We start from the raw sequence: 56555 nt of genomic DNA, 5'->3' as shown, positions 1-56555 counted from the left end.
GACGGCTGGGGCTGGGCAGATCCTTCCCGCGAGTGGCCCAGCAGCGCCTCAGGACCACTCAGCCCAAGCATCCCTCAGGCGATAGCCCGCGAGATGCGCGAGGCTCGGGCCTGTTTCAGCGCCAAGTTGTACACCGCCACTGCCGTGATGGTGCGACGCACCCTTGAGGGCATGTGCGTCGACCAAGGCACCGGCAAGAAGCCTCTTTTCGCTGCGCTGGGCGAACTGCGTGACGCGAACAAGATCGAAGGCCGCCTCTTCGACTGGGCACAGGCGCTTCGGGTGCTGGGCAACCAGGGCGCCCATTTCAGCAAGGAAGCAGTAGGCAGGGAAGACGCTCAAGACGCTCTGGAACTTGCAGAAGCCCTACTCGACTACATCTACGTCTTCACAGCCAAGTACGAGGAGTTTCAGCAGCGTCGCACCAAAGCCTCGGAGGCTAAGCCTTCGGGCTCGGCATGAAAAGCGCGGGCCGTCTCCGGGCCGTCCGAGAGCGCTCAACTCACGAACTTCTGACTACCATTCAGCGCACGAACACGAAAACGGCGATCACCGCGATGCCGACCGCGTACATGCATCGGGTCTTCCAGTCCTGAAGCTCCTGCTCCAGCTTCTTCAGCTTCGCGGTGTACTGCCGTTTACCCTGCTCCTCCTGCCAGTGATATCTCTCCGCGAGGGCCACCACGTCCAGCTTGACGAGGGAATTCTTCGCTTCCGCGAGCCCTCGGTTCGCATCGGCGATGAGGGACAGCGTTTCCCTCTCGGCCTCCACCAACTTCTTCATGTCCTCCAGGACCCGGCCAAGGTCCGAGACCACGGGATCGCTCTCCAGGTAGTTCACGGCCCGCGAGAAGTCGTCCAGCCGCCTCGAATCCACCAGATGCGCGGTGCTGGCGAAACCTTCGAGGACATCCATGCTCAGGCCGTTGGCCGCCTGGCTGAACATCTCGGCCATCGACCAGTTCATCTTGCTCGACAGCGCGTTGGAGAAGTCCTTGAGGACCTTCGCGTCGAGGCGGTTGAGGGCTGAGGCAACCTCGGGGAACTCCTTCGCCACTTCGTTGATCACGACGTGGGTGTCCCGGCCAGAGTGGAAGGAGAGGTGCTTGTCGCCCATCAGAGATTGATGGTGCCGCTGAAGTCTCTGCCCACGTTGTAGTTCGTCTGAGCGTGCACCTCGCCGAACGTCACGGTGGAGGTCGAGTTGTCCACCGTCAGGTTGTGCTGGATGAGCCTGACCCTCCAGTAGGCCGCGATGTCCTCCAGCGGGAGAGCTTCCTCCCTGAGCAGGACCGCGTGGTCGGCGGCCTCCTCCGCGTACCGGTCCTGGACTTCCCGGGGCGCACCGGAGACGAGCGCCCTGACACGTTCGCGTACTCGGTCGAGGAGCCCTGTGGCTGCGCCTGCGGCGACAGCTTCGGTGACTGCGACGGCGGCTTCAGTGGCGTTGACCATGACAGGAAAATATCGAAGCGGGAAGTCCGTTGCACGGAAATGCGATTCTTGACAGGTATGGAACTGGAGCGGCTGCTGGACGAGCTGGAGACGCCGGCGGACCCCGGCGGCAGCAAAAACGGGAGGTCCGCCCGCGCCTTTGTGGCTGGAGTGATCAGGGATCTTGTGTCGGCGGGTGATCGGCCTGTTGCCGGTGGTCGGCTGAGGTGGTTTGGATTTTTCAGTGTCTGCGGGGGATAGGTCTGCATCGTCGTCGCGTTGGGCGGCGCGGATGCGGGGAGGACGAGGGTGCGGTTAGAGGTGCGGGTCGAGTCGGCTGGAATGGAACTGCGTTCGCTGCAGGGCTGGTTGCGTGCGGATCCTGTGGTGCGTCGGTCGACCGTGGTGGAGGTGGGGGGCAGTGTGCCGAGGCCTGGGGAGATGGGCACGGGGCTTGACGTGCTGGGGCTGGTGACGGGGAACGGGTGGAGTGCGGCATCCTTCGTTCTGGCGCTGGCGGCGTGGCGGCAGAGCCGACCGCAGCGACCGCGGGTGGAAATCCGCCGAGGGGACACGGTCATCGTCCTCACAGACTGCTCGCAGGAGGAGATAGAGCGGGCGACGCGGGCGCTTGCCGCCGCCGACGGCGATGAGGGCGGCAACCGGTGAGCGTGCTGCCCGACCCGGGGGCGACACGGGCGGTGCTCGTGGGCACGAGCCGCTACCAGCATCTTGAGCAGCTGCCTGCGGTCTCGAACAATCTGCAGGCCCTCGCCAGCCTCTTGTGCGGCCCGCTGTCGTTGCAGCTGCCGGAGCGGCATGTGAGCGTCGTGGAGAATCCGGATGCCGCGCACACCGTGGTGGGCGCCGTGAGGCAGGCGGCCGCCGAGGCCACCGACACCCTGATCGTCTACTTCGCCGGGCACGGCCTTGTCGACGCGCAAGATGAGCTCAGTCTGGCCATACCACACACCGAGTTCGGCCGCGTCGAGACCGGCCTGCCCTATGACTGGCTGCGCCAGGTCCTTCTGCTGGACTCTCGGGCCGAGCGTCATGTCGTGATTCTGGACTGCTGCTACAGCGGCCGGGCCCTGGGGAGGATGAGCGCCGAGCCCGCCCTCGCCGACCAGGCGGCCGTGGAGGGCAGCTTTCTCCTGGCGGCCGCCGCCGAGACCCGCACCGCTCTGGCGCCGGTGGGAGAGACCTACACAGCCTTCACCGGCGCGCTGCTCGACACGCTGCGCCGTGGCATACCCGGCGCTCCCGCACTGCTCGACCTGGGGGTTCTCTATCGGCACTTGCGTCTGACGCTGGAAGCGAGGGGGCATCCCGTTCCACAAGCCCGGGACCGCAACAGCGGTGCCGAGGTGGCACTCGGACGCAATCACACGGATCTCCCCACCACGTCCGCCCCTGCTACGCCCGGCGTGGACGCCGGTGAGCGTGCGTGGCCGGATCCGCATGCGGTCCGCACCGTCACGGGGTTCTTCACCGCCCTCGCGGACGTACGCGTGATCAGCGGTCTGACCCACCAGGCAGTCAGCCAGCGTTCGGCCGAACGCATATCGGCAGGCACCGTCAGCCGTCTACTCAACCGCGGCACTCTTCCTACCACCTGGGGCACAACGGCCGCCTACCTCTCGGCCTGTGGTGTCTCCGACGATCAGGTCACTCAGTGGCAGGCCGTCTGGCAGCAGCTGCGAGCGCAGGAGGCGTCAGCAGACGCGACGACCCCGGAAGTTCCCCGCAGGGCCGGCACTGAGAAGGGACAGACTTGGCAGCGGCCCTTCTCGGTCTTTCGCCGGAAACGGGATCACTGACCAGGTACGGCAGAAGCCGAGGCGCTGGGGGTCTGAGGGTGGGGCGGCTTGTCGGAGTCGTCGGCCCCGTCTGCGAACAGGGTGTTCCATCCGGCGATGGCCAGAAGTACGCCCGCCAGGACGATACCCGTGGACGGCTTCTTCCACCGGCTGGACGCCGACGACGGCTTCACATGGTGTCCTGCCCGGTAGTACCCCTTGCGGCTCTTCGCTTTTGCCACAGCTACACGTCCCCGTTCAGTGCGACTGCATTGTCGGGCAGAGTCTCGCAGCGATCGGGTCGTGCCCGTACCTGAACGGCTAAGCACGGCTGATTCTGCACTGCTGGAGGAGTGATCTGCTGGCGACGCCCCAAGAAGGCACGCTCGTGATCTCGTTACGAGTTCCAATGAAGGAGTAGAAGCCCTGGCTAGAGACCTCGTCATCCGCTGATCGGGCTCGGATCCACCCATAAAGCGGTGCTCGGCTAGCCGTGGCCTATCTGTTGACTGCTCCCCTCAGATCTGCCACGCGTAGGGCCGTGACCTGCCACGTTGCCCGGGGTCCAAGCGGCCTCCGGAGCCGTTGCAGGGTCCGGCAAATGTTGTGGCACCACCGGCCACAGGGCGAGCACCATAGGCGCATGACAGAAGAGGGCGATCTGGGCGCACTCCCGGATGACGTAGTACACATGGGGCGCTTCCTCGAAGCCTCGTCCGACTGGCCTGAGAGCGCCTGGTTCGGACGCGCCATGGCTCTTCTCCACTTCGGCACGTTCCGCGTTGATCGCTTTCCGTTCGAGGAGACTTTCGAGAATGAGCTCGCTGCCGAAGCGGCCCTGGCTCGAAGCTTCACCCAGCTGCGGGCAGCTTGGGTAGTCACATGCCACGGCTTCCTAGCTGAGACGCGCAACTTGCTACGTTCGGTGTACGAGTCTGCCGGCCTAGCCAGAGTGTTGGCCAAGGACCCCAAAATGGCCGATCAATGGCTTCGTGACGGCAAGTGGTTCCCTGACGTGCGTGTACGACAGTGGCTCAGCGACGTCCGAGGGGACTCCGCGCATGAGGTCGACAAGTACAAGAACTTCTACGCGGAGGCTTCAGCTTGGGCCCACCCGACGGCTGAGTCTTGCATGGGGCAGTTCACAGTAGAGGGAGATCATTTCTTCCTAAACTCAGCGATCACATTCGACGAAGAGGCGTGTCAGCAAGCCATCGGTCTGCTCGCATCCACAGCGCTCTTCGCGTGCTTCGCCTTCCGTAACACGGTTGTCAACGAGCGGGCCATTGACCCCGCCTGGCGAAGGGATCTGTATGACCTCGCCCGCGAGATGTCGGACGAGGCGATGCCCCACCTCGACCGGGACTGGGACGCTGAGCAGGCCCACTACGACGTTGTCATGGCGAACCTGCGTGATCGGCGCTACCTCAAGGGGCAGTTGCGCACCCACCCCAGGGCGTACGACAACCTCAAGACTCAAGAGTCAGAATAGCTAAGGGGCGTGTTCTCTCTTGGCTGACGTCCGCTGTGCAGGCACCGTGAGCAGAGGAAGCCCCTGCCAGACCCGTGCCAGATCGTACGGGGAACCACGGGGAACACCGGGGAACCGGCTGATCTCGCACCAGGCGCCCATACCGCTCAGCCGTAGGTCCGCCTCAGAGCAGGCCCCAGGTGCCCTCAGCTTCCCAAGCTGAGAGTGTGGAGCGGTCGAAACGGTCACCTCAGGACACCGAACACGGTCCACCTGCCCGGAGCGAGGTCTCAGTCAGTTCTTGCGACATCTGGCACCAGCGCCTGAGGGCAAGACCCGCCACCACGATGCTCCAGCCCGAGAGGCTGAGAGAGTGGTCTACCGCCCCGGCTTCGACTGGAGCGACTCCGCGAGGCGAGTTCCTGCGAGGGCTCTACATGAACGTCATCTCGGTAGAGACGGTCTCCCATATTGAGTTAAACCAGAGATACGACTGCTCAACGAAAACCGTGTCTTCGTCCCGCTCTTCCGTACCGAAGAGCCGAACCGGACCCAGAGCTCCTGGATCGTAGATGTTCATCGTCCGCCCAATGATCTGTGCCTCACGCTGCATAACGGTGTAATAGGAGAACATGGCTTCTTTGCCGTTGATGAGGTAGAGCTTCGCCATCGGAGTGAATGGCAACGCTCTATAGGTTACTTCCACGTCAATACCGTGGGTTTCCTGAAGTGACCGCAGCATGCTTGACATGGACTGAGCATATGCATTTCGCTGTCGGAGCCAAGCCTGATGAACTTGGTCAGTCTCCTCGCCATTTGGCTCTACAGAACTGGGGTAGGCCAGAGCAATGTCTCTGCTGGGCAGCAGCACACGAACGCTGATCTTCGTCGGTCTGACGCTCCCAGAATGAACAGCACGGAGCGGATGCCCCATCGCCGCTGCGAGCGACTGACCGCTAAGACACATTGCGTCAACCTCAACGTGCTGCTCTGCGAAGCCTGCTGTGAGACGGTCCCCCAGCGCAACGATGGAAGCACCGAAAGGCAGGGCCCGAGCAGTCTCCGTGACAACTGGCGTAGCCGAGCCGTCCATGAGCCGTCGCCAATCGGCTTGAATCGGTGGACCTAACTCTGCCCATCTACTCAACAAACTGACTACTTTGAGTAGTTGCTCCGCCTCGCGTGGTACATGGTTGCCCCTGCGCCAGTCACTGAGCGTCGCCGCAGGAACGCCCGACTCCCGGCTCACCCGGTCGAGGGTCAACCGCCGCCCCTGCTTGGCCAACTGAGCCTGCGCGGCTTCCCACAGCCTTGCCAACTCGACGAACACCGGAGGCAGGGCCCCCCGATTAGCAGCCTTGTCCGGCACGCGACCCTCCACCGACCCATGTGGCGTGTCTCCGAGTCGGAATTCCGACTCGGAGCGGAGTCTACGGCGGCCCCCGGCCTTTCCGAGGTGCTACGAGATCCCTGCCGTTGCTGCGCCAAATACACGTCAATGGGAGGTACATGAGGCGGCGTTGAGGCCGCGACGAGCCCAAGGAGGCTGCTGTGACGCGGAAGAATCCAACTGGTCGACGACTCGCACACGCCGCGCTGTTCGCGTCCGTCCGCGGAGCTGGGGCTGCCGTAGGTTCGGCCACCGTGGCTGTGATCATCTGGTGGGTGCAGAGCCGATGACATGTAAGACGCTCATCCGCAGGACGCGGAGGCATATCAGGCACGACGACGTAGCGCGTCTACGCCCGTGCAGCCTTCACAGCCTGCAAGGTTCTGACCGCACTGCTCGTCGACAGAACTCCCCACACCGTCTCAGTTTCCGTCTCATTCAGCCCCGTTCATGACCGTTCAGGGCGGGCCGAGCGCGGGCCATGCCTTTAGAGGGTGGCCGCCCATGAACCCAGGTGAACGCCCCCGCACGCTCCCCAATACCCCACCCCCACAGTTGGAAAGCGTGTTGGGGGCAACCCCTCACGAGTTCGAATCTCGTATCCTCCGCCAGTGCCTCACCGGGCACTAACGTCGAAGGGCCCCACCGTTCGCGGTGGGGCCCTTCGACGGTTCTCAGCCCTCGTTGTCCTGGTGCTTGTCCACAGGGCTGCGGCCCGGGGCCCCAGATGGCATCGGCGATCTTCCGAGCCACGAGCCACGTCCTCTCGGTGGATCCGCGAGCCTGGTGGCCTGGCGAGTCCGGAGTCGGTTCGGATGCCGGGCCTGGTCAGGCCCCTCCGGCGGGAATCTCGGCGTTCCTGTGTTCTCGGTCGCCGTGTTCATCGAGCCGCGACTGCGTCCGGTCGGCCTCGGCTGCGCGGTGTTGCGTCCGGTACAACTCGAGCGCCTGTTGCCAGTTGTGGCGGGCCTGGTCGTGGTGGCCGAGGACCGCCTGGGTCTCGCCGAGATGATCCAGGATGATGGCTTCGTCGTAGGCGTCGCCGAGGTTCCGGTACAGGGCGAGGGACTGTTGGTAGTAGTCCTCGGCTTTCCGGTGGTCGCCGGTGTGGTGAGCCAGATAGCCAAGGGAGTCCAGCGCGTACGCCTCCCCTTGGGGATAGTGGTGGCGGCGGCTCAGGGCCAGGGCAGCCTGACAGTCGGTCCGAGCCTGCTCGTGGTGACCGAGCCGGGCCGAGAACCAGCCCACCGAGTTGAGCATGTCGGCTTCCCACACCGGCTGATCGAGCCCCCGGCACAGGCGCAGGGCACTGGTGGCGTGCTCCAGCGCCCGCTGGTCATCCTCCTGCACCTCCCACAGCCACGTGAAGGCGTGATGGGTGTGGATCTGGCCGGTGACGTCATGGGCGTCCTGGGCCAGGTCCAGGGCCTGGCCCAGGTGGTCGAACGCGTCGGCGTGCCGGTCCACGAGTGCGTAGGCGGCACCGAGGAACTGGTGGGCCCACAAGAGGGCGGTCGTGTCTTCCAGGCGGTGGGCGGAGAGCAGCCCGGCCCGCAGGACGGCGAGATCGTCCTGCAGGTGGCCCCGCCGCCCGTGGTAGGCGGTCAGCGTCCAGGCCAGTTGCCAGACCATCCTGTGCCAGCCCCGAGTGACGGCCAGCCGGTGGGTGGCCAGCAGGCAGGGATGTTCGGTGTCGAGCCACGCCAGTGCCGCTGCCCTGTCGGGCATCCAGTGGGGCAGGCCACCGGGAACAACGGGAACAAGTGGGGGGTCGATCTCCATCAGCGGTCGGTGCGGTTCCAGCAGCCGGTCGGCGGCGAAGGCCGTGTGCAGGTAGAAGTCCGCCAGCCGTCGCAACGCGGTGTCACGGTCGTCACGGGACTGGTCGTCGTCGGCCTGCTCAGTGGCGTAGAGGCGTATCAGGTCGTGCATGCGGTAGCGCCCGGGAACGTGTTGCTGGATCAGGGACGCGTCCTCCAGTACCTGCAACACCGCGTGGGCCCGGGGGCGGGAGAGGGCGGCGAGGGCCGCGGCGGCGAGCAGGCTGATGTCCGGCCCCGGCGCCAGGCCCAGGAGTCCGAAGATGTCGGCCTGTTCCCGGTCGAGAGCGCGGTAGGACCAGGAGAGGACCGCCCGCAGACTCGCGGTGAGTTCGCCGCCGTCCAGGGCGTCCAGCCTCTCTGATTCCTCCCGCAGCTCCTCGGCCGGCACCGCCAGCGGGAAGGTGGCGTGCCGGGCGGCACGGGCAGCCACGACGCTGATCGCGATGGGCAGGCCCGCACACCAGCCCAGCAGTTCGGCCACCGCGTGGGGCTCGGTGGCGACCCGTGCGGCGCCGACATGGCGGGTGAAGAGCTCCCGGGCCTCCGCCTCGGTGAGGACGCCGAGGTCCAGCGGGCGCGCGCCGTGCCGGGTGACCAGGCCGGTGAGCCGGCGCCGGCTGGTGACCAGCACCGTGCAGGTGGGACTGCCGGGGAGCAACGGTTCCACCTGTTCGCTGCCCCGGACGTTGTCCAGCACCACCAGCATGCGCTTGCCCGCCACGAGGCTGCGGTACAGCGCCGCCTGTGCGTCCAGGCCGGGTGGGATCGCCGCCGGCTCCACCCCCAGGGCGTCGAGGAACCCCCGTACCGCCACCTCGGGGCTCATGGCTTCGCCCGAGGGAGCAAAACCACGGAGGTCCACATGCAGTTGCCCGTCGGGAAACCTGTCGATGTTCCGATGGGCCCAGTGCAGGGCCAGCGCGGTCTTCCCCACCCCGCCGGGCCCACCGATCACGGCGATCGCCACCGTGGCCCCTGCGTCGTCCTGCTCTGCCACATCGTGTGTGAGGGCGGCCAGATGCTGCGTCCGGCCGGTGAACAGCCTGGGCGGCAGGACGAGTTGCCGCGGCACCACGCGCTCGCGTCGGGGGTGGACGTACAGATCTCCGGTGTGCACATCACCGTGGATGACTCCGGCCTGGACCACATGACCGGCAACCCGGCCGCTCAGCTCGTTGCGGACCACCGACTCGACGGTCCGCGCGGCGTGACCGCCCGGCATGTGTTCCGCAGTCATCGCACCCCTCCCCATGCGGTGCACTCACCGTAACGGACCGGCTACGCAACGGCTGGCGTTGTCGCGGACTTCGGCGTTCGCGGGCGCGGAGTCCGACGCGCCGCCACTGTCGCCGCGACCGCACCTCCACCCGGTCGAGCTTTCGTCGAACGGCCGTGCCCTGTAAGTTCGCGTGTGCATACGGTTGTTCATGCGCTGTCTGTGACGGGGGTTGCGCGGTGGCGGGATATCGGCCGACGGACTGGCATGTCCTGGACCTGGAGAAGGACCCGACACCGGGGGATCCCGTCCGGGTCAAGTCCCTTGCCAAGAGCCTGCACGACTTCGCCGACGATGTGCAGGACGCACTGCGTCTGGTGAAGGGGATGGCGGAGGAGGATGCCGTCCTGAAGTGGGTCGGCAAGACCGCCGATGTCTTTCAGGACGAGTTCTCCGGGGTCCCGAAGAACCTCAAGAAGCTGAAGAAGTCGTACGACCTGGCCGGGGACGCCCTCGCCGCGTACTGGCCCGAACTCGAGCGTGCCCAGGCCCTCGCGGACAAGGCCCTCGTCCAGGGCCGTGAGGCGCAGGCCGATCTCTCCTCCGCCAAGACCCGCCTGTCGTCGGCCGATTCGTGGGTGACCCGCGCGAACAAGGAAGCCGACAAGTACAAGGAGGACAAGGACGCGGGCAAGGACGTCCCGAAGCCCGACGAGTCCAAGGTCCGTGCCGCGACGAGGGACGCACAGAGCGCCGAGTCCGCGCAGACGTCCGCCCGGTCCGACGTCACCTCCGCACAGAGCGCGCTGGACGCGGCCAAGAAGATGGCCTCGGACGCCCGCAAGATGCGCGAGGACGCCGCGGGTGAGGCCAAGCGCAAGCTCGACGAGGCCTCCGACGCGGGCATCCAGAACCGTAAGTGGTACGAGGAGGTCGGCGACTGGGTCACCGACAACTGGGACACCATCGTCGCCGTCTGCAAGGTCGTCGTCGCCGTCCTCGGCGTCATCGCGCTCATCATCGGCGGGCCGATCCTCGGCGCCATCGTGCTCATCGCGGCGCTCGTCGTGCTGGCGGACACCCTCAACAAATACGCCAAGGGGCAGGCGTCCCTGTGGGACGTCGGCTTCGCCGCACTCGACTGCATCCCCGGCATGAAGGGCCTGACCAGCCTCGGCGGACTCGCCAAGGGCCTCAAGGGCGGTATGGCCGCGATGCAGGGGATCAAGGGCGGCCTGAAGGGCATGGGGCTGGCGGCCCGCGGCCTCGGCAAGGGCGCCCGCGGCATGGTCGCCGACGGCGCCAAGGGCGCGTACAACCGGGCCAAGAACCTCGTCCGTTCCAAGGGCAGCGACCCCGTCGACATGGCCACCGGCGCCATGTACCTCCCGCAGACCGACGTGGAGCTGCCGGGCCTGCTGCCCCTGGCGTTCACGCGCCGGGTCGCCTCCGACTACCGCTGCGGTTGGTGGTTCGGCCCCACGTGGGCCTCCACCATCGACCAACGGCTGGAGATCGACGCGGCCGGCATCGTCCTCGTCACCGAGGACGGACTGCTCCTCACCTACGCGCATCCGCCGAGCACACAGGTCCCCGTCCTGCCCGGGGCCGGGCCCCGCAGGCCGCTGACCCGGCTGGACGACGGCGGCTACCGCGTCGACGAACCGCTGACCGGCCGCGCCCTCCACTTCACCCGCCCCACCGCCGACGGCATCGCGCTCCTGGCCCGCGTCACCGACCGCAACCAGCACACGATCACGTTCGACCACGACGAGTACGGCACCCCCCTCGCGATCCGTCACTCCGGCGGCTATCACCTCAAGCTCACCACCGACGAGGGCCGCGTGACCGCCCTGAGCCTGGCCGGGGCCGGCGAGGACGGCTCGGACGTCGTCATCAAGCGCTACGGGCACACCGGCGGCAGCCTCAGCACGGTCGCCGGCTCCTCCGGCCCGCCGCTCACGTTCACCTACGACGAGCGGCTGCGCGTCACCTCGTGGGAGGACACGAACCACAGCCGCTACCACTACGCCTACGACGACCAGGACCGCTGTGTCGCCGAGGGCGGCGAGGCCGGGCACTTCACGATCACCCTCGCCTACGACGGGACCGATCCCGCCTGGCCCGGCCACCGCGTCACCACCCTCACCACCGCCGAGGGCGCCGTCCGCCGTTTCGTCATCGACGACCGGTGCCTGGCCGTCGCCGAGGTGGACCCGCTGGGCGGCACGGTCACCACCGCCTACGACGACCGTCAGCACGTCACCGCGACGACGGATCAGCTCGGGCACGGCACGGCCTTCGTGAACAACGAGGCGGGGCAGCCCGTCGAGATGACCCGGCCCGACGGCTCGGTCGTCCGCATCGCGTACGACGAGCGGCAGGTTCCCCAGGTCATCACCCTGCCGGACGGCTCCTCCTGGCAGTACACGAACGACGAGCGGGGAAACGTCACCGCCGTCACCGACCCCGCCGGCGCGACCACGTCGTTCGTCCGCGCGGCGGACGGCAGCCTCGTCGAGGCCCGGGACGCGGCCGGCCGTACCTCCACCTACACGAACAACGCCGCCGGTCTCCCGCTGGCGGTGACCGACGGCCTCGGCAACACCACCCGGTACGCGTACAACCCCTTCGGCCTGACCACCGCGGTGACGGACCCGCTCGGCCACGAGACCCGCCTGGAATGGACCGTCGCGGGCCTGCTCGCCGCGCGCACCGACCCGGACGGGTCGCGCGAGAGCTGGGAGTACGACAGCGAGGGCAACTGTGTCCGTCACGTCGACGCCGTCGGCCGGGTGAGCACGTTCGAGTACACGCACTTCGACCGGCTCGGCGCCCGCACCGGTCCGGGAGGCGAGCGCTACGCCTTCACCCACGACGCCGAGCTCCGCCTCTCCCGCGTGACCGACCCGCAGGGACTCGCCTGGGACTACACCTACGACGCGGCCGGGCAGCTCCTCTCCGAATCCGACTTCGACGGCCGCACCACCCGTTACACGTACGACGCGGCGGGCAGGCTCGCCACCCGGACCAACGCTCTGGGCCAGACCGTCCGCTACCGGCGGGACCCGCTGGGGCAGATCACCGCCAAGGACGCGGACGGCGCGACCACCCTCTACACGTACTCGGTGAACGGTGCGCTGACCGGGGCCGTCGCTCCGGACAGCAGCCTGCACGTGGAACTCGACGCGGCGGGCCGTCGCATCAGGGAGACCGTCGACGGCCGGACCATGAGTTTCGCCTACGACGCCTCGGGCAACCGGACGCTGCGCACCACCCCCACGGGCGCCCGCAGCGACTGGACGTACGACGCGGCGGGACGCACCGCCCAGCTGACGACGGCGGGTCACACCATCGGCTTCGCGCACGACGCGGCGGACCGCGAGGTCGTCCGCCGGATCGACGACGCCCTCACCCTCACCAGCGGCTACGACAGCCTCGACCGGCTGGTCACGCAGGAGAGCACGGCTCCCGGCGGCCACCGGATCGCGGAGCGCTCGTACGCCTATCGCCCCGACGGCTACCTCGTAGGGACGCAGGACTCCCGTACGGGTGGCCGGCGCTTCGATCTCGACGCCCAGAACCGCGTGACGGCGGTGCACGCGGCGGGCTGGAGCGAGCGCTACGCCTATGACGCGGCGGGCAACCAGACGGAGGCCTCGTGGCCCGCGAAGCATCCCGGCCACGAGGCCGTCGGGTCACGCGAGTACGCGGGAACGCGGCTGACGCGGGCCGGCGGCGTCCACTACGAGCACGACGCCCAGGGGCGTGTGGTCGTACGCCGTAAGACCCGGCTGTCCCGCAAGCCCGACATCTGGCGGTACGAGTGGGACGCCGAGGACCGCCTCACGGCCGTCACCACACCGGACGGCAGCCGCTGGCGGTACACGTACGACCCGCTGGCGAGACGGACCGCGAAGCTCCGGCTCGGCGCCGACGGGAAGACCGTCCTCGAACGCACCGTCTTCACCTGGGACGGCAACACGCTCTGCGAACAGACCACCGACCGGGGTGACACGGGCGGCCACACCACGCTCACCTGGGACCACGACGGGCTGTCCCCCCTGAGCCAGGCCGAGCGCATCTGGGCGGCCGAGGCGCCCCAGGAGACGATCGACGAGCGTTTCTTCGCCATCGTGACCGATCTCGTCGGCGCCCCGACCGAACTGCTCTCCCCGGACGGAGAGGTCGCCTGGCACGCTCGGTCGACCCTCTGGGGAACCACCGCCTGGAACCGCGACGCGAGCGCGCACACCCCGCTGCGCTTCCCCGGCCAGTACCACGACCCGGAGACCGGTCTCCACTACAACCACCACCGTCACTACGACCCCGAGACCGCTCGCTACACCAGTCCCGACCCCCTCGGCCTGCTCCCGGCGCCGAACCCCGTCGCGTACGTCCACAACCCCCACACCTGGTCCGACCCGCTGGGTCTCGCGCCGTTGTGCCACCAGCACGGCGGCGATTCCGGCAGCCCGGAGGGACTTGGGCTGCTTCCCGGCCCCGCTCCACAGCACGCCGCGGACATGCTGAACAAGGTCAACGCCCGGCCCGGCGGAATCGGAAAGGTCGACGGCTACCATGGAAACGCGAACTGGGGTAACAACAAGACCGCCCTGCCGGGGGGCAAGTACAAGGAATGGGACGTCAATGCCAAGGTCGACCTCCCGCAGTGCAGCGCGCCGGGCTGCGGAAAGGAGATCAGGGGCCCCGAACGCCTCCTGACTCCCAAGGACGGGCCCGGCCCCGCGTATTACACACCGGACCACTACGGAACCTTCTACTACGTCGGCGAATTCACAGGGTGATCCAGGAATGAACGCTTTCGACATCACGGGGACCTCCGCCCCCTGGGTCGTCTTCGTCCCCCAGGGGGCGAGTGAGGTCCAGGAGCAGTTGGCGCGGCTGGAGGCGAAGGGCGGGCGCGTCCACCGCTTCGACGCCCGTGACCTGACGACCGAGCAGGGGATTCACCGTGCGTTCGCGGAAGTCCTGCAATTCCCCGGTTACTACGGAAGGAACTGGGACGCTCTGGTGGACTGCCTGGATGATTTGTGCGGTGCGGTCACGGGCGGCGTGGGGATCGCCGGAGTCATTCACGACGCGGATCTGCTTCTGGAAGCGGAACACTTCCCCCTCTTCGTGTCGGTTCTCTGCCAGGGAGCGGACCGCGCGAATTCTGCGGTGGATCTCGATGGATTCCCCCTGGACCGGCCCGCCGTCGCCGAACACTTCGTCCTGGAATTCCGTGACTTCGACCGCGAGAGGATCGCACTCCGGGTCGGGCAGCCCGACCTGGTGGTCACGACGGGGGACGGTTTCGTCGCGGCCGCCCTCGACCCCGACGAATGGCATTGAGCCTTCCCTACGGCGTTGTCGACTGTTCCCGATCGTCACACCGCCGGCCTCGAACGACCTGCGAGGAGCCGACCGCATGACCGAACAGCGGACCGTGGACTTCTGGTTCGACCCCGTGTGTCCGTACACCTGGATCACCTCGCGGTGGATGGTGGAGGTCACCAGGGTGCGGCCGGTGACCGTCCGCTGGCGGGTGATGAGCCTGTCGGTGCTCAACGAACACCGGGACGACAACCCCGAGGGCGAGTGGGGCGACTACATGTGGGCGCCGGTGCGGGTGTGCGCCGCGGTGGAGGAGCGGTTCGGCGGGCGGGCGCTCGGTGACCTCTTCACCGCGATGGGCACCCGCTTCCACCTCCAGGGTGACTGGGGGAACCTCGCGGGGGCCCTGGCGGATGCCGGACTGCCCGAGGAGATGGCGAACGCCGCCGAGTCCTCCGCGTACGACGAGGCGATCCGGTCCTCGCACGCGCAGGCCCTCGCCCTGGCCGGCGACGACATCGGCACCCCGGTGGTGTCGGTCACCGGGCCCGGTGGGGAGCGGGTCGGCTTCTTCGGTCCGGTCGTCTCCCCCGCCCCCGCCGGGGAGAAGGCCGGGCAGTTGTGGGACGGCCTTCTGCTGGTGGCCGCCGTCCCGGGCTTCTACGAGATCAAGCGCACCCGGGTCGAAGAGCCGCGGTTCGACCTGGCCGACTGACACGGCAGGGCAGGGGAGGGCAGGGCAGGGCCGGGGACGGGTGGCCCTGGGCTCTATCGCGCGGCGGGTACCGCGATGGAGCCCTGGGCCACCGCGCACAGGGTCCGCGTTCCCTCGGCGTCCGTGGTGGACAGGTCGCAGCGGCAGACGACCCGGGTGCGGCCGGCCCGGACCACGCGGGCGTGGGCCCGCAGCAGCGTGCCGTCGGCCGGGCGCAGGTAGTCGATGGTGAACCCCGAGGTCAGCAGCCGTGGGCCGGCGACGGTGCCCGCGGCGAAGGTCAGCGCGTTGTCGGCCGCGTAACCGAGGACGCCGCCGTGCACGAACCCGTTCTGCTGGCGCAGGTCGTCGCGGATGTCCAGTTCCAACACCGCCTCGCCCTCACCGAACGCCACCAGCCGGGCGCCGAGCAGGCTGCTGAAGGGCTGGGCCGCCAGCGCCTCCCGGGCGGCGGCCAGGCCCGGGGAGCCCTTCGCATCGAGATCTTTCGCCTCAAAGGCCCTGGCACCGGTGTCCTTCACGTCAGGGTCTCTCACTTCGGAGTCCTTCACATCGCACCTCGACTTCGGCCGTACGGGACGGTCACTTCACCAGTGAAGTGACCGTCCCGTACGGCCGTCGGGTCTGTCAAGATCGGTCCATGTCCGAGGCAGAGCCCGACCAGCGTCTGTTCTTCCTGCTGCAACGGGCCGCGCACCGCCTGCGTACGGCCGCCGACCGTCGCTGCGCGGCCGCCGCCGGTGTCACCACGGCCCAGCTCGGCGCGCTGTTCGCCGTACAGGACCGACCGGGCGTCACCCAGCGGGAGCTCGCCCGCACCCTGGGACTGCGCGAGTCCGCGGTCACCGCACTCGTCACCCGGCTCGTCACGGCGGGCCTCGTCGTCAAGCGGGCGCATCCAAGCGAGCACCGGGCCGTGACGCTGGGCCTCACCGACGCGGGCGCCGACGCCCTTCGCGCCACTCAGCCGGAGATCGACCGCTTCAACGGCGAGTTGCGCACCCTGCTCGGCGACGAGGGATTCGCGCGCACCGCGGCCGCCCTGCACGAGCTCGCCCACTGGGACCCGTCGTGAGCCCGTCCGGTTCTCCGCCGCCCCGATGAGCCCTGCTCACGCCCTCCGCGGGCCGTGCCGTCACCGCCGGATCAGCGGGCGATCTTCACCCGACGGGTCTCCGACACCTGGTCGATGTCCGTCGTGCGGACCGTCACCTTCATCGTCCAGGTGCCGGCGAGGGGCAGGTTGAGGGACTCGGTCCCCCAGTAGCCGCCCTTGTTGGTGAGCCCGGCGTCGATGGGCCCGATCTTCTGGGAGTCGAGGGTGAACGAGAGACGGATCTCGGGGACGGTGGCGACGCCTCCGTCGGGGCCGATGATGACCGCCTCGACCGTGTTCTCGCCGACGCGGCCCGGCTCGAGGACGATCTGTACCTTGCCGTGGCCGCCCGGGGTGCCGACGTCGAAGGGGATCAGGGTCGTGGACGCGGTGGGGCCGTCGGCCGCGGCGGCGGTGGACTCGGCCGCCGCCGTCTCCAGCTCGGCGCGGCCCGGCTGGGTGCCGGTCAGTACCGTCGTGATCACCAGCACCGCGACGCCCACGACGACTTCGGCGAGAACCGAGCGGCGCAGGGACCGGTGCCGGACACCGGCCTCCTCGGGAGCCGATACCGAGGACGACGCCGAGGAGGACGCCGAGGAGCACTCCGAGGGCGGGGCCGACACCGAAGGCGAGGCTGAAGGCTCGGACGGAGTCGAAGGGGAGCCCGCGGTCGTCTCCGGAATCGCATCCGCAGTCGTCTCCGCGGTCGTCTCCGTCACCGAAGCGGACACGGAAGCAGGCCCGCGCTCAGCAGCGGCCGGAACCGTGTTCCCGGCGGCCGCGCGCCCGCCGGCACCGACCTTCTCCAACTCCGGTACGGCTTCCGGTACGGGCTCCGGTGCAGCCTCCGGTACGGGCTTCTGTGCCGGCTGTTCCACGTCGTCCGACAGGCGGGCCGTCCAGCGGCGGGAGAAGGCCGCCGCGGCCAGCAGCGCCACCACCGCGCACACCTTCACGACCAGGATCCGGCCGTACGAGGTGCCGAACACCGCGTCCCACGAGCCGAGTCCCCGCCAGGACTGGTAGACGCCGGTCAGCACCAGGACCGTGACCGAGGTGAACGCGATACGCGAGAAACGGGTCACCGACGTGGCCGCGAGCGGGGTGCTCGACCGGTGGAGCACAGTGAGCAGGGCTCCGAGCCCGCCCAGCCAGACCGCCATCGCCAGCAGGTGCAGTACCGAGGAGGTCATCGCCGCGGGAACCTGGATGCCCGCCGACGCGTGCTCGGCGACGGCCCAGGTGACCGCCAGGGCGACGGCCAGGAAACCCCCGGCCGCGAGCACGGCAGGCTTCGGTTCCGCGGACCGCCGCAGCGCCGCCTCCGTCCGTACGAGGAAGACGGCCGCCCCCGCCAGCAGGGCCAGCCGGGCGAGCAGCGCCCAGCCCGGCCTGCTCGTCAGCGTGTTCTCGATGAGGGCCGGGTCGAAGACGGTCGACGGTCCGGTGCCGCGTTCGTAGGGGCCGCGCAGGAAGACGAGGGCCACCGTGGTGGCGAGGAGGGTCCACCAGCCGGCGCGTACGAGCCCGCGCAACGGCTCCGCGCTGGACGGACTGCAGGCGAGGACGAAGACGGCGACACCCAGGAGGAGGGAGACGGCGGCGTACGCGGCGTAGCGGGCGATGTCGTAGAGGGCGCCCGAGGCGGGGTTCACGGCCGGCTCGACCGAGACGGGGACCGTCGTCTCGGAGGGCTTGCCGATGGAGAAGGTGAAGGCGCCGGAGATGGGATGGCTGTCCGCCGAGACCACACGCCAGGCGACCGTGAACGTACCGTCGGGCAGATCGTCGTTCAGGCGTACGCGGACGGTGTCGGAGCGGCCGGGAACGTGCTGGGTGTCGCCCGCGTTCACCCGGCGGTTCTCGGGGCTGAGGACGCGCAGCGAGTCGTCGGTGATGCCGACCGACTCGGTGAAGGTCATGGTGACCTCGCGGGGCGCCGACTTGAGGACGGACCCCTCACGGGGATCGGTGTCCCGGACCGCCGAGTGGGCGGACACGGTCGCCGCCCCGCCCAGCAGGAACAACGTGCCCAGCAGGGCGACGAGGGCCGCGGCCCGGCGTGGTGCCGACACCCTCAGCACCCGCAGCACTCGTAGGACCCGGTGTGTGCGGCGCACTCGGCCCACGTCGCCTCTCCCTGCTTCTCGTACTCGTCGTGCCCGGCACTCGTCGTGCCCGTCGTGCCCGCCGTGCCCGTCGTGCCCGTCGTGCCCGTCGTGCTTCTGGTGCTCGTCGTGCTCGTCGAACTCGTCGAACTCGTCATGCGTGTACGTCTGCGCCTCGGTGAGGGTACGGATGTACGCGGCATGTTGTTCAACAGGCCCGCGCCCACCCGTCTCGGCCGCTCGCGTTCACCACGTCGGCCGTGCCGAGATCCCACCGTCCACGACCAGGTCCTGACCGGTGATCCAGGAGGCCATCGGTGAGGCGAGGAACACGCAGGCGTCACCCACGTCCTCCGGGCGCCCCAGCCTCCCCGTGGGTACCGCCTGTCGCCAGCGCCGCACACCCTCCGGCCACGCCTGCGCGAGGCCTTCGCGGTCGATCAGTCCCGGGGAGACGGTGTTCACGCGGATGCCGTAGGGACCGTACTCCAGGGCCGCCGAGCGCGCGTGCATGACGACCGCCGCCTTCGAGGCGGAGTAGTGGGCGTGGTGCGGGGCGGGGTGCGTGGCCTCGATGGACGCGATGTGCGTGATGCTGCGCACACCTCCACCGGGCTCGCCCCTCCCCGCCCTCGTCTCCCTCCCTGCCCTCGTCTCCCTCCCTTCACGGCTCTCGCTCCCGTCCCGCATCAGTTCGGCGGCGGCCTGTGTGCAGGCGAACACGCTCGACACGTTGGCGTCGACCACCGCCCGCCAGTCCTCCACCGTCATGCCCGGCAGCTCCTGGACCGGTTGTACGCCCGCGTTGTTGACCAGTGCCGTCAGCAGGCCGCCTCCCCAGTCCGCGGCCTCGCGCACCACCCGGTGGCACTCGGACTCCACGGTCAGGTCGGCCCGCAGGGCCACCGCGCGGCCACCCGAGTCCGTGATGTGGGCGACGACGTCCCGGGCCGCCTCCGCGTCGGTGCGGAAGTGGACGGCCACGGCCGCGCCCGCCGCCGCGAACCGCAGCGCGATGCCCCGCCCGATGCCGCCCCCGGCCCCGGTGACGAGTGCCACCTGCCCGTCGAGCAGCCCTCCGAGCGCACCAGAAGCTGCGGAAGCAGCGGAAGCAGCAGTCATGTCGGACGCGGCGGTCATGGCCGGCTCAGCGCGGCGATCCGCTCGGCCTCCGCCGGGTAGCGGGCGGTGAGCGCGGCCGCGTCGCCGTGCTCGTACCCCTCGTACGTGAAGCCGGGCGCCATCGTGCACCCGAAGAACGACCAGGCTCCGTCCGGGACGACCCGCGCGCCCATCCAGGTGCGCGCGGGCACCGTGAACTGGACGTGCTGGCCGCCCAGGACGTCGGGGCCGAGCTGGACCGTGCGGGACGTGCCGTCGGGGGAGAGGAGCAGCAGCTCCAGCGGATCTCCCAGGTAGAAGTGCCAGGTCTCGTCGGCGGGGAGGCGGTGCAGCGCGGAGAAGTCGCCGGGCCGCGAGGTCAGGAGGGCCACTATCGCGGACCCCTCGGGCCGACCGTCCGGCCGTTCGGGGCCCGCCCAGGTGCGGCGGAAGAGGCCGCCCTCCTTGGGGATGGGTTCGAGTCGGTAGTGAGCTACCAGGGCTTCTGGAGTGATGTCGTGGACCACCTACCGACCATGCCCCACCAGGAGTTGCCGATGCGTCGCCCGCGGCACCGGATGCTCGCGCCGGGGTTCGGGCGCCCTGAGCCGCGAGCATCCGGGCAGCCACCGCCGGTCTCCGTGCCGAGCGGCGCCTTGCCGAGCAGCCCCGTGCGGACGGCCTACGGGACGCCCGGCCCCTGAAGGACGGTCTCCCGCCTGAGGAACGCCAGTTGGGCCTTCTTCCGCGGCAGGTACACCTCCGGGAGGTCGATCTCCGGCAGCACGATCGGCGGGCCGAGCACGAAACCCTGCCGGAGCAGGCGGGCGATGGCCTTCTCGTTGCGGCTGTCGGGCTCGACCACCACCCGCGGCCGGTCGAGAACGCGCAGGACGTACGTGGTGAACGCGGTCAGCAGGGCGGTGCTGTAGCCCGGCCGGCCGGCGCCCTCGCCGACCGGTCCGATCAGCAGGTGGACGCCGATGTCGCCGGGTTCCACCTCGTAGCACTCGCTGACCCGGTCGGCCTCCGGTTCGTACGTCTGGAAGAGCGCGGCCGGTTCGCCGTCCAGGACGGCGAGGTACGCGTGGTGCGTGTCGAGCGAGCCGAGATACCGGTACGTCTCCAGCACCTGCTCCCTGGTGAAGCCGCCCATGCCCCAGAACCGGGCCCGCTCGGCCGTCACCCAGTGGTGGAGCACGTCCAGGTCGGCCTCGGGGTCCACGGGCACGACGCGGACCGTGCCGAGGCCGTCGACGGTCTCCTGATGGACCGCCGCGCGGTCACGGCCGACCGTGTACGACGTCATCGCTGCCCCCGTCGCCGGTTTCGCCGGTGCCGTTGCGCTTGTCGCCGCTTCCGTCGCGCTCATGGCCGCTTCTGTTGCATTCATCGTCGATTCCGTTGTCGTCGTCACTGTCTTCGTCGCTCTCATCACTGACGTTGTTGTCGACGCTGTTGTCGACGTCGTTGTCCTCGTCGTTCCTGGTGAGCAGGTTCCAGTCGGTGACCACGGGGGCCAGTTCTCCCCCGAGCCACAAAGGGAGTTGGTCGCGGTGGTGCGGTGAGCCCGGTACGCCCGAGGCACCGAACGGCACCACCCAGCCGCTGTCCTCGCGCCGTGCCACGTCCCACACGTAGCGGGCGGCGGGGCCCCGCGCGGCCCGGTCGGTGAGGCCCGGCACGGCCGAGGTGCACAGCACACAGTCGTGATCGCCGGAGAGCCCCGGTTCCCTGTCGTCGGACGCGGGGTCCGGCACCGCCCGCCAGGGGGCGAGACGGTGGGTGTCGCCCCAGGTGCCCTTCGGCGGGGCCCCGGCCACCTCCTCCACGGCCGCCCCGACCGCTTCGGCGCGGTCGATCCCGTACAGGTCCTCCGCCTTGAGGAGGCCTTCGAGGGCGAAGGCGACACGGGGGACGAGCGCGAGCCACGGCCGGAGCACCTCGGGGCAGGACGGGGGTCCGGTCAGCGGGGCGAGGGCGGGGTGGGCCACGATGCGGCGTACGACCGCGCTGCGGACTGCCGCGTAGACAGCCGCCTCCCGGCTGTCGGCGTCCATGCGGCGGTCCCAGGCCAGGAGCCGCTCGCGCAGGGCGACGGCTTCGGGGGTGAGGCCGTCGAGGGCGGCGAGGTGGTCCAGCAGCGGGCCCGCGGAGGCGAGATGGGTGTCCATGTGAAGGGCGGCCATGTCGGCGGCCGACCAGTCGGTCCTCGCGTCGAGGAGCGTGCGCAGGCGGTCGGCCCGGTGCGGCGGAGCGAACTCGACGCCGAGGGGAGTGGCGGGTCCGCGCTGGTTGGCCATGACCGCGATGCCGTCGTCGACCGTGCCGCGTGGCATGGGCCCGTACCAGCCGCGCCACTCGTGTCCGGGCTCCCAGGCCGCGACGATCCGTACGCCGTTCTCCGGGTCACGCAGCGGCACGCGGCCCGCGACGCGGTGCAGCAGGCCGCCCTCGGTGTCGGCCGCCTGGACGACGTTGACGGGCTCGGCCCAGGCGTCGAAGGCGCGGTCCACGTCGGCGACCCGGCGGGCGCGGAGGAGAGGGAGGAGCGAGCCGAAACCCAGGTCCTCGGAGACCCGGGGCGGATAGCGGAGGCTGATGGGCCCGGCCGAGCCCTCGGCGACGGGACCGTCCTCCCCGTCGAAGTCACCGCTGATCACGACCGGGCCGCGGCCGGTCTCGATCACTTCGACCTCGACGGGTTCGCCGTCGGCCACCTCGACCGTCTCGACATGCCGGGAGGCGGCGTGCCATCTCCCGTCCGGGCCCAGGGCCTCGACCCGCTGCCCCTCCCCTTCACCGGAGCGCCGGAGCCGTTCCCGGTACAGGTCCTGGTAGTCGGCCATCGCGTTGGTGATCGCCCAGGCCACCGTGCCCGTGTGACCGAAGTGGGCGATCCCCGGGACGCCCGGCACGGCCAGCCCCACGACGTCGAACTCCGGGCAGGAGAGCCGGATCTGCTGGTACACACCCGGCGCCTCGATGAAGCGGTGGGGGTCGCCCGCGATGACCGGCAGGCCGGTGGCGGTCCGCTCGCCCGAGACGAGCCAGCCGTTGCTGCCGGAGGTGGCGGGCCCGTCGGTGGCGAACAGGCCGACGGCGTCCGGACCGAGATGGCGTACGACCTCCTCGCGCCAGAGCTTGGCCGGGAACCCGGCGAAGAGGATGTGCGTGGCCAGCCAGACGCCCAGCGACGTCCACGGCTCCCAGCGGCCCGGTGTGAGGCCGACGGTCGCGAACTCCGGTGCACGGCGGGCCCCTTCGGGCAGGCCCTGGTTGACCCCGTCGACGTACGCCCGGACCCAGGCGGCGGTCTCGGGGTCCCGTCTCTCCAGGGCCGTGAAACACCGTCTCGCGGTGTCGTCGAGCAGGGCCTGTCTCGCGAACCGGTCCCAGCCGAGCGCGTCGGCGCCGAGGAACGCGGCCGACGTGCCGCGCGCCCGGTGGCGTTCGACCTCGATCTGCCAGGCGCGGTCGAGTGCCGTGGCCAGGCCCTGGGTGTGGGCCAGTTCGCGCGCGTCACCCGCACGCAGATGCGGGACGCCCCAGGCGTCGCGGTAGATCTCGGCAGTCACCCTGCGTCTCCCCATCATATTTAGGTTAGGCTCACCTAAGTAAAGCTTGTCGGAATCGTACGCGAAGGGTGAAAACGCCATGGGGCAGGGGCACGGCTGGGAGGGCGCGGTCCTCAAACTGTTCCGGGGCAAGGACTTCGCGTTCACGGTCACGGGCGCGGAGGACGTCACCGAGCACTACCGCCGGGTGCACCTCACCGACGGCGGCATGCTCGCGGCGACCGGGGTGCACCCGACGATGTGGGTGCGGCTGTGGTTCGACAACGCGGGCAAGCCGCACCAGCGGGCGTACACCCTGGTGGACCCCGATCCGGCCGCGGGGACCTTCAGCCTGGAGTTCGCGCTGCACGAGGGATGCGCGAGCGACTGGGCGCGGGCCGCCAAGCCGGGGGACACGATCGAGGCGACGGTCCAGGGCACGGGCTTCACGCATCCGGACCCGGCGCCGTCCCTCGTGCTGGCGATCGGCGACACCGCTTCCCTCCCCGCCCTCAACTCCCTTCTGGACGTGCTGGGTCCGGTACCCACGACGATCTGGTTCGAGTCGACCGAAGGAAGCGAAGGAGCGGAAGGACTGGACGGCCTGCCCCTCCGGGCCGACCCCGCCCACCACGACGTCCGTACGGTGGCCCGGCTCGACGAGGGCGCGCACCTGGTGGCCCAGGTGAAGGAGGCCGCGCCGGACCTCCTGAAGGGCACCCCGGACCCGTACGTCTGGATCGCCTGCGACACGGCGACGACCCGGTCGCTGGCGGCGTACTTCCGCAAGGAGCTGGCACTGCCGAAGCAGCGGGTGAACGCGCTGGGGTACTGGCGAGCGTCCTGAACCCGCCCGCGCGATGATCGGGGCATGGACGTCACACTTCACCTCGCCCAGCAGCCCGAGGCCGACGAGCTCCTCGGGCGCAGCCCGCTCGCCGCGCTCGTCGGCATGCTGCTCGACCAGCAGATTCCGATGGAGTGGGCGTTCGCGGGCCCGTACACGATCGCGCGGCGGCTCGGCGCGGACGACCTCGACGCGCACGAGATCGCGGCGTACGACCCCGAGGCGTTCGCGGCCCTGCTGTCCACGAAACCGGCGGTGCACCGCTACCCGGGTTCGATGGCCAAGCGGGTCCAGCAGCTGTGCCAGTACCTCGTGGAGCACTACGACGGGGACGCGGCGAAGGTCTGGGAAGGCGCGGGGACGGGCGCCGAACTCCTGCGCCGCCTCAAGGAACTGCCCGGCTTCGGCACCCAGAAGGCCCAGATCTTCCTCGCCCTGCTGGGCAAGCAGCTCGGGGTGGACCCGAAGGGCTGGCGCGAGGCCGCGGGCTCGTACGGCGAGGCCAGGTCCTTCCGCTCGGTCGCGGACATCACGGGCCCGGAGTCGCTGGCGAAGGTGCGGGCGCACAAGCAGGAGATGAAGGCGGCGGCCAAAGCGGCCAAGACGGCAAAGACCTCCGGCGGGTGAACAAGCGGACGCGTGCCTCATGCGGCGCGCGTCCCGCATGAGGCACGCGTGAGGCACGCGTGCGTCCCGCATGAGACCCGCGTGAGGCAGCCATGAGGGTCCGGCGCGGGGACGGTTCCGGTGGCTGGACGGTTCCGGTGGCTGGACGGTTCCGTGGCTGGACGGTCCCGGTCGCAGAACGGCCCCCGTCGCAGGACAGTCCCGGTCGGACGGTCCCGGTCGCGGGACGGTCCAGGTCGCTGGACGATCCCGGTCGCAGGACGGCCCCCGTCGCTGAACGGTCCCGTCGCTGGACGGCCTCGGTCGGACGGTCCAGGTCGCTGGACGATCCCGGTGGCAGGACGGTCCCGGTCGCGGGGACCCTTCCGGCGCGGGCGGGGCGACGGCACGTGACGCGCCCGCGCCGGCACGTGACGCACCGGCGGCCGCACGTCCCGGGCGTACGCCAAGAGGGCGGTTCTCGGGGCACGCCGATGCACCGGGCGGCCCGCCCGGGGACATGACCTCTCGTGAGCCCCGACCGGTTCGTCCCGCGCGCTCCGCACCGGCCCGCCCGGCAGCGGTTCCTCATGGCGCTCGCCGCGCTGCTGTGCGCGGTGTGCGCGGTGGGTTCCGCGGGCGGCCACACCGGAACACGCACCGCTCCGCCCGCCGCCGTCTCCACCGAGACCGGTCTCGAACACCCCCACGACCTGCTGGACACGGCCCTCCGCCCAGCCGCCCGCCAGAGCCACCGCCCCCTGGTCCCGCAGCGCCCCGCACGCAGGTCCGCCGTCGAGCGCCCGGGCCTACGGGTCCACTCCCTGCCCGCGCTCCGGTACGCCCCCTCCCCGCGCGCCCAGCGCTCCCTGGTCCTCCGCTGCTGAGAGCCCCGGCCCCGACCGGAACCGCTCCCCCCTCCCCAGCAGCACGAGAGGACCTTTTCCATGCCGAACGACCCGTACGCGATCCTGCGCGCCCTGGTCCGCGCCGAATCCCTCCGCGGCGCCCCGAAGCCGCCTCCTGGCACCCGACAGGGCGCCCCGGAGCGCCCGGAACCGGCCCCGGAGCAGCAGAACCCGCCCGAGGACCGCGAACGCGACTGATGTGTCCGGCGGGGTCGGAGCCTCTCCGCCCCCGCCGAGCCCGACCGGCTCCGGTCTACCGCCTGCGCCGGGCCGTGCCGAAGACCGACCGGGTGATCTCGCGCCCGATCTGCGTGCCCAGACTGCGGGCCAGCGACTTGAAGACACCGCTGCCGACGACCTGCTGGACGAGCGAGTCGTCGTCCCCCTCGGCCTCCTCGGCCTTCCGCCGCTGCCCCCGGCCCTCACCCGCTCCGGGACCGGGCGCCGGGGACTCCCCACGAGCCCTCGCGCCCGCTTCCGTCCCCGCCCCCGTTCCCGCGTCCGGGCCCGAGCCCGCCTCCCCGGTGGCCGTCAGCCGCTCGTACGCCGACACACAGTCGACCGCCTCGGCGAAGCGGCCGTGCAGGGGCGACTTCCTGACCGCCTCGTCGAGGTCCGCCGGATCGACCGGTCCCATCAGGGACTCCGGCGCCCGCAGCCGTGTCGCCGCGACCGGTGTCGGCGCGCCCTTCTCGCTGAGGACGGTGACGACGGCCTCGCCGGTCCCGAGTGCGGTGAGAACCTCCTCCAGGTCGTACGCGGAGTCGGGAAAGGTCCGCACCGTGGCCTTGAGCGCCTTCTGGTCGTCGGGGGTGAAGGCGCGCAACGCGTGCTGCACACGGTTGCCCAGCTGGGCGAGGACGTCCCCGGGCACGTCCTTCGGGGTCTGCGTGACGAAGAAGACGCCGACGCCCTTCGAGCGAATCAGCCGGACGGTCTGCGTGATGGAGTCGAGGAAGGCCTTCGAGGCGTCGTTGAAGAGCAGATGCGCCTCGTCGAAGAAGAAGACGAGCTTCGGCCTGTCGACGTCACCGACCTCCGGAAGATCATGGAAAAGGTCGGCGAGCAGCCACATCAGGAACGTGGAGAAGAGCTGCGGCTTGTCCTGCACCGCGGGCAGCTCCAGCACGGAGACCGTGCCCCGGCCGTCCCCGGCCACCTTCAGCAGTTCGTTCGTGTCGAACTCCGGCTCCCCGAAGAACGGGCTCATCCCCTGCGCCTCGAACGCCGTCAGCGAGCGCAGGATCACCCCTGCCGTGGCGGTGGAGAGACCGCCGATGCCCTTGAGCTCGGCCTTTCCCTCGTCGGAGGTCAGGAAGGCCACCACCGCACGCAGGTCCTTCAGGTCGACCAGCTCCAGGCCCTTCCGGTCGGCGTAGTGGAAGATCAGGCCGAGCGACTGCTCCTGGGTCTGGTTGAGCCCGAGCACCTTGGACAGCAGGACCGGCCCGAAACTGGTGACGGTCGCGCGTACGGGGATGCCGTGGCCCATGCCTCCGAGGGCGTAGAACTCGCACGGGCGACCCGCCGGCGTCCACTCCTGCCGCACCTCCGAAGCCCGTGCCCGCACCCTGTCGTTCTCCTGCCCCGGCGCCGAGATACCGGACACGTCCCCCTTCACGTCGGCGAGGAACACCGGCACGCCCTGCGCCGACAGCTGCTCGGCGACGAGCTGCAGCGTCTTGGTCTTGCCGGTGCCGGTGGCCCCGGCGACCAGCCCGTGCCGGTTGAGCATCGGCAGCGGGATGCGGATCTGGACGTCCGGCAGGCACCGCCCGTCCCACAGCAGTGCGCCCAGATCGAGCGCGGGACCCGTGAAGGCGTACCCGGAGGCGATCCTCAGGGCCTCCTGGGGAAGTGCGGGAGCGCCGCTCACGGCTTCGGGTGTCTTCGCCGGCGGTGCTTCGCTGTCAGTCATTTCAGGCCCCTGTTCCCGGTTTGCCCGGACCTGTCCATGACTCGATTTCACACCGATCACGAGCAGGTGATCCGGAAGAATGACTGGTTCGCCCATATTTACGACGTCATTTCCAGCGTCGCACTCCACCGCCATGGCTGCGCCCGGAAGCTCTTGACCGGTAGGCTTTCCGTGTGATCTTCAAGCGCATCGGAAACGGACGGCCGTACCCCGACCACGGCCGGGAAAGCACCCGGCAGTGGGCGGACGTCGCGCCGCGCCCGGTCCGCCTCGATCAGTTGGTGACGACCAAGGGCCAGCTCGATCTGGAAACACTGCTCGCCGAGGACTCCACGTTCTACGGCGACCTCTTCGCGCATGTCGTGAAGTGGCAGGGCGATCTGTACCTGGAGGACGGCCTGCACCGCGCGGTCCGCGCCGCGCTCCAGCAGCGCCAGGTCCTCCACGCCCGCGTCCTCGAACTGGGCTGAGCCGGACACCGGGGCCCGGCCGACAGACCGAAAGCCTGGCCCGTCCGACAGACCGAAGACCGGTCCGTCCGGCGCGACGCCCCGCCCAGCGGCGTGAGGCAGGCGGCCCGCGGCTTCGAGCGACACCCCCGGCGGAGCACGGCGCATTGGCCCTTTTGGGTTGGACTGCGCGCCGGGCAATGATCATCTAGTAGGCATCGCCGCCTCGGCGCACTACGCTGCGCCCATGAGCATGCTCACTCCCCCTGGCATGGGCGGCCAGTACCGGATCACGGGGGACAAGTACCCACGGATGCGCAGAAACCGGGGGCGCCGCAGGATTACGCTCGCGGTCGTCGCCTCCGTCGCCGCGCTCGGACTGGTCGGCTGGGGAACGCTGCAGCTCATCGACGTCTTCACGGGCGGCAGTGACGAGGCGTCCGCGGCGGGCCCGGCAGCGGACTGCACGGCGTCCCCCTCGCCCTCCGCCCGCCCGGTCAAGGCCCTGCCGAAACCCGGCCAGATCACGGTGAACGTCCTCAACGCCACGCCCCGCTCCGGCCTCGCCAAGGACACCGCGGACGCGCTGAAGAAGCGCGGCTTCAAGATCGGCGAGGTGGGCAACGCGCCCAAGGCGTACGACAAGAAGGTCCCCGGGCCCGGCATGGTGCTCGGCGCCGAGGCGGCCGCCGACACCGCTCTCCCCGTCCTCGCGACCCAGCTCGCCGGCGCCGAGACGAAGACCGACACCCGGGCGAAGCCCGCCGAGGTCGACCTGGTCCTCGGCACGGCCTTCAAGGCCCTGACACCGCAGAAGGACGCCGACAAGGCCCTGACCACCCTGGCCAGGCCCGCACCGACGCCCTCCGCGACGAAGAAGAGCTGCTAGCGGGCCCGTAGGCCCGCCGATCCGCCTATTCGGCCGCTCCGTACATGCGGTCCCCCGCGTCGCCCAGGCCCGGGACGATGTAGCCGTGCTCGTTCAGGCGCTCGTCGACCGACGCGGTCACGACCGTCACCGGGGTGCCCGCGAGGTCGCGCTCCATGACCTCGACGCCCTCGGGGGCGGCGAGGAGGACCACGGCCGTCACGTCGTCCGCACCGCGCCTGATGAGCTCCTGGATCGCCGCGACGAGCGTGCCACCGGTGGCGAGCATCGGGTCGAGGACGTACACCTGCCGGCCGGAGAGGTCCTCCGGCATGCGGGTCGCGTACGTGGACGCCTGAAGCGTCTGCTCGTCGCGGATCATGCCCAGGAAGCCCACCTCGGCGGTCGGCAGCAGGCGCACCATGCCGTCGAGCATGCCGAGGCCCGCCCGCAGGATCGGTACGACGAGGGGCCGCGGGTGGGACAGCTTGACGCCCGTGGTGGAGGACACCGGGGTCACGATGTCGACCTGTTCGGTCCGCACGTCCCGGGTGGCCTCGTAGGCGAGCAGGGTGACCAGCTCGTCGGCGAGACGCCGGAAGGTCGGGGAGTCGGTGCGGCGGTCGCGCAGCGTGGTGAGCTTGTGAGCGACCAGAGGGTGGTCGACGACGTGGAGACGCATGCCCACCAGGGTATCCGGGCCCGCCCCGCACACCTGTCCCACGTCACCACCCGGTTCCGGAACGCCTCGCCGGCAGCGCCCCCGCAAACTCCCGCTGGCATCAAACCGCCGGTCGGAGGGAAAGTGGGAGGGACCGACTGGGGGTGTTGCCGATGCCGGACCCGGAGCGAGGTAACCGGGAAGACCTGGAGAGCGACGCCCAGCGCCGCAGGCGCCGGGCCCAGTTCCTGCGGGAACTCACGGAGGCGCGCGAGCTGCGCGACAGGGTGCAGCCACGGCGGGCGAAGACGGCCCGGCTGCGCCACGCCATGCGCATGCGCACATTTCGCTGGTGACCCGCGTTCGCGCGGACGCCGCCGCCCGGGCCCGCCGCGGCACCCGTACGGCGGCCGCCGCGCGATCCACCGGGCCGCCCTCGGGAAGCCGCGTACGAAGCGGACGCCCGGGCGGCGTACGATCCCGCTGTCGGTGGGCGCCGGGCGCCCGGGTGAGGCCATGCGGGGGCGTGACGCACACGCCGCGCGACCGGACGTGAGGACGCGACCGGAACACAGCGAGCCGAAGACCTCTCCTGAACGCTCTGTTTCTGCCACGATTCCGAGTGGGCGGGACTCGGAGCACGCGCTCCCCGCCCACAGCCTCCGCCGGGGGGACCCCCAACCGGCACACCTAGGACCAGTGGGAGAGTCACGGTGTACTTCGCCGCACTGCTCGCGCGCACCGAAGACGGGTGGGAAGCGAGCGACACAGAGCTCGACGATGTGGAGACCCTGTCGGATCTGACCGACCTGGCCCGCGAGGCCTCGGTCGACGACGACACGGTGCTCGTCTACATCGAGCAGGAGGACGCATGGTTCGGAGTCGTCCGCGTGGACGGCGAGGAGGACCCTCGTATCTACGTCTCGGACGCCGCGGCCGCCGCCCGCAGTTCGTACGGCGAGATCCTGCTCACGGACGAACTGCTCGGAAGGGATCCCGGTGACGACACCGTCGCCGACCTGGACTCCCTCGACCTCGACGGCACGGAGGACGGTGAGTCCGAGAACGGGTCCGAGGACGACGAGGAGGACGGCGCCGACACCCCCGTCAAGGGTGAGATCGTGCCGCCCGGACCCATCGGAGACCGCGAGGTCCTCGTCGATCTCGGGGTGAACGAGAAGGAGTTGCTGGCCCTGGACAGCACCGACGCGCTGAGCGAGATCGCCGAGGTCCTCGGGGCGGCGGAGGTCCTGGAGGCCGTCCGCTGACTCCGCCGAACGCCCAGCAGGCACTGGACCCCGTACGCGACCCCTGGCGGGCCGCCATGCGGCGCGCCCTGGACGAGGCCGGACTGGCCGGCCGGGGCGGCGACGTACCCGTCGGCGCCGTCGTGCTGTCACCTGACGGCACGACGGTGCTCGCCACCGGGCACAACGAGCGCGAGGCGACCGGCGACCCGACCGCCCACGCCGAGGTGCTGGCGATCCGCCGGGCCGCCGCGGCGACGGGGGAATGGCGGCTCACCGGCTGCACGCTCGTCGTCACCCTCGAACCGTGCACGATGTGCGCCGGCGCGATCGTGCAGTCCCGCGTGGACCGGGTCGTCTACGGCGCCCGCGACGAGAAGGCGGGCGCGGCCGGCTCCCTCTGGGACGTCGTACGCGACCGCCGGCTCAACCACCGGCCCGAGGTGATCAACGGCGTGCTCGACGAGGAGTGCGCCCACCTGCTCACGGAGTTCTTCCGCGACCGCTGAACCCCCACCAGGCCCTCACGGGGCACCTCCCACACCCCGCCACGCCCCACCACACCCCGCCCGGGCAGGCGGCCGGATACGGATTTCAGAGCACGGCCCATCGTGGGCTAGGATCTCTCTCGGTAGCGTGTCCGAGCGGCCGAAGGAGCTCGCCTCGAAAGCGAGTGTGGCGCAAGTCACCGAGGGTTCAAATCCCTCCGCTACCGCTTCTGAAGGGCCCCGTCTCACGACGGGGCCCTTCGTGCGTTCCGGCCCCGGGTCCTCCAGCCGCTCTTGAAAGATCGTCAGATCAACTGCCCGGGGTTACACTCACCGCCGGCAACACGGGTCCCAGCAGGCGCAGCGGGCACAGGCAGCAGGCACAGGGGGAGGCCGCGATGGCGGTGAATTCGAAGAAGATCGCCGTCTACGTACTCGTGGTCTTCGTGCTGTACGTGATCATCACCGATCCCGAAAAGGCGGCGGACTACGTCCAGATAGGGTTCGAGGGCATCTCGAACGCCGCTCAGGCCGTCGGTGACTTCATGACGTGGGTCGCCGACGGGGCCAAGGACTAGCCGGGAACCGGGTCACGCGCTCGGTCGGCGCCACCGGCCCCACCCGCAGGGCCGCACGGCCCGCACGGCCAGGCCCGCGCGACCGGCCCTCACCACCGGCCCGGACGGCGTCGGGAGCCGGGCGGCGGCCGTCGTCGCCGCGTCCGTATCCCCGTTCGCCCTGGGAGTGCACGTGATCCGCCACCTGGTCCTCTTCAAGCTCAACGAAGGTGTCGAGCGGGACGACCCGCGCGTCGTCGAGGGCGTCGCCGCCTTCCGGGCGCTCGACGGGCAGATCCCCGAACTGAAGTTCTGGGAATGCGAGTGGAACATCACCGACCGTCCCATCGCCTACGACTTCGCGATCAACTCCGCGGTCGAGGACACGGACGCGCTCAAGCGGTACATCGAGCACCCCGCCCACCAGGCGGGCGTCGCGCTGTGGCGTGAGTTCGCCACGTGGGTGATCGCCGACTACGAGTTCTGAGCCGCGCTCCACACGGACCGACGGCCCCTCGCCCGAACGGCGGGGGGCCGTTCCGTGTCCGCTCCGCGTCCGGCACCGGCTCGGACCGGCCCGTGACAGGCCCTCACCCGTCCCGGATCCGCCCCCGGGCCCGTCCAGGAACCGCCCAGGAGACGTCCGGGGCCTCCCACGCGTGCTCAACACGGAGTTACGCGGTGCTTGCACACAGTGCACATGTCTTGTGATGCTATGACCGCTTTTGACCGATGAGTTGACGCATGTGTCTGACGGACGTCGTTCGGACTTGTGTTTTCACGGGTTGACGGACCCAGAGGTGGAGTTGACCGTGCCGGCCAGTACCGCGCCTCAAGCACCTCCCCAGCAGAAGCCGCAGGCCCTGGAACGGATCGACGACCCCGCCGAGTCCCAGGAGCCGGGTCCCCAGCGCCGCCGCGGGGCCGACACCCGGGCCCTCACCCAGGTCCTGTTCGGCGAGCTCAAGAACCTGGAGCCCGGCACCCCCGAGCACGGCCGGGTACGGGCCGCGCTGATCGAGGCGAACCTCCCCCTCGTGCGGTACGCCGCCGCCCGCTTCCGGTCGCGCAACGAGCCCATGGAGGACGTCGTCCAGGTCGGGACCATCGGACTGATCAACGCCATCGACCGCTTCGACCCCGACCGGGGCGTGCAGTTCCCGACCTTCGCGATGCCCACCGTCGTCGGCGAGATCAAGCGGTACTTCCGGGACAACGTCCGCACGGTCCACGTACCGCGCCGGCTGCACGAGCTCTGGGTGCAGGTGAACAGCGCCACCGAGGACCTCACGACGGCCTTCGGGCGCATGCCCACGACCGGCGAGATCGCCGAGCGGCTGCGGATCACCGAGGAGGAGGTCCTGGCCTGCATCGAGGCCGGACGCTCGTACCACGCGACCTCGCTCGAGGCCGCCCAGGAGGGCGACGGACTGCCGGGCCTCCTCGACCGGCTCGGCTACGAGGACCCCGCACTGGACGGCGTGGAGCACCGGGACCTCGTACGGCACCTTCTCGTCCAGCTCCCCGAGCGGGAACAGCGCATCCTCCTGCTGCGCTACTACAGCAATCTGACGCAGTCACAGATCAGTACGGAACTGGGCGTTTCGCAGATGCACGTGTCAAGGCTGCTCGCCCGCAGTTTCGCCCGGCTCCGATCCGCAAACAGGATCGAGGCGTAACTCTCCGGAGCGAATCGCTCCCAAGGCCTTTTCACGACGTTTCTGCGTCGAAAAACCGTCAGACCCCCTTTTTCCAGGGCCTATTCACCCTTCCCGTGTCGACATGTCACTACATCGTGTTGCCGACGTGTGACATTCTTCCGGTGAAGCGTTTGCCGCAGCCCCACCTCCGGTATTCAGGTGGAGGCTGCGTTCCTTCGACGGGAGCGTCCGCCGCGACCGTCCGCGACCCAAAGGGGGTGGCATGTCCGCAGACCAGGGCAGCTCGAAGGTGCTCACGCTCGTCAAGAGCGAATCCGCGCCCGACGTGCTTCACAGTGTCGTTGTCGAGGTTCCGGCCGTCCCGGCCGCGGAAGCCCCGGCCTTCCCCCCGACCTCGGAAGCGATCGACACCCGCACTCTGTCCCGCTCCCTGTTCCTGCGGCTCGCCGCACTCGACGAGAACAGCCCCGAGCGCGCTTACGTCCGGGACACGCTCATCGAGCTCAATCTCCCGCTGGTGCGTTACGCCGCCGCCCGTTTCCGGTCGCGCAACGAACCGATGGAGGACATCGTCCAGGTCGGCACGATCGGCCTGATCAAGGCGATCGACCGCTTCGACTGCGAACGGGGCGTGGAGTTCCCCACGTTCGCGATGCCGACGGTCGTGGGTGAGATCAAGCGGTTCTTCCGGGACACGTCCTGGTCGGTGCGGGTGCCGCGCCGCCTCCAGGAGCTGCGGCTCGCGCTGACCAAGGCCAGCGACGAGCTCTCCCAGAAGCTCGACCGCTCGCCGACCGTCGCCGAACTCGCCGTCGTACTGGGCGTGTCCGAGGAGGACGTGGTCGACGGCCTGGCGGTGGGCAACGCCTACACGGCGTCGTCCCTCGACTCACCGGCCCCCGAGGACGACGGCGGCGAGGGCTCGCTCGCGGACCGCCTCGGCTACGAGGACACGGCGCTGGAGGGCGTCGAGTACCGCGAGTCGCTGAAGCCCCTGCTCGCCAAGCTCCCGCCCCGCGAGCGGCGGATCATCATGCTCCGCTTCTTCGCCAACATGACGCAGTCGCAGATCGGCGAGGAGGTCGGCATCTCGCAGATGCACGTCTCCCGGCTGCTCACGCGGACGCTGTCGCAGCTGCGGGAAGGTCTCATCTCCGACTGAGCCCGGGCGGAGGGCACTCCGGCCGGGACGTCCTCGGTCCGGATCCCCACCGAGGGTTCATAATTGACGACCCGTCAGCCACACTGGCGCGATGCGCCGACGGATGGGTCACGAGTCGATTCGTGGTCGCCGAGGTGCCCTTGGGGGCGCCTCGGCGGCCGTCGTCTGTCTGGGGGCGGTCCTCGCCGCCTGCGGAACCGCCGACGGCGGCGGGGGTCATGTCGCCGTACAGCGGCCCGCGTCGTCCGGCGAGGCGGTGGCGCCCACCGGGGACGTGGAGCTGGTGCCGCTGGAGGGCCACGCGTCCGAAGGGGCGGCGGGGGACGGGAGTTCGGGTCCCGCGCGTTCCGGGGGCGGACGTCCGGGCCCCGCTGACGCCTCGGAGAGTGAGAGTGGCAGCGGTTCGGCCACGTCCGGAACGGTGTCGGGGTCTACGTCCGGGGCCGGGTCCGGGTCCGGGTCCAATGGCGATGGCGATGGCGATGGTCGTACGAGTCCGTCGGCGGGCGGGGGCGGCTCCGGCCGGCCGGGAGACAACCCCGGTTCCGCGGGCGGAAGTTCGGGGGGCGGGCAGCCGAGCGGCGGGGGTGCGGGGAGTCCCGCGAAACCCGAGGAGCCCGGTCCTGCCGTGATCGACGTCGGCGAACCCGAGCGGGCGCCCGCCGACAGACGCTGGTGCGAGAAGGTCACCGTCGCGTTCCACAACACCGGGGGCAGCGCGGTGCGTTCGGGCACGGTGACCTTCGGGACGCACGTCATCGGTGCGCTCGGGATCGACTGGGCGACCGTCGAGTCGACCGAGGAGCTTCCCGCCCCGATCGCTCCGGGCGCGCGGGAGGAGAAGACCTGGACGGTGTGCGTCGACGCCTGGCGCGTACCGCTCGGCATGCATGTCGAGACGCGGGACGTGTCCGTCCGGTGGGACTAGCGCGCCCGACGGCGCCCTTTGCCTACTTGAGCGCGAGCCAGGCGACCACGGCGACGACCGCGACAGCCACGATCACACCGACGATCAGGCCGACACGGGGGCCTCTGGCGGCCGCCTGCTGCTGACGGCTCTGGGGGTCGTCGACGAACGCTCGGAACATCTGGGTGCTACCCGCGGGGTCGTAGTTGCCCTCGGGGCCCTGGGTGTTTGCCATGGGGCAGGACCTTAGCGGGTGCCTCCGGCGGTCCCAAGCGGCGGGTGCCGCCTTCTGGTGGTGCGTGCGCCTTTCTGGTGATTTCCGGCCACGGGTTCCTGGTCGGTCCGGACCCTCGAACCGACCCCTGCACCTCCGCCCGGCACCGGACGGGCCGGAGAGCCGAGGAACCGAAGAGCCGAAGAGCCGGGGAACCGGGGAACCGGGGAACCGGGGAACCGGGGAACCGAAGAGCCGGAGAGCCGGAGAGCCGGAGAGCCGGAGAGCCGGAGAGCCGAGGAGCCGAGAAGAGGGCCCGCTCTCCCCAGCCACGGACCCAAGCCCGGGACCCGCTCACCCCCCACAACCGCCCTCCCCAAGCCCTCACCTGCAAGTTTACGTTCGCCAATACTTGCCTTTGCCAAGGTTTTGCGCCATTGGCCCCCCATTTCATTTGCCTGCAGCAACCAACGGTTCTTATGGTTGCCTGAAGCAACAAACAAGGGAGGTGCGATGGCCGCGCGACGTCAGTACGAGGAGCTGGCCCAGCAGCTCAGTGCCATCGGCGCTGTGAAGCGGGGCCTCGGCCGGGTCCTCCCGCACGAGTGCCCGGCCGGGTCCGCCGCCGTGCTCACGCTCCTCGACCGGCACGGCGAGATGCGGATGAGCCGGCTCGCCGAGCTGCTCGCCATCGACATGTCGGTGACGAGCCGGCACGTGGCGCACGTGGCCGAGTACGGCTGGATCGACCGGTCCCCCGACCCGGCCGACAAGCGCTCGCGCATCCTGCGGCTCACCCCAGCCGGCCGGGACATGCTCGCCGAGCTCTCCGAGCGCTACATGAACGCGCTCGCCCACTACCTGGCGGACTGGTCGGACGACGAGGTCGACCAGCTGGGCGCCCTGCTCGGACGCCTGCGCGCCAGCTTCGGCGACTGCCGGCCCGCCGCACCCCCCGCCGAACAGACCACCCGTACACCCGTATGACGCACCACAAGAAAAGGAAGCCCATGGCTACGACCACACCAGCCGGTGTGCGGGGCTCACACGCCAAGCACGGAGGCGCCGCCTCCGACGGCGCTCCGATGACGCACCGGCAGATCATGGAGGCCCTCTCCGGCCTGCTGCTCGGCATGTTCGTCGCGATCCTGTCGTCGACGATCGTCACCAACGCCCTGCCCGAGATCATCGGCGACCTGGGCGGCGGCCAGTCCGCCTACACCTGGGTCGTCACCGCCGCGCTGCTGTCGATGACGGCGGCCACGCCCCTGTGGGGCAAGCTCGCGGATCTCTACAGCAAGAAGGCGCTCGTCCAGATAGCGCTCGTCATCTACGTCCTGGGATCGGCCGCCGCGGGCCTGTCGCAGAACCCCGGCATGCTGATCGCGTGCCGCGTGGTCCAGGGCATCGGCGTCGGCGGTCTGTCCGCCCTCGCGCAGATCGTCATGGCGGCGATGATCTCCCCGCGTGAGCGCGGCCGGTACTCCGGCTACCTCGGAGCCACGTTCGCGGTCGCGACCGTCGGCGGTCCGCTGCTCGGCGGTGTCATCACCGACACCAGCTGGCTCGGCTGGCGTTGGTGCTTCTACGTCGGTGTGCCCTTCGCGGTCATCGCGCTGATCGTCCTGCAGAAGACCCTGCACCTGCCCGTCGTGAAGCGGGACGTGAAGGTCGACTGGGGCGGCGCGTTCCTCATCTCCGCCGCGGTCTCGCTGCTGCTCGTCTGGGTCACCTTCGCGGGCGACAAGTACGACTGGGTGTCGTGGCAGACGTACGCCATGGTCGGTGGCTCGATCGTGCTCGGACTGCTGTTCGTGCTCGTCGAGTCGAAGGCCAAGGAGCCGATCATCCCGCTGCGGCTCTTCCGCAACCGGACCATCACCCTCTCCTCCATCGCCTCGCTCTTCGTCGGTGTCGCGATGTTCGCGGGCACGGTCTTCTTCAGTCAGTACTTCCAGCTGGCGCGGGACAAGTCCCCGACCATGTCGGGAGTCATGACGATCCCCATGATCGGTGGCCTGTTCATCTCCTCCACCGTCTCCGGGCAGATCATCACCAAGACCGGCAAGTGGAAGGCCTGGCTGGTCAGCGGCGGTGTCCTGATCACCGCGGGCCTCGGTCTGCTGGGCACCATCCGGTACGACACGGACTACTGGCGGGTCGCCGTCTTCATGGCGCTGCTGGGTCTCGGCATCGGCATGATGATGCAGAACCTGGTGCTGTCCACGCAGAACCAGGTGGCCCCGGAGGACCTCGGCGCGGCCAGCTCCACGGTGACCTTCTTCCGCTCCCTCGGCGGCGCGATCGGCGTCTCCGCGCTGGGCGCGGTGATGGCCAACCGGATCACCGACTACGCCAAGGACGGCATCGCCGGACTCGACCCCAAGTACGCGGCCGCGGCCGCCGGTTCGAGCTCCGACAGCAGCATCCCCGACATGGACAAGCTGCCCGCCCCGCTGCGCACGGTCATGGAGAGCGCGTACGGGCACGGCATCGCGGACGTCTTCCTGATCGCGGCGGTTCTGGCACTGCTCGCCCTCCTCGTCACGCTGTTCATCAAGGAGGTCCCGCTGCGTACGTCGGGCGGGCTGGCGCAGGCCGCCGAGGCCCAGGCGGAGGTCACGGCCGTCGCCGAGGCCACCCCGGCGGCTGCGGACGTCTTCCCGGCCGAGGCCGACGAACGTGTCCCGAGCTGGGCCGTCGCGGACACCGGCGCCGGTGACGGCACCGCCCCCCGGCCCGAGGGCACCCAGCGGCTCTCGGCTGTGGCCACCCTGGAGGCCGGCACCGACCGGGGCACGGGGTCCGGCTCCGGCGGCGTCCCGGTCCACGGTTTCGTCCGCGGCGCCGAGAGCGCGCCCGTGCCCCGGGCCGCCGTCACGCTGATCTCCCTCGCGGGCCGTCAGCTGGGCCGCTCGGTCGCACAGGCCGACGGCGCCTACGCGGTGGACGCGCCCGGCACCGGTTCGTACGTGCTGATCGCCTCCGCGGACGGGTTCCAGCCGCAGGCCTCGACGGTCGTCGTGAACGGTGAGCCGCTCGCGTACGACATCCTGCTGAGCGGCACGAGCGGGCTCTCGGGTGCGGTGCGGGCCGCCGACGGCGGGCGGCCGGTCGTGGGCGCGATGGTCATCGTGACCGATGTGCGCGGCGACGTGCTGGCCACCGGGACCACCGGTGAGCAGGGCGAGTTCGCCTTCGCCGAGCTGGTGCCGGGCGCCGTGACCGTCGCGGTGAACGCCGCCGGGCACCGCCCCCGTGCCCTGCCCGTCGAGGTCGGCGGCACCGGCGTCACCCGGATCGAGGTCGAGCTGACCTCCGGCGCACAGCTCCGGGGCGTCGTGCGGGCACCCGCCGGTCCGCTGGGCGACGCCCGGGTCACGCTCGTCGACGCGGCGGGCAACGTGGTCGGCAGCGCCACCACCGGGTCGGACGGGGCGTACGCCTTCGCCGACCTGGACAGCGGGGAGTACACGGTCATCGCGACCGGCTACCCGCCGGTGGCCACGGCACTGACCGTCGGCGGTGGCGGTGGCGGTGTGGACGGCCACGACATCGAACTCGCCCACCCCGGCGAGTAGTCGGGGACCAGTGGTCGACCAGGTGTCGGCCAGTTGTCGAAGACCCCGGCCCGTGGAGCGCGTTCCGAGCGGAGGCGCGCTCCACGGGCCGGTTCCATGGAAAGAGGTTGTGTGCAATGGGACTGACCGCGCGGATCCGTACGCGGGACGGCTGGGCCGTGTCGCACGCGGTCGTCACGGTGACCGACATGACGGGCACCCAGGTGGTGCGCGCCGAGGCGGACGAGGAGGGTGCCGTACGGGACGCGGCCGCGCTGGCGCCCGGCGCGTACACCGTGATCGTCACGGCCGTCGGGTACGCGCCCGCCGCGTCGAGCGCCATCGTCACGGCGAGCGGCCGGGCCGAGATCGGCACCGTGACCCTCGCCCGGCAGGGCGGCACCGAGCTGCCCCCGCCCGGCACCTGGACCGTGGACCCGGCCCACTCCTCCGTGGGCGCCGTCGCCCAGCACCTGGGGATCTCCAGCGTGCACGGCCGGTTCACGCAGTTCGCCGCGTCGATCGGGATCGCCCCCGACGAGGTCGCCAAGTCCCGTGTGGAGGCGGTGATCCGGGCTGACTCGATCGACACGGGCAACGCCATGCGCGACGGCCACCTGAAGTCGCCGGACTTCCTGGACGTCGAGCGCCACCCGGAGATCACGTACGTCTCGAAGGGCCTGACCCCGGCCGCCGGCGCCGACCGCTGGACGGTCCACGGCGAGCTGACCATGCACGGGGTCGTCCGCCCGGTCGACCTGGCGCTGGCCTACCTGGGCACGGGAGCCGACCCCTGGGGCGGGACCCGGGCGGCCTTCCGCGCCACCACGGAGCTGCGCCGGGAGGACTTCGCCATGAACTACAACCAGGTCGTGCAGGCGGGCATCGCGGCCATCGGCACGACGCTGAAGGTCGAGCTGGACATCCAGGCCGTGCAGGGGGAGACACTCCCGCAGGCGTAGGCCCGGCAGGAGCAGGCTCAGCCGTGGCCCAGCGCCTAAGCTGCCCGCATGGCACCGAACATCGCGACGAACACCTCTGTTTCGCTGGACGAGTTGCTGGACTTCGTACGGCCACGGCACCGCGCCGTGCTGCTGACCCGCAGGGCGGACGGCAGCCCGCAGGGGTCGCCGCTGACCTGTGGAGTGGACGACTCGGGCCGCATCGTCGTCTCCACCTACCCGGAGCGCGCCAAGACCCGTAACGCCAAGCGCGACGACCGGGTCAGCCTCATCGTCCTGAGCGACGAGTGGAACGGCCCGTGGGTGCAGGTCGACGGCACGGCCGAGGTGATCGACTCCCCCGAGTCGGTCGAGCCGCTGGTCGAGTACTTCCGGAACATCTCGGGTGAGCACCCGGACTGGGACGAGTACCGGGCGGCCATGCTCAAGCAGGGCAAGTCGATCATCAGGATCACCCCGGCGAAGTGGGGTCCGGTCGCGACGGGCGGCTTCCCGGCCGGGCTCGCCCCGCAGGAGTAGGCCAACAGGAGCGGGCCCGCAGGAGCGGGCCCGGCTCACCCGTCCCCGCGGAGCACCGTCGTCTCGATTCCGGTGATCACCAGGTCAAGGGCGAAGTGGAAGTCCCGCTCGTACATCTCCTCGACGGTGCTGCCCCCGCGGGCCCGCATGATCTCCTTGGACTCCTGGAACACGTCGTCGAGTTCGGGTGCCTCCCTGAGCGTGCTCAGGGACTGCTGGAAGAACTCGTCCGGGCTCATCCCCGCCTCGGCCGAGCGCACCGTGAAGTGGCCCTCGATCGTGCCGAAGCCGTACACGAACTGGAAGACGGCGGAGATGGCCCCCGTCAGCCGGTGCGTGGGCAGCCCCGTCCGGCGGATCACCCGTTGCACGGTGCGCGAGAAGGCGACCGCCCTGGGCCCGATGTTGAGGAACGTCCCGGCGAGCGGCGACGCCCAGGGGTGCCGTACGAGCAGGGCCCGGTAGCCGGAGGCGATCGAGCGGAGCTGGTCCCGCCAGTCCTCGCCGGAGTCAGGGTCGGGCAGCTCCAGTTCGCCGTAGATCGCGTCCAGGGCGAGCTCGAGAAGATCGTCCTTGGTGTCCACGTACCAGTAGACGGACATCGCGGTGACGTTCAGCTCGGCGGCCAGCCGCCGCATGGAGAATCTGGCCAGTCCCTCCGCGTCGAGGAGCCGCACCGTGACCTCGGTGATCCGGTCCCGGTCGAGCGAGGACGGCTGGCCACCCCGGGCGCCGCCGCGCGGCGCCCTGCCGTCCAACCAGACACTGGTCCGCGCCGGGCGCTCGGCCCGGTCGGCTGCCCTCACCATGGCGCACCTTCCTCGTGACTCCCGCAAGGGGCGCCCCCGGAACACCGGGGCCGCCCCGCCCTGATGCTAAGCGGCTTCAGGCCGCCGCCTTCACCGTCACCGCGGAGTCTGCCCCTTCGGCCCGCCGGAGCAACGCGGCGGCCAGCAGTCCGCCGAGGAGTACGGCGACCGCGCCCACCAGCTGGCTGGTCTCCAGGCCGGAGGAGAAGGCGTCCTTGATCCGTGCCCGCTCGCCGGCCGACTCCGCGGAGGCGAGCGCCGCCGGGAGGGACGCCGCGGCGAAGGGGATCAGTGCGGCAAAGCGGGCGTTGAGGACGGCGCCGAGGACCGCCACGCCGAGGCCGTTGCCGAACTCGGCCAGCGTGCCGTTGACGCCCGCGCCGACGCCCGCCTTCTCCGGCGGGATCGCGCTCATGATGGCGTGCGCCATGGCGGGGTTGGCGATCGCGCAGCCGGCGCCGATGAGGAGCAGGCCGAGCAGCGTGCCCGCGTAGCCGCTCGCCGCGAGGGTCGCGATCGACACGAGGCCGCCCGACATGAGCACCATGCCGAGGGCGATCGACACCGGCGTGCCGAGCTTCACGGTGAACTTCGCCGACAGACCGGTGAAGTTGAGGGCCACCACGGTCAGGGCGAGCGGCGCCGTGCGCAGGCCCGCCTCCAACGGCCCGTACCCGAGGACGAACTGGAGGTGCTGGGTCAGCAGGAACAGCGCACCGCCCATGCCGAATGTGATCAGCACAGCGCCGGCGACCGCGCCCGTGAAGCGCCGGTCCCTGAAGAAGTGCAGGTCCAGCATGGGGTGGGGGATCCGGCTCTCCCAGTACGCGAAGAGGGCGAGCACGACGAGCGCCAGGGCCGCCACGGTGAGGACGCGGCCGGAGGTCCAGCCGTGCTCCGGTCCGGTGATGATCGCGTACACGAGGGCGGTCATCCCGGTCGTGGAGAGCAGCGCGCCGAGCAGGTCGGGGCGGTCGCCGCGCGGGTTCCTGGACTCCGGTACGAGGGCGATCACCGCGCCCAGTGCCAGCGCCACCACCGGCAGGTTGACCAGGAAGATCGCGCCCCACCAGTAGTGGTCGAGCATGAACCCGCCGAGCAGTGGCCCGGTGGCGAAGCCGAGGGCGTTGACGGCGCTCCAGATGCCGATGGCCCTCGGCTGCTCGTCGGGCGTGAAGATCTGCATCGCGACGGCGAGCGTGGTGGTGAGCAGGAGCGCGCCTCCGACGCCCATGCCCGCGCGGGCGGCGATCAACTGCCCGGTGGTGTCGGCGAGTCCGGCGGCCAGTGAGCCGATGCCGAACAGGACGAGACCGGCGACCAGCATCTTCTTGCGGCCGTACCGGTCGGCGGCGCTGCCGGCGCTGAGGAGGAGGCCCGACTGCACCAGCGAGTACGCGTTGATCATCCACTGGATGTCCGCGGTGCCCGCCCCCAGTTCCTCGGTGAGGGAGGGGATCGCGACGTTGAGCACGGTGTTGTCGAGCAGCACGGTGAGCTGCGCGAGACAGATGACACCGAGGATCGGCCAGCGCTGGGGATGACCTTGCGAGGTGGGCATGCCATACACCGTAGAACAGTTCCTGTACGGCGTACAACACGAGGAGGGGGCGGTGGCCGGGGCACCGCGCCCCGGTCACCGCCCCGCTGCCACCGCCCTCGACGAGCTAGCTCGTCGGCTGTGTCAGGTCGTAGAAGGTGGACGAACCCACCGTCACCTCCTTGAAGTTCTCCTGCACCCATTCGCTGATCTGGGATCCGGTGCCGGAGCTGCTGCCGCCACCGCCGCCCATGGAGCCGGAGGAGATGAAGTAGTGGATCTTCCCGTCCGCCACGTACTGCTTGAACTGGGCCAGCGTCGGCGACGGGTCGCTGCCGTTGAAGCCGCCGATCGCCATCACCGGGTCACCGGTGGAGAGCTGGTAGCTCGCCGCGTTCTGCGCGCCGATGGCCGCCGCGGCCCAGGTGTAGTCCCCGGAGTTCTTCTCCAGGAGCGCCTTGGCCTCGGAGCTGACCGTGGCACCGTTGAGCAGGCCGCCCATACCGCCGCCGCCCATGCCACCGCCGTCGCCGGTGCCGCCGCCCCGCTGGGTCCGGCCGTTCTGACCGTTCTGACCCGTCTGGCCGTTGCCGTTCTGCTGGTTCTGGCCGTTGCCGTTCGGCACACCGCCGGTGGGAGGCTGGCCCGTGCCGCCGCCCTGCTGGTTCTGCCCGGTGCCGCCCTGCTGGTTCTGACCCGGCATACCTCCGCCGCCGGGGCCGCCGCCCATGCCGCCACCGCCGCCGCCAGGACCACCGCGACCGCCCGAGACGGCGGGACCGGCCGTGACGATCGACCCGGTGTGCCCCTCGTTCAGTGTGGTGAGGGTGTACGCCGTCGGACCCGCGAGGGCCGCGACGAAGCTGAGCCCCACGACCGCGAGGGCGAGCCGGCGTCCGAGCCGCGAGACGAAGACCAGGCCGAGCGCGGCGACCAGGCCGCCGACCAGGACCAGCCACTTCAGCCAGGGCAGGTAGTCGGAGGAACGGTTCAGGAGGACGTACCCCCAGGCCGCGGTGGCCGTCATCCCGGCGGCCAGGGTGAGCGAGACCCACATCCGGCCGCGCTCCTCCCACAGCACACTCGCGCCCATGCCGATCACGGCGGCGACGTACGGGGCGAGAGCCACGGTGTAGTACTCGTGGAAGATGCCCTGCATGAAGCTGAAGATCACCATGGTGATCAGCAGCGAGCCGCCCCAGGCGAGGAACGCGGCACGGGCCGTGTCCGTCCGCTTCGCCTTCCGGGTGAGGACGATGCCCGCGGCGAGCACGATCAGCGCGGCCGGGATCAGCCAGGAGATCTGACCGCCGATGGACGAGCTGAACATCCGGTCCCAGCCGGTCTCGCCCCAGCCGCCGCCCCCGCCGCCTCCGACGCTGCCGGTCTCCTCGCCGTTGATCCGGCCGAGTCCGTTGTAGCCGAAGGTCAGTTCAAGGAAGGAGTTGTTCTGCGAGCCGCCGATGTACGGGCGGGAGGACGCGGGCCACAGTTCGACGATCGCCACCCACCAGCCGCCCGCGACGATCATCGACAGGCCGGCGAGGAGGACCTGGCCGATGCGCCTGCGCAGGGTCGTCGGCGCGAAGATCACGTAGATGAGTGCGAGCGGCGGCAGGATCAGGAAGGCCTGGAGGGTCTTCACCAGGAAGGCGAGACCGACCGCGGCGCCCGCCCACACCAGCCACTTCGTCTGTGCCTTCTCCATGGCGCGCAGCACGCAGTAGACCGTGACGGCCATCAGGAGCGCGAGGGCCGCGTCCGGGTTGTTGAAGCGGAACATCAGCGCGGCGACCGGCGTGAGCGCGAAGACCGCCATCGTGATGAAGCCGGCCGTGGCGTTGAACCGGCGGCGCACGGCCCCGTACAGCACTCCGGCCGTCGCGACCGCCATGAGCACCTGCGGGAACAGGATCGCGAAGGAGTTCAGGCCGAACAGCCGCACCGAGAGCGCCATCGGCCACAGCGAGGCCGGGGGCTTGTCGACGGTGATGGCGTTGGCCGAGTCGAGCGAGCCGAAGAAGAAGGCCTTCCAGGACTGGCTGCCGGCCTGGACGGCCGCGGAGTAGAAGGAGTTGGCGTACCCGGAGGCCGTGAGGTTCCAGGTGTAGAGCGCGCCGATCAGCAGCAGCGTGCCGAGGAACGCGGGACGCGTCCAGCGGTGGTCCTCGGGCCGCCCGCGCCACAGGCGGCGCACGAAGGGCTGCTGAGGGCTGCCGTCCTCGGGGGCGGCCGGCGGAGCAACCACGGGCTCCTGTACGGCGGTTGCCCCGGCCGGGCCCGTCTCGCCCGGCGGTCCCCAGGAGGGGTTCGCGCCCCCGGAGGGGCCGGCACCTCCCGTGTGGGTCGTGTCGTGCTGAGTCGTCGTCATCGCGCGTTCCTCGGATCGTGATCGTTCGGGCGCACCGGCTGAAGCCGCATGGTCGCGTCCCCCCAGGTCTGGTGGTCGAGCGGAGTGTGGGCCGTGTCGTACGGAGCGGACGTCGGGCCGTACGCGGACGTCCGGCCGCGGGGCGCGGCGGACGTCGTGCTGTACGGGGACCGCGGGGCCGTCGCGTGGACGGGCGAGGCGGGTCCGGCCGGCCCGTGCGGCACGGCGGGCGTGTGAGAGGCGACGACGGTCGACGGTGACTCGTCGTGCCGGTCCGGGAACACCCAGGCCCGGAAGAGCAGGAACCGCAGCACGGTCGCCGCGAGGTTGGCGACGATCAGGACCGCCAGCTCGGTGGAGTGCGCCGGTTCGGCCGTCGCCGCGTTCAGGGCGGCGAGCGAGCCGCTGGTGAGGGCGAGTCCGATGCCGAAGACGACCAGGCCCTGCGCCTGGTGCCGCACCGCCCCGCTCCGGCCGCGTACGCCGAAGGTCAGGCGCCGGTTGGCCGCGGTGTTGGCGACCGCCGAGACGAGCAGGGCGAGCGCGTTGGCGACCTGCGACCCCGAGACCGTACGGAAGCCGCTGTAGAGCAGCAGATAGAACAGCGTGGACAGCGCGCCCACGACGCAGAACCCGACGAGTTGACGGGCGAGGCCCTTCGGTACGCCGCTGATCTCACGGTCGCGCGGATCGTCGCCGAACGGCCGGGCGAGCCGGTCCAGTGCCAGCGAGCCGGTGGCGAGAGCGCGTCCCACGCGCCACACGCCCTTCAGGTCGTCGGTCGCGGTCTTCACGATGTGCACCGTCGAGTCCGGGTCGTCGACCCAGTCGACCGGCACCTCGTGGATGCGCAGTCCGGCCCGCTCGGCGAGGACCAGCATCTCGGTGTCGAAGAACCATCCGGTGTCCTCGACGAGCGGCAGCAGCACCTGCGCGACATCGCGCCGGATCGCCTTGAAACCGCACTGCGCGTCGGAGAACCGGGCCTGCAGCGAGCCGCGCAGGATCAGGTTGTACGTCCGGGAGATGAACTCCCGCTTGGCGCCCCGCACCACCCGCGAGCTCCGGGCGAGCCGCGAGCCGATCGCCAGGTCCGAGTGACCGGAGATCAGCGGGGCGACCAGCGGGAGAAGCGCGTTGAGGTCGGTGGAGAGGTCGACGTCCATGTAGGCGAGGACCGGGGCGTCCGAGGCGGACCAGACGGTGCGCAGCGCCCTGCCGCGCCCCTTCTGCTCCAGCCGGAACGACCTGACCTCGGGGACCTCCGCCTCCAGCCGCGCCGCCACCAGCGGAGTGGTGTCGGTGGACGCGTTGTCCGCGATCGTGATGCGGAACGCGTACGGGAAGGTGCGGGCCAGGTGCTCGTGCAGTCTGAGCACACACGGCTGGAGGTCCTTCTCCTCGTTGTAGACGGGGATCACTACGTCCAGGACAGGCGTACCGGCATGTCCGGCCGGGAGGTGCTCCCGCGCCGGCAAGTTGCCGGGAGAAGGTTCGGTTCGCATGACAACGACTGTCGTCAAGCGCCCTGTTGCACCCATGTGGTCGTGCTGTGCTGTGCCTGTGAGTACGGTTGTGAATTCGTTGAGGAAATGAACGCCTCATGAGAATGGGGCTCCTGCGGTGCCAGCGCGGGCAGATGCACGGTGAAGACCGTGCGCCCGGGCACGCTGTCGACGGTCACGGCACCGTCGTGCGCGGCCACGACCGCCTGCACGATGGCGAGCCCGAGCCCGGTGGACCCCGAAGCACGCGAACGCGACGAGTCGCCTCGCGCGAACCGTTCGAAGACGTGCGGCAGCAGGTCGGGCGGAATGCCCTGCCCGTCGTCCTGGACGTCCACACACACCCACGGTCCCTCGCGGCGCACGCGCGCGGTCACCGTCGTACCCGGTGGGGTATGCGTACGCGCGTTCGCGAACAGGTTCACCATGACCTGCTGCACGCGGGCGGCGTCCGCCATCACCAGCGCGGGCTCGTCGGGCAGTTCCAGGCGCCACACGTGCTCCCGCCCCGCGGCACGGGCGTCGCTCACGGCGTCCACGACCAGCGGGGAGAGATCGGTGTGCTCGTAACTCAGCGGCCGTCCGGCGTCGAGACGCGCGAGCAGCAGCAGGTCCTCGACGAGGCCCGTCATCCGCCCGGCCTCGGACTCGATCCGGCCCAGCGCGTGCCGGGTGTCGGGCCCGGTCTCCTCACGTCCGCGTCTGGTCAGCTCGGCGTACCCGCGGATGGACGCCAGCGGGGTACGCAGCTCATGGCTGGCGTCCGCCACGAACTGCCGTACCCTCGTCTCGCTCTCCTGGCGGGCGTGCAGGGCGCCGTGGACGTGGTCGAGCATGCGGTTGAGGGCGGCCCCGACCTGCCCGACCTCGGTGTGCGGGTCGGTCTCGGACTCGGGAACACGCTCGTTGAGCGTCACCTCGCCCGTGTGCAGGGGCAGTTCGGAGACGCGGGTGGCGGTGGAGGCGACTCTGCGGAGAGGGCGGAGGGCGACGCTCACGATGGTGGCTCCGGCGAGCGAGGCCGCGACGAGACCGGCGGCCGTGACGCTGACCTCGACGATGACGAGGGTGCTGAGCGTGTTGGTGACGTCCTCGGTGGGCAGGCCCACGTAGAACGAGCCGTCGTTGCCGTCCATGAACTGGACGTGGTACTCGCCGAGGCCGGGCAGCTCGACGGTGTGCGGCTTGCCATCGCGCGGCACCTTCGCAAGGGCGGCCTGCTGCGCCGCGGTGAGCGACTCGTCGACGACGTCGGAGAATCCGTCGTCGCCCTCGGACTTGATGCCGACCTTGGCCTCGGTGATGCTGCCGTTCTTGAGCTCCGCCGCGACCGTGCCGACGGGCTGCGGGCCCTGCTTGACGAAGTCCGACAACGTCCGCTGCTTCTTACTGCCGTCGAGACCGGCCGGGAGACCACCCGGCTTCTCGGGCCCGCCGGCCGCCCGCATGGCCGCTTCCCCCAACGAGGTGTCCAACTGCTTGTACAGATGCGAGCTGAGCGCGATGGTCGTCACCGTGCCGATCACCGCGCACACCACCGCGATGAGCGCGACGGACGCGACGACGAGCCGCGTCCGCAGCGTCCGAGGCTGTCGGCGCCGCTGCCTCCGCAGCTGTCGTCGCCCGCTCACGACGTCGCGGGCTTGATCAGGTACCCGGCGCCGCGCCGCGTGTGGATCATCGGCTCACGGCCGGCGTCGATCTTGCGGCGCAGGTACGAGATGTAGAGCTCGACGACGTTGGCCTGCCCGCCGAAGTCGTACGACCACACACGGTCGAGGATCTGCGCCTTGCTGAGCACCCGGCGCGGATTGCGCATCAGGAACCGCAGCAGCTCGAACTCGGTCGCGGTGAGGTGGATGCCGTCCCCGGCGCGCGCCACCTCGTGGCTGTCCTCGTCCAGGGTGAGGTCACCGACGACGAGGACGGAGTCGGAGCGCCGGTCGGCGGCACCGGAACGGCGGATGAGGCCGCGCAGCCGCGCCACGACCTCTTCGAGGCTGAAGGGCTTGGTGACGTAGTCGTCGCCGCCGGCGGTGAGCCCGGCGATCCGGTCCTCGACCGCGTCCTTCGCGGTCAGGAAGAGGATGGGCACGTCGGGCAGGTCGCGGCGCAGCCGGCCGAGGACGGTCAGCCCGTCCATGTCGGGCAGCATCATGTCGAGGACGACGGCGTCGGGCCGGAACTCGCGCGCGGTCTGCACCGCACCGGTCCCGTCACCCGCGCTGCGGATCTGCCACCCTTCGTAGCGAAGGGCCATGGACAGCAGCTCGGTGATCGAGAGCTCGTCGTCCACCACAAGCACGCGGACGGGGCTCCCGTCCGGCCTCAGCAGTTCGGTGCGCCCCTGGGGCGAGGTCGTGGTCATAGCGCACACACTGCTGGGCCGCTCTGAGAGCACGCTTTCCGGAAGCTGTGAATACCCTGAGAAACGCACAGGGACCTCTCAGGGAACCCCCTGGCGGTTCCTTGCCTCCGCGGACGGCGGTGGGGAGGATCCGTCCGCCGCCGGTCAGAGTGATCAGAGGACGGCCGCCTCACCAGGCGACTCAAGGCACCGACCGCCAGGAGTACGGCTCCGGCGTGACCGCCGACGGCCGGGTGTACCTCGTAGTAAGTCGGCCGCTCCTGAACAGGTCGAACGTCGGCGACCGGGTCCTGGAAGCCGAGCTCACCCCACGCGCCGTCGCCTCACAGCCCGAACAACCGCGCCCCGTTGTCGTGACAGACCGCCCGCAGCCACTCGTCCCCCAGCCCGAGCCGCTCCAGCGCCCGCAGCTGATGGACGTACGGATAGGGGATGTTGGGGAAGTCGGTGCCGAGCAGGACCCGATCGCCGACGCCGGAGAGGCGGGGGAGCGCCCGCCGGGGAAACGGCGCGAGCCCCTCACTGAAGTCGGTGAACGCCATCGTCGTGTCCAGCCGCACCTCGCCGTACCGCTCGGCCAGGCCGAGGAAGTCCTCGTACTCCGGCATGCCCATGTGCGCGATCACCAGCTGCAGCCGCGGATGCCGCGCGAGCACCCGCCCGACCGGCTCCGGCCCGGTGTGCTTGCCGGGCGAGGGCCCTGAACCGCAGTGGATCACCACGGGGACCCCTGCCTCGGCGAGCAGCCCCCAGGCCGGATCGAGCAGTTCGTCGGCCGGGTCGTACGCGCCCACCTGGACGTGCGCCTTGAAGACCCGGGCCCCCTCCTCCACCGCCTTTCGCACGTACGCCGCCACACCGGGCTCGGGGAACAGCGTCGCCGTGTGAAGGCAGTCGGGGGTCCGCCGGGCGAAGTCGACGGCCCATTGGTTCAGCCACTCGGCCATGCCCGGCTTGTGCGGGTAGAGCATGGCGGTGAACGCCCGCACGCCGAACTCCCGCAGCAGGCCGATCCGTTCGCTCTCCTCGGCCCGGTAGGTGATGGGCCACTCGACACCGCCGGTGAGGGGCCCGACCCCGTCGAAGTACGCCCAGACCTTCTTCAGGACCGACTCGGGCATGAAGTGGGTGTGGACGTCGACGAGCCCGGGCAGGCCAAGCCCTTCCCAGAACCGCCGTACGTCGTCGGCCTCGACCTCCGCCTCGCCCTCCCGCCCCTGCACCCGGTCAGCCATGCCCACGCTCGTGCCCGATGGATGGATCACTCATGCCGCCCACTCTCGTCCCCACCGCCACGGCAAGTCCAGGGCGTCTCCCTGAGGCCCCGGAGCGGCTCGATCGCTCGACCCTCGTCCGGCGCCCCGCCCCGCTTCACCTTCCCTGCCCCTCCCGGCCCTCTCCCGCAGAAAGCATTCAGAAGAGTCCGGCCTGAACCCCGCCCAACTCCCGCACAGGCACGGTGATTTCCCCCAGTCCACCGCGCTCACCCCGGTCGCCCCGCTCTTCCCCGCCGGACCCGCCCGCCGTGGTCAGTTCCCACCCGGTCATGAGCCGGGTATCGAGCACGACGACCCCCCGCCCGGTCCGAAGGTGCAGGTCGGGCCCGGCGGCGGCGACCAGCTCCCCGCTCACGACACCACCCGGGACAAGCTCGCCGACCACGGCGACGGCCGCCGGCAGCCCGCCGAGCCCGAACACCTCCGCGTGATCGACAGCCTCGAACGGCATCCGCTCCAAGGCCTCCGGCCACCCGTGGAGCCCCACGGCCCGCGCGTGCAACTCCCGGACCTCCGCCTCCCGTACCCCCGCCTCCGGCAGCGCACTCCGTACGCCCCGCTTGGCGTCGTACGCGATCCGGTCCGGCACTCCCAACGCCGTACGCAGCAACTCCTCACTGCGCCGGGCGGCCATCAGGGGCCCCCGCCCCAGCCAGGTGAAGACGACGGCTCCCTGCTCCAGCAGCCGCGCCGACCCACGCTCGACGGCGGTGATCCCGACCTTGACCATCCCGGGTCCGAACCAGGCCAGATAGACGGAGTAGGGCCTTGGATCGTCGGCGATGGTGTCCGCGGCAACGGAATGCGCCCGGTCCAGCCGGGAACACTCCTCGCACCGGGCACCGACACTCCGCCCGGAGACGGCAGCCGCGACAGGGCAGCTGTGCCCACGTGCCCCGACACACGTCCGTTCGCCCTCGCCCACGACGGCGAACGCGACCCTCTTCCCCCACGGCAACGCACTGCGACGCCCCCCGTCCCACGTCAGCACGGGCTCCCGCCCGTCCCACCGAAGCCCCTTGCACTTCCATACGTGTGCCATCACTCACGAGAGTAGAGGCCGGCACTGACAACAGGGCGAGGACTGTCCACCGTCGCCCCCGCCCCCTACGCGGCGCCTGTCGCCGTCCCTGTCCCTGTCCCTGTCCTTGTCGCCGTCGCCGTTGCCGCCGCCGCGGAACGATGCCCCCGCCCGGCCAGTCGGCACCCGACGCATCCGGGATGACCGAGCCGCGCGGCACCATCCCGCACCCGCCAGCCCCGCTCGGCGACCGGCCGGATCCCGGGCGGCTTGCCCCACCCCGCCAGATGCAGTCCCCAGGTCACCAGGGCACTCAGCGCCACGACCCCGAGTCCCAGCCCGATCCCGGCCGCGGACCCCAGACACATCCCCGCCCCGGCCACCGACGTCCCCGCCGCGGCTGTCGCGAATCCGGTCCACCCGGCGAGGGTGTGCCCTTCGTCGTGGTGATGCTCGCTCATGTCCAGCCTCCCGACCGCCGACAGTAAATCCTCTTAGCAAGTAAGGAATTTACCTCACGAACTAAGGGAATGGCCACGGGTGGACAGAAGAAGTAGGGAGACGGTTGTCACGACGGCGGCGAGGAGGCGGAGGAGGAGGGCGACGCAGGCAGGACGCCCGGCACCAGGAAGACTGGCCACGGCAGAGGGAGAGCCGCAGAAGGCCGGACGGCAGGATGGGCTGTGCGGAAGGCCGACGCCGGGACCACCGGTGCGAGGAAGACCGATACGGGGAAGTGCGATGCCGGAATGACGGACAGCGAGGGCGCCGGAATGGCGGACAGCGAGAAGGCGGACGTCCACGAGCCGGACGACGGGGCGAGCGGCACCCCCCGCCCCCCGGCCACGCCGACGGAGACCCTGTCGGCGATGGACCACGTCATCGCCACCAGCATGGTCGCCCAGCAGGAGATGGCGCAGCGCCTGAACCTGAACGTCTCCGACCTGACCTGCTTCGGCTACGTCCTGGAGGCCGGCGAGGAACTCCTCACCGCGGGCGAACTGGCGAGCCGCCTCCACGTCACGACGGGCGCGATGACCGGCATCGTCAACCGCCTGGAACGCGCGGGCTACGTGACGCGTCGCCCGGACCCGGCCGACCGCCGCCGCGTACGCATCGCGGCGATGCCCGCCGCGGTCGCCCGCGTCACCGCTCTCTACGGCCCCTACTACGCCCGCCTGGCCGAGCAGTTCGGCGCCTACTCCCCCGCGGAGATCGCGGTCCTGAACGACTGGTTCACCAGGACGGGCAAGCTGATGACCGACTACCTGGACGAGGTCCGCCAGAACCCGTCACGGTGAGCACGGCACAGGGCATCACATCGACTTCGGCGCGGGCCCTCGCGACCTAGCGGCAACCACCGGGCGGGCACGGGTTGTAGCAGCCACCGGGCGGGCAGCCGCCCTGATCCCCAGGGGAGTAGTCCTCCTCACCGCTACCGCCACCCCCGCCACTGCCGTCGCCGCTGTCATCGCCGCTGCCGTCGCCGCTGCTGTCGTTCTCGGGCGATCCTACGTCGGGCTCGACGTAGGCCGGGTCGTTGGTGGGGTCCTTGTAGAGCCCCTTGGACGACGGACACGCCTCGCCCTTCTCCACGGCATGCAGGGTGACATCTGGTTCGTGCTCCAGGGCAGTCCCGGCCTTGACACTCTGGAAGCACACTTTCCAGTTCGCGTAGTCACCGGTTTCGTTGTTCGTGTCGTGGGCCGCCTCGTCCTCGTAAGCGGCCTTGAGGGCAACCTCACCGACGGCATCTTCCAGCTCCACCACCGCCTCGGAGTACGGGGTGCCCTTCACGTTCGGCATCCTGGGCCAGGGAACGCGTTGACCATCCTTCTTCGGGCACGGTGACCCGTCCGGCACGGCAGCGAAGACGACATCGCTCAAGGTCGCCTTCTCGAAGCACACCGTCCAGTCCCCGCGCGGGGCCTCGTCCTGGTCGCTGGCGTCGTGGATCCCCACGCTCAGCCCCGCCCGCCGGGCCTGCTCCACCGCACTGTCGACGCTCTCCCCGATCTGGCTCCCGGCCGGTCTCGGAGCGGCCGTGACGGTGACCGTCGCGTTCGGCGCCGCCGACTCGTCCTCACAGTCGTCACCACAAGATGCGAGCAGCAGCAGGAGCAGCACCACAGCCAAGACGGCCACGCCGCCGAACCATCCCTTTTCCCCTCTGGTCATTGCCAATGCAGTGATACCCCCCTCGGTTCACACGGGCGCCCCCGTAGACGCGTCGGGAGTGCAGAACTGCTGTCGACCCGACGGAACCCCCGCCGGAAGAACAGCGTGAGCACGTCGGCTTCAGCGGCGGCCGGCGCGTGATGATCCGCGCGTATCGGGTTCTATCGGAATGAGAGGGGTGACGGCAACGGATGGGACGAAAGACGACGACCTGAACACATGCCGCATCGCCGGGCGATCCACGGTTGCCGTCAGCCCCTGCCGCCAACGCAAAAACCAGAGGCCCCGTGGATTCCTCCACGGGGCCTCTGGTCTGCTGTGCACTCGGCAGGATTCGAACCTGCAACCTTCTGATCCGTAGGCGGGTGCGCCACCCACGAACGATCAGTGAGCGGTGACTCAGACAGGAGGCCGAGTACCGTTCCGAACCTCGCCACATCCGCCGACGTCCGCAGTTGTGCGCCCCTGTTGATGTCACCGGCTGATGTCAGGCAATCGTCGGCTCAACTGGCCTCAGGGTCGGGTCACGAGGACCCCGGGTACTCCCCACATGCTTTCCAACTCTGCTGGTTACCGTTCCTGGTGGTTCAGACCCGTTCAGATCCTGGGTGTTGCCTTCTGCTGACGCGGCCGTGAACGAGTGTGAACTTCTGCGGATGAGACCGCCGTTGAGACTGAACGACAGTGTCAGCGAGCCTGCCGCGTCCGCGGTATGAACGTGCAGGTGGAGAGGAGTTCAAGCTTCAGAATTCCCGCAGCCCTGGGGTCCATTGTCAAAGGACTCGACGAGGATCCCGCAGCGAATGAGCTACGCAGAGAGACGAAGCGCGCTCGCGCAATATGCGATTACATTTGCACCCTCACAGAAGATCAGGCCTTCGATATGCACGAAAGATTCACGGGAACGTATAGAGGGTCCCTCTTTGGGGCGTGGTTCTCCCCATAGTTTGAGACACTAGATGCCTCCGTCTTAGACGTTGTACGGATCTCGACTGTTGGCTACCCATTCCCCTTCGCTCATACGCTGCTGGATTTCCTCGTCCAATTCCATGTCGCTGGGGAGGGTGGTAGTGAACGTGATATGCGCCTCAAGAATCTGTTGGCGGCCGAGGTTCAAGGATTCTGAAAGGTCTGTGTGAAATAGAGTAGCCTCACGCAACTTGGCGCCCCAGAGGTTGGTTCCAGTGAGCCTCGCATTGCTCAGGTAGGCGCCCTCCAAATCTGTCCTGTATAGGTAGGCTGCCTCAAGGTCGGCGTCCTCTAGGTGCGCTCCAGTGGCCTGCGCCAGTTGCAAGTTTGCCTGGGATAGGTCTGTGGACCTCATATCCCACCTTGTGAGGTCGCCGCTCTCAAGCTGGACTCCTCGCAATTTTGCGCCTATTAGGCTGACTGGAATCCCCTTTGTATTTTCAGGTCTTCTGGTGAGAACAGTGATTGCAGCTTGCACCTCCTCCGTAATTCGTTCATTTGGCGGCACATCGTTGCCAACCTCCTCGACCTTCGTAGATGAATGACTTCGCACAAATGCCGCTAGTACTTCAATTACGGTCTTAGCGTCGCGCTTACTGTCATTCATGATCCGTTCAAGGGAGTAGATGCCCCCTAGTCGTTCGGCCAAGTTGGCAGATCCTAGAAGTTTGATCGCCTCGACATACCGGTCTGTGACCTGCCCCTCACGCGTGATGTCCGCTTGCTCGCGATCCTTTTTCTGTGTATGCGCGAACTGTTCCTGTGCGTGCTCGAATTGATGTTGAGAAAGTTTGAATTGTTCTTGCGTTTGCGTGAATTGTTCTCGTGCCAGCCTATGATTTCGGCTGGTGTACCAGAGGCCGATAGCAGTCACTACGCCTGCACCCAACGCCACCATCATCGTGCGGAAGCCCGTGATCACGACGCCGTCGGCTGGTTGCAGATCACGCTTTCGAAGGTGTGGCCGATCGAAGTACCAGGGTCCCTTCCAGAGGAGCCACCCGTATCCCAAGACTCCGATCAGGGCAACCAGGGCGACCAGTACGGTTCGAAGGATCTTGAACACCCGTTTCATGGCAGACATCTTGCTCCGTTCGGCAGGGTGCTGAGTGCGAGTAGTCGAAGTCGGGTACGCCTGAGATTTGCTGCCTCAGCAGGGCGGAGACAGGAGCGCAGGCCCGGCCGGCGCCCGTGCCGCGCGCGGTGAGCGGAGCGAGCCGCCTTGATGACGTAGGGATAGCCTGATCGACTGGGGTGGTGACGGCTTTCAAGAGCGTTACGCCACCCGCCCCCACAGTGCACTTGACCTGGCCAAACGCAGCGGACGCCCCTCACAGCGCCCCCACTGGCCCACAGATGGCCCACGGGGTGGCGCGCCCCATCACTCTTCCCAACTGTCCACGTGGCCATACGGGGGTGTTCGTTGAGGTTCACGGACCAGGTCAGCGGAGGCGCGCGTACGGACGCGCACGGTCTCGGCCGTCGGCGCAGTGGACAAAGAAGCAGGACAACAAGCGGTGTTGAAAGTGATGCAGAAGATGGGGTGCTAGGGGGCGTCACGGCCGGGATGACCAGCATGTCGACGGTGGCTGTCGGGGCTCGGGACGGCAGGAGTGCGCTCGGTAAGGCAAGAGAGCATGCTCGCAGGGCTGGACTCACGGTCCGTCAGCTCCGGTGCTACAGGGACCGTATGGGGTGAATCACATGGCAAGGTTCGTAGTGCTTGCACTGCATACGGGAGTACCGTGCAGCCATGGAACCCTTCAATAGATGGACACGAGTGGCGATCGACGTCACCCGCTACGTGTGTGACCGTCACACGGCCGATCCGAACTTTGAGTTCTACGGCTTCCAAGCCGCCGATGACCTCAAGTACGGGCCCGGCAGCATCTACCCTGTGCTGCGCCGACTGGAGCGTGCTGGCTGGCTG

At 69.8% G+C, this 56555-nt stretch carries 55 protein-coding genes and 1 tRNA gene (2 of these 56 running past the window's edge); 30 read left to right on the top strand and 26 right to left on the bottom strand.

Going from position 1 to position 56555, the window contains the following annotated elements; translation table 11 throughout:
• On the top strand, positions 1–462 hold the 3' portion of the coding sequence (locus KUF83_RS25755) for a DUF4145 domain-containing protein (protein ID WP_217457300.1). It extends 213 nt beyond the left edge of the window; the window shows 462 of its 675 coding nt (coding positions 214–675); its start codon lies off the left edge, out of view; the stop codon is at positions 460–462.
• Positions 463–523: 61 nt separating this feature from the next.
• On the opposite strand, the gene KUF83_RS25750 is transcribed toward KUF83_RS25755, so the two are convergent.
• The gene (locus KUF83_RS25750; protein ID WP_217457299.1) at positions 524–1117 is read right to left on the bottom strand and encodes a hypothetical protein; all 594 of its coding nucleotides are present in this window, start codon (positions 1115–1117) and stop codon (positions 524–526) included.
• Positions 1117–1455 (bottom strand): hypothetical protein, encoded by a 339-nt coding sequence (locus tag KUF83_RS25745; protein ID WP_161364435.1) that lies wholly within the window; start codon positions 1453–1455, stop codon positions 1117–1119. The genes KUF83_RS25750 and KUF83_RS25745 overlap by 1 nt, the downstream gene beginning before the upstream one ends.
• Before the next feature lie 321 nt (positions 1456–1776).
• Here KUF83_RS25745 and KUF83_RS25740 point away from each other — a divergent pair, with 321 nt between their 5' ends.
• Positions 1777–2103 (top strand): hypothetical protein, encoded by a 327-nt coding sequence (locus KUF83_RS25740; RefSeq protein WP_254644339.1) that lies wholly within the window; start codon positions 1777–1779, stop codon positions 2101–2103.
• Positions 2100–3254 (top strand): caspase domain-containing protein, encoded by a 1155-nt coding sequence (locus tag KUF83_RS25735; protein WP_217457297.1) that lies wholly within the window; start codon positions 2100–2102, stop codon positions 3252–3254. The genes KUF83_RS25740 and KUF83_RS25735 overlap by 4 nt, the downstream gene beginning before the upstream one ends.
• Here the strand turns inward: KUF83_RS25735 and KUF83_RS25730 are convergent.
• Positions 3248–3475, bottom strand: coding sequence for a hypothetical protein (locus KUF83_RS25730; RefSeq protein ID WP_217457296.1), 228 nt, complete (start codon positions 3473–3475; stop codon positions 3248–3250). The two genes, KUF83_RS25735 and KUF83_RS25730, sit on opposite strands and share 7 nt — an antisense overlap.
• A 401-nt stretch (positions 3476–3876) precedes the next feature.
• Here KUF83_RS25730 and KUF83_RS25725 point away from each other — a divergent pair, with 401 nt between their 5' ends.
• A complete protein-coding gene (locus KUF83_RS25725; protein WP_217457295.1) occupies positions 3877–4725 on the top strand; it encodes a hypothetical protein in 849 nt (282 codons plus the stop codon).
• 412 nt (positions 4726–5137) lie between these two features.
• Here the strand turns inward: KUF83_RS25725 and KUF83_RS25720 are convergent, their stop codons facing one another.
• The gene (locus KUF83_RS25720; RefSeq protein ID WP_217457294.1) at positions 5138–6073 is read right to left on the bottom strand and encodes a GntR family transcriptional regulator; all 936 of its coding nucleotides are present in this window, start codon (positions 6071–6073) and stop codon (positions 5138–5140) included.
• A gap of 849 nt (positions 6074–6922) precedes the next feature.
• Positions 6923–9154, bottom strand: coding sequence for a tetratricopeptide repeat protein (locus KUF83_RS25715; RefSeq protein WP_217457293.1), 2232 nt, complete (start codon positions 9152–9154; stop codon positions 6923–6925).
• 218 nt (positions 9155–9372) lie between these two features.
• Here KUF83_RS25715 and KUF83_RS25710 point away from each other — a divergent pair, with 218 nt between their 5' ends.
• The 3 genes from KUF83_RS25710 to KUF83_RS25700 all read left to right on the top strand — a co-directional run bounded on the left by KUF83_RS25710 (position 9373) and on the right by KUF83_RS25700 (position 15188).
• A complete protein-coding gene (locus KUF83_RS25710; RefSeq protein WP_217457292.1) occupies positions 9373–13941 on the top strand; it encodes an RHS repeat-associated core domain-containing protein in 4569 nt (1522 codons plus the stop codon).
• A gap of 7 nt (positions 13942–13948) precedes the next feature.
• On the top strand, positions 13949–14491 hold the full coding sequence (locus tag KUF83_RS25705; RefSeq protein WP_217457291.1) for a barstar family protein: 543 nt from the start codon (positions 13949–13951) through the stop codon (positions 14489–14491).
• Positions 14492–14567: 76 nt separating this feature from the next.
• Positions 14568–15188 (top strand): DsbA family protein, encoded by a 621-nt coding sequence (locus KUF83_RS25700; RefSeq protein ID WP_217457290.1) that lies wholly within the window; start codon positions 14568–14570, stop codon positions 15186–15188.
• Positions 15189–15241: 53 nt separating this feature from the next.
• Here the strand turns inward: KUF83_RS25700 and KUF83_RS25695 are convergent, their stop codons facing one another.
• A complete protein-coding gene (locus tag KUF83_RS25695) occupies positions 15242–15646 on the bottom strand; it encodes a PaaI family thioesterase (RefSeq protein ID WP_217457320.1) in 405 nt (134 codons plus the stop codon).
• 182 nt (positions 15647–15828) lie between these two features.
• Here KUF83_RS25695 and KUF83_RS25690 point away from each other — a divergent pair, with 182 nt between their 5' ends.
• Complete coding sequence (locus KUF83_RS25690; RefSeq protein ID WP_217457289.1) at positions 15829–16263, top strand: MarR family winged helix-turn-helix transcriptional regulator; 435 nt, start codon at positions 15829–15831, stop codon at positions 16261–16263.
• Positions 16264–16334: 71 nt separating this feature from the next.
• On the opposite strand, the gene KUF83_RS25685 is transcribed toward KUF83_RS25690, so the two are convergent.
• The 6 genes from KUF83_RS25685 to KUF83_RS25660 all read right to left on the bottom strand — a co-directional run bounded on the left by KUF83_RS25685 (position 16335) and on the right by KUF83_RS25660 (position 23074).
• A complete protein-coding gene (locus tag KUF83_RS25685) occupies positions 16335–18362 on the bottom strand; it encodes a copper resistance protein CopC (RefSeq protein ID WP_308403127.1) in 2028 nt (675 codons plus the stop codon).
• A gap of 2 nt (positions 18363–18364) precedes the next feature.
• Entirely contained in the window at positions 18365–18553 is a 189-nt protein-coding gene (locus KUF83_RS25680) for a hypothetical protein (RefSeq protein ID WP_217457288.1), read from the bottom strand.
• 88 nt (positions 18554–18641) lie between these two features.
• Positions 18642–19517 (bottom strand): SDR family NAD(P)-dependent oxidoreductase, encoded by an 876-nt coding sequence (locus tag KUF83_RS25675; protein WP_217457317.1) that lies wholly within the window; start codon positions 19515–19517, stop codon positions 18642–18644.
• 14 nt (positions 19518–19531) lie between these two features.
• Positions 19532–20011 carry a cupin domain-containing protein gene (locus KUF83_RS25670; protein ID WP_217457318.1) on the bottom strand — a complete coding sequence of 160 codons (480 nt, stop codon included), beginning with the start codon at positions 20009–20011 and terminating at the stop codon, positions 19532–19534.
• A gap of 167 nt (positions 20012–20178) precedes the next feature.
• Entirely contained in the window at positions 20179–20805 is a 627-nt protein-coding gene (locus KUF83_RS25665) for a GNAT family N-acetyltransferase (RefSeq protein ID WP_217457287.1), read from the bottom strand.
• On the bottom strand, positions 20780–23074 hold the full coding sequence (locus tag KUF83_RS25660) for a penicillin acylase family protein (RefSeq protein ID WP_217457286.1): 2295 nt from the start codon (positions 23072–23074) through the stop codon (positions 20780–20782). Before KUF83_RS25660 ends, KUF83_RS25665 begins: the two co-directional genes overlap by 26 nt.
• Positions 23075–23153: 79 nt before the next feature.
• On the opposite strand from KUF83_RS25660, the gene KUF83_RS25655 reads away from it, so the two are divergent.
• From KUF83_RS25655 to KUF83_RS25640, 4 genes are all read left to right on the top strand, one after another.
• On the top strand, positions 23154–23900 hold the full coding sequence (locus KUF83_RS25655) for a siderophore-interacting protein (protein WP_217457285.1): 747 nt from the start codon (positions 23154–23156) through the stop codon (positions 23898–23900).
• A 24-nt stretch (positions 23901–23924) separates the two neighbouring features.
• Positions 23925–24527, top strand: a complete 603-nt coding sequence (locus KUF83_RS25650; protein WP_217457284.1) for an HhH-GPD-type base excision DNA repair protein — start codon at positions 23925–23927, stop codon at positions 24525–24527.
• 509 nt (positions 24528–25036) lie between these two features.
• Positions 25037–25393 carry a hypothetical protein gene (locus KUF83_RS25645; RefSeq protein WP_217457283.1) on the top strand — a complete coding sequence of 119 codons (357 nt, stop codon included), beginning with the start codon at positions 25037–25039 and terminating at the stop codon, positions 25391–25393.
• 60 nt (positions 25394–25453) lie between these two features.
• Complete coding sequence (locus KUF83_RS25640; protein ID WP_217457282.1) at positions 25454–25612, top strand: hypothetical protein; 159 nt, start codon at positions 25454–25456, stop codon at positions 25610–25612.
• A gap of 55 nt (positions 25613–25667) precedes the next feature.
• On the opposite strand, the gene KUF83_RS25635 is transcribed toward KUF83_RS25640, so the two are convergent.
• Entirely contained in the window at positions 25668–27332 is a 1665-nt protein-coding gene (locus KUF83_RS25635; RefSeq protein ID WP_217457281.1) for a helicase HerA-like domain-containing protein, read from the bottom strand.
• Positions 27333–27505: 173 nt separating this feature from the next.
• Between KUF83_RS25635 and KUF83_RS25630 the strand changes: the two genes are divergently transcribed.
• Complete coding sequence (locus KUF83_RS25630; protein WP_003955420.1) at positions 27506–27802, top strand: type II toxin-antitoxin system VapB family antitoxin; 297 nt, start codon at positions 27506–27508, stop codon at positions 27800–27802.
• Positions 27803–28028: 226 nt separating this feature from the next.
• Complete coding sequence (locus KUF83_RS25625) at positions 28029–28670, top strand: LytR C-terminal domain-containing protein (RefSeq protein WP_217457280.1); 642 nt, start codon at positions 28029–28031, stop codon at positions 28668–28670.
• 25 nt (positions 28671–28695) lie between these two features.
• On the opposite strand, the gene upp is transcribed toward KUF83_RS25625, so the two are convergent.
• Positions 28696–29331 carry a uracil phosphoribosyltransferase gene (upp, locus tag KUF83_RS25620; RefSeq protein ID WP_217457279.1) on the bottom strand — a complete coding sequence of 212 codons (636 nt, stop codon included), beginning with the start codon at positions 29329–29331 and terminating at the stop codon, positions 28696–28698.
• Positions 29332–29483: 152 nt separating this feature from the next.
• On the opposite strand from upp, the gene KUF83_RS25615 reads away from it, so the two are divergent.
• The 9 genes from KUF83_RS25615 to KUF83_RS42835 all read left to right on the top strand — a co-directional run bounded on the left by KUF83_RS25615 (position 29484) and on the right by KUF83_RS42835 (position 35353).
• Positions 29484–29666 carry a hypothetical protein gene (locus KUF83_RS25615; RefSeq protein ID WP_217457278.1) on the top strand — a complete coding sequence of 61 codons (183 nt, stop codon included), beginning with the start codon at positions 29484–29486 and terminating at the stop codon, positions 29664–29666.
• Positions 29667–30023: 357 nt separating this feature from the next.
• Positions 30024–30578, top strand: coding sequence for a hypothetical protein (locus KUF83_RS25610; protein WP_217457277.1), 555 nt, complete (start codon positions 30024–30026; stop codon positions 30576–30578).
• 56 nt (positions 30579–30634) lie between these two features.
• Positions 30635–31066, top strand: coding sequence for a tRNA adenosine(34) deaminase TadA (tadA, locus tag KUF83_RS25605; protein ID WP_217457276.1), 432 nt, complete (start codon positions 30635–30637; stop codon positions 31064–31066).
• A gap of 121 nt (positions 31067–31187) precedes the next feature.
• A tRNA-Ser gene (locus tag KUF83_RS25600) sits at positions 31188–31272 on the top strand.
• Positions 31273–31443: 171 nt separating this feature from the next.
• Complete coding sequence (locus tag KUF83_RS25595; RefSeq protein WP_217457275.1) at positions 31444–31623, top strand: hypothetical protein; 180 nt, start codon at positions 31444–31446, stop codon at positions 31621–31623.
• Between the two features lie 172 nt (positions 31624–31795).
• A complete protein-coding gene (locus KUF83_RS25590; RefSeq protein ID WP_217457274.1) occupies positions 31796–32089 on the top strand; it encodes a Dabb family protein in 294 nt (97 codons plus the stop codon).
• Between the two features lie 325 nt (positions 32090–32414).
• Positions 32415–33281, top strand: coding sequence for an RNA polymerase sigma factor SigF (locus KUF83_RS25585; RefSeq protein ID WP_217457273.1), 867 nt, complete (start codon positions 32415–32417; stop codon positions 33279–33281).
• Between the two features lie 244 nt (positions 33282–33525).
• The gene (locus KUF83_RS25580; protein WP_217457272.1) at positions 33526–34425 is read left to right on the top strand and encodes an RNA polymerase sigma factor SigF; all 900 of its coding nucleotides are present in this window, start codon (positions 33526–33528) and stop codon (positions 34423–34425) included.
• 628 nt (positions 34426–35053) lie between these two features.
• Positions 35054–35353, top strand: a complete 300-nt coding sequence (locus tag KUF83_RS42835; RefSeq protein WP_308403125.1) for a hypothetical protein — start codon at positions 35054–35056, stop codon at positions 35351–35353.
• Between the two features lie 22 nt (positions 35354–35375).
• Here the strand turns inward: KUF83_RS42835 and KUF83_RS25570 are convergent, their stop codons facing one another.
• Complete coding sequence (locus KUF83_RS25570) at positions 35376–35567, bottom strand: hypothetical protein (protein WP_217457270.1); 192 nt, start codon at positions 35565–35567, stop codon at positions 35376–35378.
• Between the two features lie 492 nt (positions 35568–36059).
• Here KUF83_RS25570 and KUF83_RS25565 point away from each other — a divergent pair, with 492 nt between their 5' ends.
• The 4 genes from KUF83_RS25565 (at position 36060) to KUF83_RS25550 (ending at position 40587) form a co-directional block, all read left to right on the top strand.
• A complete protein-coding gene (locus KUF83_RS25565; RefSeq protein WP_217457269.1) occupies positions 36060–36533 on the top strand; it encodes a MarR family winged helix-turn-helix transcriptional regulator in 474 nt (157 codons plus the stop codon).
• A gap of 23 nt (positions 36534–36556) precedes the next feature.
• On the top strand, positions 36557–39127 hold the full coding sequence (locus tag KUF83_RS25560; RefSeq protein WP_217457268.1) for an MFS transporter: 2571 nt from the start codon (positions 36557–36559) through the stop codon (positions 39125–39127).
• Between the two features lie 116 nt (positions 39128–39243).
• Complete coding sequence (locus tag KUF83_RS25555) at positions 39244–40068, top strand: YceI family protein (protein WP_217457267.1); 825 nt, start codon at positions 39244–39246, stop codon at positions 40066–40068.
• A 48-nt stretch (positions 40069–40116) separates the two neighbouring features.
• Positions 40117–40587 carry a PPOX class F420-dependent oxidoreductase gene (locus tag KUF83_RS25550; protein WP_217457266.1) on the top strand — a complete coding sequence of 157 codons (471 nt, stop codon included), beginning with the start codon at positions 40117–40119 and terminating at the stop codon, positions 40585–40587.
• A 35-nt stretch (positions 40588–40622) separates the two neighbouring features.
• On the opposite strand, the gene KUF83_RS25545 is transcribed toward KUF83_RS25550, so the two are convergent.
• The 9 genes from KUF83_RS25545 to KUF83_RS25505 all read right to left on the bottom strand — a co-directional run bounded on the left by KUF83_RS25545 (position 40623) and on the right by KUF83_RS25505 (position 51939).
• Entirely contained in the window at positions 40623–41396 is a 774-nt protein-coding gene (locus KUF83_RS25545; RefSeq protein WP_217457265.1) for a TetR/AcrR family transcriptional regulator, read from the bottom strand.
• A 76-nt stretch (positions 41397–41472) separates the two neighbouring features.
• Positions 41473–42957 carry an MFS transporter gene (locus KUF83_RS25540; protein WP_217457264.1) on the bottom strand — a complete coding sequence of 495 codons (1485 nt, stop codon included), beginning with the start codon at positions 42955–42957 and terminating at the stop codon, positions 41473–41475.
• A gap of 106 nt (positions 42958–43063) precedes the next feature.
• Positions 43064–45307 (bottom strand): glycosyltransferase family 39 protein, encoded by a 2244-nt coding sequence (locus KUF83_RS25535; RefSeq protein WP_217457263.1) that lies wholly within the window; start codon positions 45305–45307, stop codon positions 43064–43066.
• A complete protein-coding gene (locus tag KUF83_RS25530) occupies positions 45304–46812 on the bottom strand; it encodes a bifunctional glycosyltransferase family 2/GtrA family protein (protein WP_217457262.1) in 1509 nt (502 codons plus the stop codon). The genes KUF83_RS25535 and KUF83_RS25530 overlap by 4 nt, the downstream gene beginning before the upstream one ends.
• A 14-nt stretch (positions 46813–46826) precedes the next feature.
• Positions 46827–48443 (bottom strand): cell wall metabolism sensor histidine kinase WalK, encoded by a 1617-nt coding sequence (locus tag KUF83_RS25525; RefSeq protein ID WP_217457261.1) that lies wholly within the window; start codon positions 48441–48443, stop codon positions 46827–46829.
• A complete protein-coding gene (locus KUF83_RS25520; RefSeq protein WP_254644338.1) occupies positions 48440–49180 on the bottom strand; it encodes a response regulator transcription factor in 741 nt (246 codons plus the stop codon). Before KUF83_RS25520 ends, KUF83_RS25525 begins: the two co-directional genes overlap by 4 nt.
• Before the next feature lie 323 nt (positions 49181–49503).
• Positions 49504–50415, bottom strand: coding sequence for an amidohydrolase family protein (locus KUF83_RS25515; protein ID WP_217457260.1), 912 nt, complete (start codon positions 50413–50415; stop codon positions 49504–49506).
• Positions 50416–50593: 178 nt separating this feature from the next.
• The gene (locus tag KUF83_RS25510) at positions 50594–51499 is read right to left on the bottom strand and encodes a DUF2797 domain-containing protein (RefSeq protein WP_217457259.1); all 906 of its coding nucleotides are present in this window, start codon (positions 51497–51499) and stop codon (positions 50594–50596) included.
• Positions 51500–51564: 65 nt separating this feature from the next.
• Positions 51565–51939: an HGxxPAAW family protein gene (locus tag KUF83_RS25505; protein ID WP_217457258.1), complete on the bottom strand. Its 375-nt coding sequence runs from the start codon at positions 51937–51939 to the stop codon at positions 51565–51567.
• 312 nt (positions 51940–52251) lie between these two features.
• On the opposite strand from KUF83_RS25505, the gene KUF83_RS25500 reads away from it, so the two are divergent.
• The gene (locus KUF83_RS25500) at positions 52252–52779 is read left to right on the top strand and encodes a MarR family transcriptional regulator (protein WP_308403128.1); all 528 of its coding nucleotides are present in this window, start codon (positions 52252–52254) and stop codon (positions 52777–52779) included.
• Between the two features lie 46 nt (positions 52780–52825).
• Here KUF83_RS25500 and KUF83_RS25495 read toward each other — a convergent pair whose 3' ends face one another.
• Positions 52826–53623 (bottom strand): PASTA domain-containing protein, encoded by a 798-nt coding sequence (locus tag KUF83_RS25495; RefSeq protein ID WP_217457257.1) that lies wholly within the window; start codon positions 53621–53623, stop codon positions 52826–52828.
• Positions 53624–54368: 745 nt separating this feature from the next.
• Here KUF83_RS25495 and KUF83_RS43025 point away from each other — a divergent pair.
• Complete coding sequence (locus KUF83_RS43025) at positions 54369–54602, top strand: hypothetical protein (RefSeq protein WP_217457256.1); 234 nt, start codon at positions 54369–54371, stop codon at positions 54600–54602.
• 24 nt (positions 54603–54626) lie between these two features.
• Here the strand turns inward: KUF83_RS43025 and KUF83_RS25485 are convergent, their stop codons facing one another.
• The gene (locus KUF83_RS25485; protein ID WP_217457255.1) at positions 54627–55700 is read right to left on the bottom strand and encodes a pentapeptide repeat-containing protein; all 1074 of its coding nucleotides are present in this window, start codon (positions 55698–55700) and stop codon (positions 54627–54629) included.
• Between the two features lie 678 nt (positions 55701–56378).
• Here KUF83_RS25485 and KUF83_RS25480 point away from each other — a divergent pair.
• Positions 56379–56555, top strand: partial view of a PadR family transcriptional regulator gene (locus tag KUF83_RS25480; protein ID WP_217457254.1) — the beginning only. It continues 216 nt past the right edge of the window; 177 of the gene's 393 nt are visible here — the first part of the coding sequence; the start codon lies at positions 56379–56381; its stop codon lies beyond the right edge, outside the window.

This window comes from Streptomyces sp. BV286 (assembly GCF_019090165.1).
Taxonomy (GTDB): domain Bacteria; phylum Actinomycetota; class Actinomycetes; order Streptomycetales; family Streptomycetaceae; genus Streptomyces.
Note: the sequence above shows the minus strand (reverse complement) of the source record. Positions and strands in the feature narration are given on the sequence as shown.

Excerpts from the sequence above, each read along its gene's own strand:
- KUF83_RS25750 (WP_217457299.1), bottom strand. The coding sequence starts at position 1,117 with ATGGGCGACAAGCACCTCTCCTTCCACTCTGGCCGGGACACCCACGTC.
- KUF83_RS25745 (WP_161364435.1), bottom strand. The coding sequence starts at position 1,455 with ATGGTCAACGCCACTGAAGCCGCCGTCGCAGTCACCGAAGCTGTCGCC.
- KUF83_RS25740 (WP_254644339.1), top strand. The coding sequence starts at position 1,777 with ATGGAACTGCGTTCGCTGCAGGGCTGGTTGCGTGCGGATCCTGTGGTG.
- KUF83_RS25725 (WP_217457295.1), top strand. The coding sequence starts at position 3,877 with ATGACAGAAGAGGGCGATCTGGGCGCACTCCCGGATGACGTAGTACAC.
- KUF83_RS25715 (WP_217457293.1), bottom strand. The coding sequence starts at position 9,154 with ATGACTGCGGAACACATGCCGGGCGGTCACGCCGCGCGGACCGTCGAG.
- KUF83_RS25705 (WP_217457291.1), top strand. The coding sequence starts at position 13,949 with ATGAACGCTTTCGACATCACGGGGACCTCCGCCCCCTGGGTCGTCTTC.
- KUF83_RS25700 (WP_217457290.1), top strand. The coding sequence starts at position 14,568 with ATGACCGAACAGCGGACCGTGGACTTCTGGTTCGACCCCGTGTGTCCG.
- KUF83_RS25690 (WP_217457289.1), top strand. The coding sequence starts at position 15,829 with ATGTCCGAGGCAGAGCCCGACCAGCGTCTGTTCTTCCTGCTGCAACGG.
- KUF83_RS25680 (WP_217457288.1), bottom strand. The coding sequence starts at position 18,553 with ATGACGAGTTCGACGAGTTCGACGAGCACGACGAGCACCAGAAGCACG.
- KUF83_RS25675 (WP_217457317.1), bottom strand. The coding sequence starts at position 19,517 with ATGACTGCTGCTTCCGCTGCTTCCGCAGCTTCTGGTGCGCTCGGAGGG.
- KUF83_RS25665 (WP_217457287.1), bottom strand. The coding sequence starts at position 20,805 with ATGACGTCGTACACGGTCGGCCGTGACCGCGCGGCGGTCCATCAGGAG.
- KUF83_RS25655 (WP_217457285.1), top strand. The coding sequence starts at position 23,154 with ATGGGGCAGGGGCACGGCTGGGAGGGCGCGGTCCTCAAACTGTTCCGG.
- KUF83_RS25650 (WP_217457284.1), top strand. The coding sequence starts at position 23,925 with ATGGACGTCACACTTCACCTCGCCCAGCAGCCCGAGGCCGACGAGCTC.
- KUF83_RS25640 (WP_217457282.1), top strand. The coding sequence starts at position 25,454 with ATGCCGAACGACCCGTACGCGATCCTGCGCGCCCTGGTCCGCGCCGAA.
- KUF83_RS25635 (WP_217457281.1), bottom strand. The coding sequence starts at position 27,332 with ATGACTGACAGCGAAGCACCGCCGGCGAAGACACCCGAAGCCGTGAGC.
- KUF83_RS25625 (WP_217457280.1), top strand. The coding sequence starts at position 28,029 with ATGAGCATGCTCACTCCCCCTGGCATGGGCGGCCAGTACCGGATCACG.
- upp (WP_217457279.1), bottom strand. The coding sequence starts at position 29,331 with ATGCGTCTCCACGTCGTCGACCACCCTCTGGTCGCTCACAAGCTCACC.
- KUF83_RS25615 (WP_217457278.1), top strand. The coding sequence starts at position 29,484 with ATGCCGGACCCGGAGCGAGGTAACCGGGAAGACCTGGAGAGCGACGCC.
- tadA (WP_217457276.1), top strand. The coding sequence starts at position 30,635 with ATGCGGCGCGCCCTGGACGAGGCCGGACTGGCCGGCCGGGGCGGCGAC.
- KUF83_RS25595 (WP_217457275.1), top strand. The coding sequence starts at position 31,444 with ATGGCGGTGAATTCGAAGAAGATCGCCGTCTACGTACTCGTGGTCTTC.
- KUF83_RS25580 (WP_217457272.1), top strand. The coding sequence starts at position 33,526 with ATGTCCGCAGACCAGGGCAGCTCGAAGGTGCTCACGCTCGTCAAGAGC.
- KUF83_RS25570 (WP_217457270.1), bottom strand. The coding sequence starts at position 35,567 with ATGGCAAACACCCAGGGCCCCGAGGGCAACTACGACCCCGCGGGTAGC.
- KUF83_RS25565 (WP_217457269.1), top strand. The coding sequence starts at position 36,060 with ATGGCCGCGCGACGTCAGTACGAGGAGCTGGCCCAGCAGCTCAGTGCC.
- KUF83_RS25560 (WP_217457268.1), top strand. The coding sequence starts at position 36,557 with ATGGCTACGACCACACCAGCCGGTGTGCGGGGCTCACACGCCAAGCAC.
- KUF83_RS25555 (WP_217457267.1), top strand. The coding sequence starts at position 39,244 with ATGGGACTGACCGCGCGGATCCGTACGCGGGACGGCTGGGCCGTGTCG.
- KUF83_RS25550 (WP_217457266.1), top strand. The coding sequence starts at position 40,117 with ATGGCACCGAACATCGCGACGAACACCTCTGTTTCGCTGGACGAGTTG.
- KUF83_RS25545 (WP_217457265.1), bottom strand. The coding sequence starts at position 41,396 with ATGGTGAGGGCAGCCGACCGGGCCGAGCGCCCGGCGCGGACCAGTGTC.
- KUF83_RS25540 (WP_217457264.1), bottom strand. The coding sequence starts at position 42,957 with ATGCCCACCTCGCAAGGTCATCCCCAGCGCTGGCCGATCCTCGGTGTC.
- KUF83_RS25535 (WP_217457263.1), bottom strand. The coding sequence starts at position 45,307 with ATGACGACGACTCAGCACGACACGACCCACACGGGAGGTGCCGGCCCC.
- KUF83_RS25530 (WP_217457262.1), bottom strand. The coding sequence starts at position 46,812 with ATGCGAACCGAACCTTCTCCCGGCAACTTGCCGGCGCGGGAGCACCTC.
- KUF83_RS25520 (WP_254644338.1), bottom strand. The coding sequence starts at position 49,180 with ATGACCACGACCTCGCCCCAGGGGCGCACCGAACTGCTGAGGCCGGAC.
- KUF83_RS25515 (WP_217457260.1), bottom strand. The coding sequence starts at position 50,415 with ATGGCTGACCGGGTGCAGGGGCGGGAGGGCGAGGCGGAGGTCGAGGCC.
- KUF83_RS25510 (WP_217457259.1), bottom strand. The coding sequence starts at position 51,499 with ATGGCACACGTATGGAAGTGCAAGGGGCTTCGGTGGGACGGGCGGGAG.
- KUF83_RS25505 (WP_217457258.1), bottom strand. The coding sequence starts at position 51,939 with ATGAGCGAGCATCACCACGACGAAGGGCACACCCTCGCCGGGTGGACC.
- KUF83_RS25500 (WP_308403128.1), top strand. The coding sequence starts at position 52,252 with ATGGCGGACAGCGAGAAGGCGGACGTCCACGAGCCGGACGACGGGGCG.
- KUF83_RS43025 (WP_217457256.1), top strand. The coding sequence starts at position 54,369 with ATGAACGTGCAGGTGGAGAGGAGTTCAAGCTTCAGAATTCCCGCAGCC.
- KUF83_RS25485 (WP_217457255.1), bottom strand. The coding sequence starts at position 55,700 with ATGAAACGGGTGTTCAAGATCCTTCGAACCGTACTGGTCGCCCTGGTT.